This window comes from Streptomyces sp. AK08-02 (assembly GCF_033795085.1).
GTDB classification, from domain to species: Bacteria; Actinomycetota; Actinomycetes; order Streptomycetales; family Streptomycetaceae; genus Streptomyces; species Streptomyces echiniscabiei.
The window spans coordinates 1-57,288 of record NZ_JARAZV010000034.1; the positions used below are offsets into that span (position 1 = coordinate 1).

At 70.8% G+C, this 57,288-nt stretch carries 52 protein-coding genes and 1 pseudogene (1 of these 53 only partly in view); 24 read left to right on the forward strand and 29 right to left on the reverse strand.

Features of this window, described 5'->3' with window-relative positions; genetic code table 11:
* Together PV734_RS44235 and betA are read right to left on the reverse strand one after the other, a co-directional pair.
* Positions 1-832 (reverse strand): 5,10-methylenetetrahydrofolate reductase (locus PV734_RS44235; RefSeq protein ID WP_319294897.1); only part of this gene is annotated, 832 nt, incomplete at its 3' end.
* 3 nt (positions 833-835) lie between these two features.
* Positions 836-2,515 (reverse strand): choline dehydrogenase, encoded by a 1,680-nt coding sequence (gene betA / locus PV734_RS44240; protein ID WP_319294899.1) that lies wholly within the window; start codon positions 2,513-2,515, stop codon positions 836-838.
* A 201-nt stretch (positions 2,516-2,716) separates the two neighbouring features.
* Between betA and PV734_RS44245 the strand changes: the two genes are divergently transcribed.
* The gene (locus PV734_RS44245; protein ID WP_319090674.1) at positions 2,717-3,463 is read left to right on the forward strand and encodes an IclR family transcriptional regulator; all 747 of its coding nucleotides are present in this window, start codon (positions 2,717-2,719) and stop codon (positions 3,461-3,463) included.
* Between the two features lie 85 nt (positions 3,464-3,548).
* On the opposite strand, the gene PV734_RS44250 is transcribed toward PV734_RS44245, so the two are convergent.
* The 6 genes from PV734_RS44250 to icmF all read right to left on the reverse strand — a co-directional run bounded on the left by PV734_RS44250 (position 3,549) and on the right by icmF (position 11,683).
* Positions 3,549-4,673 (reverse strand): aromatic ring-hydroxylating dioxygenase subunit alpha, encoded by a 1,125-nt coding sequence (locus PV734_RS44250; protein ID WP_319294901.1) that lies wholly within the window; start codon positions 4,671-4,673, stop codon positions 3,549-3,551.
* Positions 4,674-4,806: 133 nt separating this feature from the next.
* Positions 4,807-5,973 carry an NAD(P)/FAD-dependent oxidoreductase gene (locus PV734_RS44255; RefSeq protein ID WP_319090101.1) on the reverse strand — a complete coding sequence of 389 codons (1,167 nt, stop codon included), beginning with the start codon at positions 5,971-5,973 and terminating at the stop codon, positions 4,807-4,809.
* On the reverse strand, positions 5,970-6,332 hold the full coding sequence (locus PV734_RS44260; RefSeq protein WP_319090102.1) for a bifunctional 3-phenylpropionate/cinnamic acid dioxygenase ferredoxin subunit: 363 nt from the start codon (positions 6,330-6,332) through the stop codon (positions 5,970-5,972). The genes PV734_RS44255 and PV734_RS44260 overlap by 4 nt, the downstream gene beginning before the upstream one ends.
* A 259-nt stretch (positions 6,333-6,591) precedes the next feature.
* On the reverse strand, positions 6,592-7,230 hold the full coding sequence (locus PV734_RS44265; RefSeq protein WP_319090103.1) for an MBL fold metallo-hydrolase: 639 nt from the start codon (positions 7,228-7,230) through the stop codon (positions 6,592-6,594).
* Positions 7,227-8,312, reverse strand: a complete 1,086-nt coding sequence (locus tag PV734_RS44270; protein WP_319090104.1) for an S-(hydroxymethyl)mycothiol dehydrogenase — start codon at positions 8,310-8,312, stop codon at positions 7,227-7,229. The genes PV734_RS44265 and PV734_RS44270 overlap by 4 nt, the downstream gene beginning before the upstream one ends.
* A gap of 143 nt (positions 8,313-8,455) precedes the next feature.
* Positions 8,456-11,683, reverse strand: coding sequence for a fused isobutyryl-CoA mutase/GTPase IcmF (gene icmF, locus PV734_RS44275; RefSeq protein WP_319294964.1), 3,228 nt, complete (start codon positions 11,681-11,683; stop codon positions 8,456-8,458).
* A 412-nt stretch (positions 11,684-12,095) separates the two neighbouring features.
* Here icmF and PV734_RS44280 point away from each other — a divergent pair, with 412 nt between their 5' ends.
* On the forward strand, positions 12,096-14,111 hold the full coding sequence (locus PV734_RS44280) for an NADPH-dependent 2,4-dienoyl-CoA reductase (protein WP_319294903.1): 2,016 nt from the start codon (positions 12,096-12,098) through the stop codon (positions 14,109-14,111).
* 31 nt (positions 14,112-14,142) lie between these two features.
* Positions 14,143-14,694, forward strand: a complete 552-nt coding sequence (locus PV734_RS44285) for a PadR family transcriptional regulator (protein ID WP_319090106.1) — start codon at positions 14,143-14,145, stop codon at positions 14,692-14,694.
* 71 nt (positions 14,695-14,765) lie between these two features.
* Here the strand turns inward: PV734_RS44285 and PV734_RS44290 are convergent, their stop codons facing one another.
* From PV734_RS44290 to PV734_RS44315, 6 genes and pseudogenes are all read right to left on the reverse strand, one after another.
* On the reverse strand, positions 14,766-16,082 hold the full coding sequence (locus PV734_RS44290) for a cytochrome P450 (RefSeq protein WP_319090676.1): 1,317 nt from the start codon (positions 16,080-16,082) through the stop codon (positions 14,766-14,768).
* 205 nt (positions 16,083-16,287) lie between these two features.
* The gene (locus PV734_RS44295; protein ID WP_319090107.1) at positions 16,288-16,881 is read right to left on the reverse strand and encodes a GTP-binding protein; all 594 of its coding nucleotides are present in this window, start codon (positions 16,879-16,881) and stop codon (positions 16,288-16,290) included.
* Positions 16,856-17,236, reverse strand: a complete 381-nt coding sequence (locus PV734_RS44300; RefSeq protein WP_319090108.1) for a DUF742 domain-containing protein — start codon at positions 17,234-17,236, stop codon at positions 16,856-16,858. Before PV734_RS44300 ends, PV734_RS44295 begins: the two co-directional genes overlap by 26 nt.
* Entirely contained in the window at positions 17,233-17,634 is a 402-nt protein-coding gene (locus PV734_RS44305; RefSeq protein WP_319090109.1) for a roadblock/LC7 domain-containing protein, read from the reverse strand. Before PV734_RS44305 ends, PV734_RS44300 begins: the two co-directional genes overlap by 4 nt.
* The gene (locus tag PV734_RS44310; protein ID WP_319090110.1) at positions 17,631-18,836 is read right to left on the reverse strand and encodes an ATP-binding protein; all 1,206 of its coding nucleotides are present in this window, start codon (positions 18,834-18,836) and stop codon (positions 17,631-17,633) included. Before PV734_RS44310 ends, PV734_RS44305 begins: the two co-directional genes overlap by 4 nt.
* A gap of 349 nt (positions 18,837-19,185) precedes the next feature.
* Positions 19,186-19,470, reverse strand: a pseudogene (locus tag PV734_RS44315) (DUF2087 domain-containing protein); the annotation flags it as partial.
* Between the two features lie 257 nt (positions 19,471-19,727).
* Between PV734_RS44315 and PV734_RS44320 the strand changes: the two are divergent.
* Complete coding sequence (locus tag PV734_RS44320) at positions 19,728-20,015, forward strand: chaplin (protein ID WP_006380891.1); 288 nt, start codon at positions 19,728-19,730, stop codon at positions 20,013-20,015.
* 126 nt (positions 20,016-20,141) lie between these two features.
* Here PV734_RS44320 and PV734_RS44325 read toward each other — a convergent pair whose 3' ends face one another.
* The 7 genes from PV734_RS44325 to PV734_RS44355 all read right to left on the reverse strand — a co-directional run bounded on the left by PV734_RS44325 (position 20,142) and on the right by PV734_RS44355 (position 24,762).
* Positions 20,142-21,011: a tyrosinase family protein gene (locus PV734_RS44325; RefSeq protein WP_319090111.1), complete on the reverse strand. Its 870-nt coding sequence runs from the start codon at positions 21,009-21,011 to the stop codon at positions 20,142-20,144.
* Entirely contained in the window at positions 20,995-21,471 is a 477-nt protein-coding gene (locus tag PV734_RS44330) for a tyrosinase family oxidase copper chaperone (RefSeq protein ID WP_319294905.1), read from the reverse strand. Before PV734_RS44330 ends, PV734_RS44325 begins: the two co-directional genes overlap by 17 nt.
* Positions 21,472-21,588: 117 nt before the next feature.
* Positions 21,589-22,098 carry a hypothetical protein gene (locus tag PV734_RS44335; protein ID WP_319294907.1) on the reverse strand — a complete coding sequence of 170 codons (510 nt, stop codon included), beginning with the start codon at positions 22,096-22,098 and terminating at the stop codon, positions 21,589-21,591.
* Between the two features lie 176 nt (positions 22,099-22,274).
* Positions 22,275-22,769 carry a DUF5949 family protein gene (locus tag PV734_RS44340; protein WP_319090116.1) on the reverse strand — a complete coding sequence of 165 codons (495 nt, stop codon included), beginning with the start codon at positions 22,767-22,769 and terminating at the stop codon, positions 22,275-22,277.
* Positions 22,770-22,921: 152 nt separating this feature from the next.
* On the reverse strand, positions 22,922-23,212 hold the full coding sequence (locus PV734_RS44345; protein WP_319090117.1) for a hypothetical protein: 291 nt from the start codon (positions 23,210-23,212) through the stop codon (positions 22,922-22,924).
* Between the two features lie 235 nt (positions 23,213-23,447).
* Complete coding sequence (locus PV734_RS44350) at positions 23,448-24,221, reverse strand: hypothetical protein (RefSeq protein ID WP_319090118.1); 774 nt, start codon at positions 24,219-24,221, stop codon at positions 23,448-23,450.
* 301 nt (positions 24,222-24,522) lie between these two features.
* Positions 24,523-24,762, reverse strand: coding sequence for a chaplin (locus PV734_RS44355; protein WP_006382607.1), 240 nt, complete (start codon positions 24,760-24,762; stop codon positions 24,523-24,525).
* Positions 24,763-25,037: 275 nt separating this feature from the next.
* Between PV734_RS44355 and PV734_RS44360 the strand changes: the two genes are divergently transcribed.
* The 9 genes from PV734_RS44360 to PV734_RS44400 are packed head-to-tail and all read left to right on the forward strand — an operon-like array spanning position 25,038 to position 35,658.
* Positions 25,038-26,168 carry a DUF3344 domain-containing protein gene (locus tag PV734_RS44360; protein WP_319294909.1) on the forward strand — a complete coding sequence of 377 codons (1,131 nt, stop codon included), beginning with the start codon at positions 25,038-25,040 and terminating at the stop codon, positions 26,166-26,168.
* 45 nt (positions 26,169-26,213) lie between these two features.
* Positions 26,214-27,395: a glycosyltransferase gene (locus tag PV734_RS44365; RefSeq protein ID WP_319090120.1), complete on the forward strand. Its 1,182-nt coding sequence runs from the start codon at positions 26,214-26,216 to the stop codon at positions 27,393-27,395.
* Positions 27,392-28,840, forward strand: coding sequence for an exopolysaccharide biosynthesis polyprenyl glycosylphosphotransferase (locus PV734_RS44370; RefSeq protein WP_319090121.1), 1,449 nt, complete (start codon positions 27,392-27,394; stop codon positions 28,838-28,840). Before PV734_RS44365 ends, PV734_RS44370 begins: the two co-directional genes overlap by 4 nt.
* Before the next feature lie 5 nt (positions 28,841-28,845).
* Positions 28,846-30,186, forward strand: coding sequence for an O-antigen ligase family protein (locus tag PV734_RS44375; RefSeq protein ID WP_415924378.1), 1,341 nt, complete (start codon positions 28,846-28,848; stop codon positions 30,184-30,186).
* Complete coding sequence (gene murJ / locus PV734_RS44380) at positions 30,183-31,964, forward strand: murein biosynthesis integral membrane protein MurJ (RefSeq protein WP_319294911.1); 1,782 nt, start codon at positions 30,183-30,185, stop codon at positions 31,962-31,964. Before PV734_RS44375 ends, murJ begins: the two co-directional genes overlap by 4 nt.
* Positions 31,900-32,700 carry a polysaccharide deacetylase family protein gene (locus PV734_RS44385; RefSeq protein ID WP_415924379.1) on the forward strand — a complete coding sequence of 267 codons (801 nt, stop codon included), beginning with the start codon at positions 31,900-31,902 and terminating at the stop codon, positions 32,698-32,700. Before murJ ends, PV734_RS44385 begins: the two co-directional genes overlap by 65 nt.
* Before the next feature lie 5 nt (positions 32,701-32,705).
* Positions 32,706-33,860, forward strand: a complete 1,155-nt coding sequence (locus PV734_RS44390; protein WP_319090679.1) for a glycosyltransferase — start codon at positions 32,706-32,708, stop codon at positions 33,858-33,860.
* Entirely contained in the window at positions 33,857-34,510 is a 654-nt protein-coding gene (locus tag PV734_RS44395) for a lipopolysaccharide biosynthesis protein (protein WP_319090123.1), read from the forward strand. The genes PV734_RS44390 and PV734_RS44395 overlap by 4 nt, the downstream gene beginning before the upstream one ends.
* The gene (locus PV734_RS44400; protein WP_319294913.1) at positions 34,507-35,658 is read left to right on the forward strand and encodes a GNAT family N-acetyltransferase; all 1,152 of its coding nucleotides are present in this window, start codon (positions 34,507-34,509) and stop codon (positions 35,656-35,658) included. Before PV734_RS44395 ends, PV734_RS44400 begins: the two co-directional genes overlap by 4 nt.
* 22 nt (positions 35,659-35,680) lie before the next feature.
* Here PV734_RS44400 and PV734_RS44405 read toward each other — a convergent pair whose 3' ends face one another.
* Entirely contained in the window at positions 35,681-37,027 is a 1,347-nt protein-coding gene (locus PV734_RS44405; RefSeq protein ID WP_319090125.1) for a glycoside hydrolase family 26 protein, read from the reverse strand.
* 202 nt (positions 37,028-37,229) lie between these two features.
* On the opposite strand from PV734_RS44405, the gene PV734_RS44410 reads away from it, so the two are divergent.
* Positions 37,230-38,576, forward strand: coding sequence for an ATP-grasp domain-containing protein (locus PV734_RS44410; protein ID WP_319294915.1), 1,347 nt, complete (start codon positions 37,230-37,232; stop codon positions 38,574-38,576).
* The gene (locus PV734_RS44415) at positions 38,576-39,844 is read left to right on the forward strand and encodes an NAD(P)-binding domain-containing protein (protein WP_319090127.1); all 1,269 of its coding nucleotides are present in this window, start codon (positions 38,576-38,578) and stop codon (positions 39,842-39,844) included. Before PV734_RS44410 ends, PV734_RS44415 begins: the two co-directional genes overlap by 1 nt.
* 108 nt (positions 39,845-39,952) lie before the next feature.
* Here the strand turns inward: PV734_RS44415 and PV734_RS44420 are convergent, their stop codons facing one another.
* The 3 genes from PV734_RS44420 to PV734_RS44430 form a co-directional block, all read right to left on the reverse strand.
* Positions 39,953-40,888, reverse strand: a complete 936-nt coding sequence (locus PV734_RS44420; RefSeq protein ID WP_319294917.1) for a hypothetical protein — start codon at positions 40,886-40,888, stop codon at positions 39,953-39,955.
* 102 nt (positions 40,889-40,990) lie between these two features.
* Entirely contained in the window at positions 40,991-41,218 is a 228-nt protein-coding gene (gene chpD / locus PV734_RS44425) for a chaplin ChpD (RefSeq protein ID WP_319090129.1), read from the reverse strand.
* Between the two features lie 312 nt (positions 41,219-41,530).
* Complete coding sequence (locus PV734_RS44430; RefSeq protein WP_319090130.1) at positions 41,531-41,944, reverse strand: rodlin; 414 nt, start codon at positions 41,942-41,944, stop codon at positions 41,531-41,533.
* A 251-nt stretch (positions 41,945-42,195) separates the two neighbouring features.
* Between PV734_RS44430 and PV734_RS44435 the strand changes: the two genes are divergently transcribed.
* The 3 genes from PV734_RS44435 (at position 42,196) to PV734_RS44445 (ending at position 44,418) form a co-directional block, all read left to right on the forward strand.
* The gene (locus PV734_RS44435; RefSeq protein WP_319090131.1) at positions 42,196-42,606 is read left to right on the forward strand and encodes a rodlin; all 411 of its coding nucleotides are present in this window, start codon (positions 42,196-42,198) and stop codon (positions 42,604-42,606) included.
* A 129-nt stretch (positions 42,607-42,735) separates the two neighbouring features.
* Positions 42,736-43,815, forward strand: a complete 1,080-nt coding sequence (locus PV734_RS44440) for an LCP family protein (protein ID WP_319294919.1) — start codon at positions 42,736-42,738, stop codon at positions 43,813-43,815.
* Between the two features lie 195 nt (positions 43,816-44,010).
* Positions 44,011-44,418 carry a rodlin gene (locus tag PV734_RS44445; protein ID WP_319090133.1) on the forward strand — a complete coding sequence of 136 codons (408 nt, stop codon included), beginning with the start codon at positions 44,011-44,013 and terminating at the stop codon, positions 44,416-44,418.
* A gap of 82 nt (positions 44,419-44,500) precedes the next feature.
* On the opposite strand, the gene PV734_RS44450 is transcribed toward PV734_RS44445, so the two are convergent.
* Positions 44,501-46,468 (reverse strand): AMP-dependent synthetase/ligase, encoded by a 1,968-nt coding sequence (locus PV734_RS44450; protein ID WP_319294921.1) that lies wholly within the window; start codon positions 46,466-46,468, stop codon positions 44,501-44,503.
* Between the two features lie 172 nt (positions 46,469-46,640).
* Here PV734_RS44450 and PV734_RS44455 point away from each other — a divergent pair, with 172 nt between their 5' ends.
* Positions 46,641-47,249: a chorismate mutase gene (locus PV734_RS44455; protein ID WP_319090135.1), complete on the forward strand. Its 609-nt coding sequence runs from the start codon at positions 46,641-46,643 to the stop codon at positions 47,247-47,249.
* A 107-nt stretch (positions 47,250-47,356) separates the two neighbouring features.
* Here the strand turns inward: PV734_RS44455 and PV734_RS44460 are convergent, their stop codons facing one another.
* The 3 genes from PV734_RS44460 to PV734_RS44470 form a co-directional block, all read right to left on the reverse strand.
* Complete coding sequence (locus PV734_RS44460) at positions 47,357-48,940, reverse strand: vWA domain-containing protein (protein ID WP_319090136.1); 1,584 nt, start codon at positions 48,938-48,940, stop codon at positions 47,357-47,359.
* A gap of 157 nt (positions 48,941-49,097) precedes the next feature.
* Positions 49,098-50,024, reverse strand: coding sequence for an ABC transporter permease (locus PV734_RS44465; protein ID WP_319294923.1), 927 nt, complete (start codon positions 50,022-50,024; stop codon positions 49,098-49,100).
* Complete coding sequence (locus PV734_RS44470; protein WP_319294925.1) at positions 50,021-52,687, reverse strand: alpha/beta fold hydrolase; 2,667 nt, start codon at positions 52,685-52,687, stop codon at positions 50,021-50,023. Before PV734_RS44470 ends, PV734_RS44465 begins: the two co-directional genes overlap by 4 nt.
* A 218-nt stretch (positions 52,688-52,905) precedes the next feature.
* Between PV734_RS44470 and PV734_RS44475 the strand changes: the two genes are divergently transcribed.
* The 5 genes from PV734_RS44475 to PV734_RS44495 form a co-directional block, all read left to right on the forward strand.
* Positions 52,906-53,682 carry a polysaccharide deacetylase family protein gene (locus tag PV734_RS44475; protein ID WP_319090139.1) on the forward strand — a complete coding sequence of 259 codons (777 nt, stop codon included), beginning with the start codon at positions 52,906-52,908 and terminating at the stop codon, positions 53,680-53,682.
* A 225-nt stretch (positions 53,683-53,907) separates the two neighbouring features.
* Positions 53,908-54,540, forward strand: a complete 633-nt coding sequence (locus tag PV734_RS44480; protein WP_319294927.1) for a hypothetical protein — start codon at positions 53,908-53,910, stop codon at positions 54,538-54,540.
* 732 nt (positions 54,541-55,272) lie between these two features.
* Complete coding sequence (locus PV734_RS44485; RefSeq protein WP_319294929.1) at positions 55,273-56,013, forward strand: DUF6879 family protein; 741 nt, start codon at positions 55,273-55,275, stop codon at positions 56,011-56,013.
* Positions 56,010-56,858 (forward strand): helix-turn-helix transcriptional regulator, encoded by an 849-nt coding sequence (locus tag PV734_RS44490; protein WP_319294931.1) that lies wholly within the window; start codon positions 56,010-56,012, stop codon positions 56,856-56,858. Before PV734_RS44485 ends, PV734_RS44490 begins: the two co-directional genes overlap by 4 nt.
* 87 nt (positions 56,859-56,945) lie before the next feature.
* On the forward strand, positions 56,946-57,288 hold the 5' portion of the coding sequence (locus PV734_RS44495; protein ID WP_319294934.1) for a hypothetical protein. It continues 20 nt past the right edge of the window; 343 of the gene's 363 nt are visible here — the first part of the coding sequence; the start codon lies at positions 56,946-56,948; the stop codon falls past the right edge of the window.

Sequence of the window (57,288 nt, forward strand, 5' to 3'; positions counted from 1 at the left end):
CGCCCAACCGGTCCAGCAGCGCGCAGCGCCACCGCTCCGTCTCCTCCACCTGGTTGAACGTGAACAGGTGGAGCCCCGCCACCCCCGCCCCGGGCGCCGTCAACGCCCCCTCCGCCCGCGAAAGCAGCCGCTCCGGCGCATACCCACCAGGCGCCGCGAACCGCAGGAACCACAACGGGTGCCGGGCCAGGAACCGCGTCGACTCACCCACCCCGATCTTCGTCGCCATCGACAACAGCTTCGCCCGCTGCACAGGCCCAGCCACACCCACGTACACGGGCAGCGCGACCTCCCTGCGCCGCACCCGACCGACCCACTCCCCCAGCACGCGCGCGTCGAAGCACAGGTTGCTGACGATGTACGTGGCGTGCTCCCGCTTGTCCCACATCGCCTGGACGGTGATGTCGTCGTGGATGAGCGGGTGGCTCTCGGGGTATCCGGTGACACCGACGTGCGTGAACGGGCTGCCCAGCTCGCCGAGCCTGCGCAGCACCGGCAGGGCACCCTCGTAGGACCCGGCGGGTGGATCCGCGTCGCCCGCCGGTACGAAGACGTCGTCCACGCCGGCCTCCCGCATCCGGTCGACGACGTCCTTGAGGTGGGCGTCGTCCCGCAGCAGCCGGGCCGGTACGTGAGGGACGACGCGGTATCCGTGCGACGCCAGTCGGCCGACCAGGTCGAGGGTCGGCTCCAGGCCCTTGACCGGCGATGCCGTCACCGTGACGACGGCATCGCGCGGAAGGTGGGCGAGGACCTTCTCCTCGGTCGCCTTCGCGGGCAGCACCTCGTAGCGGACGTGCTCCAGCAGCGCCCTCAGTCCCGTGGCGCCCACCCGCTACCCGGCCTGCTGGGCGTCGGCGTCGCCGTGGCGGTAGTACGCGGCCTTGGAGGCGGGCAACGGCTCCTTGCCGAGGATGAGGTCGGCGGCCTTCTCGGCGATCATCATCACCGGCGCGTAGATGTTGCCGTTGGTGACGTAGGGCATGACGGATGCGTCCACGACCCGCAGACCCTCCACACCGTGCACCCGCAGACTCTCCGGGTCGACGACAGCCATCTCGTCCGCCGAGGGTCCCATCTTGCAGGTGCAGGACGGGTGCAGGGCCGTCTCGCCCTCCTTGGCGACCCATTCGAGGATCTCCTCGTCCGTCGCCACCCCGGCTCCCGGGGAGACCTCGCCGTTGTTGTAGGGGGCCAGGGCGGGCTGGTTGAGGAGCTTGCGCGCCACGCGGATCGCCTCGACCCACTCCCGCCGGTCCTGCTCGGTGGAGAGGTAGTTGAAGCGCAGCGCCGGGTGTTCACGCGGGTCCTTGCTCTTGATCTTCACCGAGCCGATGGCGTCGGAGTACATGGGGCCCACGTGCACCTGGTAGCCGTGGCCGCCGGCCGGGGACGAGCCGTCGTAGCGGACGGCGATGGGCAGGAAGTGGAACATCAGGTTGGGGTAGGCGACGTCCTCGTTGCTGCGGGCGAAGCCCCCGGCCTCGAAGTGGTTCGTGGACGCCGGTCCCTTGCGGAACAGCCACTGCAGGCCGATGAAGGGGGCCCGCCACTTCGCCAGGTACGGCTGCATGGACACGGGCTGCTTGCAGGCGTACTGGATGTACACCTCCAGGTGGTCCTGCATGTTCTCGCCGACGCCCGGGAGATCGTGGACGACGTCGACACCGAGGGCGCTCAGCTCCTCGGCGTTGCCCACGCCCGACAACTGGAGCAGTTGCGGGGAGTTGATGGCGCCGCCGCAGAGGATGACCTCCTTGGCGCGGACCTGCTGGAGCGCGCCCTTGCCGCGCTGGTACTCGACACCGACGGCCTTCTTGCCCTCGAAGAGGACCCGGGTGACCAGCGCGCGGGTCTTCACCGTGAGGTTGGGCCGCTTGCGGACGGGCTTGAGGTACGCCTTGGAGGCCGAGAGCCGGCGTCCCCGGCTGACGTTGCGGTCGAACTTGGCGAAGCCCTCCTGCCGGTACCCGTTGACGTCGTCGGTGGGCGGGTACCCCGCTTCCTCGGTGGCCTTGAGGAAGGCGCCGAAGAGGGGGTTGGTGGCCGGGCCGCGTTCGAGGACGAGGGGACCGTCGTGGCCGCGGAACTCGTCGTCCGGGTCGGCGGCGAGACAGTTCTCCATGCGCCGGAAGTACGGCAGACAGTGCGCGTAGTCCCACTTGTCCATGCCGGGGTCGGCGGCCCAGCGTTCGTAGTCCATGGGGTTTCCGCGCTGGAAGATCATGCCGTTGATGCTGCTGGAGCCGCCGAGCACCTTGCCGCGGGCGTGGTAGACGCGCCGGCCGCCCATGTGGGGCTCGGGCTCGGACTCGTACTTCCAGTCGTAGAAGCGGCTGCCGATGGGATAGGTCAGGGCCGCGGGCATGTGGATGAAGACGTCCCACGGGTAGTCGGGCCGGCCGGCCTCCAGGACGAGCACCTGGTTCGCCGGGTCCGCGGAGAGCCTGTTTGCCAGTGCGCTGCCGGCCGATCCGCCGCCGACGATGACGAAGTCGTATTGCAGGGGAGCCATGATCTCTCGTCTCGCTCGCGCCGTAGATACGCCAGGCATCGTAATCGAGTAGCGCTATACGCACCAGGTTGCGGGACGCGCAACATGCAAGGTCTTGGTTTCAGGGTTGTTACTTGCAATGGTGTTGTTTACTGCGCGTATAGTTTCGCTGTGAGCAACCACAGCACAGACACCGAAACGTCCAGTACACAGGCCGGCGGAGTGCAGTCGGTCGACCGCGCGATCAGCGTTCTGGAGATTCTCGCCCAGCGCGGCGAGGCAGGCGTCAGCGAGGTCGCGGCCGAGATCGATGTTCACAAATCCACCGCTTTCCGGCTGCTCGGCGCGCTGGAGGCACGCGGACTGGTGGAACAGGCGGGCGAGCGCGGCAAGTACCGCCTCGGCTTCGGCATCGTCCGCCTCGCCGGCGCTGTCACCGGCAGTATCGACATCACGCAGCAGGGCCGCCCGGTCTGTGAGCAGCTCGCCGAGGAGATCGGCGAGACCGTCAACATCGCCGTGATGCAGGAGCACTACGCGGTCAACCTGTACGAGGTACGGGGGCCCGGCGCCGTCAGCGCGTACAACTGGGTCGGCCAGCTGACCCCGCTGCACGCCACCTCCAGCGGCAAGATCCTGCTGGCCCACCTGCCCGCGAAGGAGCGGGGCGCGTTGCTGAACGGGGCGGGTCTGAAGAAGGTCACCCCGCACACCATCACGGCGAAGACGAAGCTGGAGAACAACCTCGCGGAGGCCCGGGAGCGGGGGTACGCGTGGACGCAGGAGGAGCTGGAGATCGGCCTGCACGCGATGGCCGCGCCGATCCGCGACCACACCGGGACGGTCGTCGCGGCGGTGAGCGCGTCTGGTCCCTCCTACCGCTTCACCACCGAGCGCCTGCACGAGCTGGCGCCGATCCTGGTCAAGGGGGCTGCGGAGATCAGCCATCGGATGGGGTATCTGGGGTGAGTTCGTCGGGCGCGGGCCCGGTGGGGGCTGGTCGCGCCCCGCGGCGGAGCCGCAGACAGATACAGCCCCGCGCCCCCGAGGGGCGCTACCGCGCCCCCAGGCGCTCGTTGACCCAGTCGTGGAAGGCGCCTATGTGGTGCTCGCTCGGCACCAGCACACCGCCCTTCGCGTACAGCCGGGAGCTCATACCGGGCTGGGTGCGCTCGCAGGCCTCGAAGTCCTGGCGGTTGACCCGGTCGAAGAGTTCCACGGACCGGCTGACGTCCTTGCCGCTCTCGACGACGTGCGGGAGATACAGCCAGTCGCACTCGACGATCGTGCGGTCGGCGGCCACCGGGTACATACGGTGGAAGATCACGTGGTCGGGCACGAGGTTGATGAACACCTGCGGCCTGATGGTGATCGCGTAGTAGCGGCGGTCCTGGTCCTCGGCGACGCCCGGGATACGGTCCAGGCCCTCGGAGCCGTCGATGGTGAACCCCTGGACCTCCCCGCCGAACTCGGCGCCGTGGCCGACGTAGTACTGGGCGGCGTAGCCGTCGGCGAACTCCGGGAGCACCTCGGTGAGTTCGGGGTGGATCGTGGCGCAGTGGTAGCACTCCATGAAGTTCTCGATGATGAGCTTCCAGTTGGCCTTCACGTCGTAGACGATCCGCTTGCCGACCGAGAGGTTGTCGATGTCGTAGTGCTCGATCGACTCGACGTCACCGAGCCTGCCGATGACCTCGCCGATGACGTCCTCCTCGAAGGAGGGCGGGTTCTCCGCGAGGCAGACCCAGACATAGCCGAGCCATTCCCGGACGGCCACCGGCACCAGGCCGTACTCGGTGCGGCCGACGTCGGGCATCTTGGTGAGGTTGGGCGCTGCCACGAGCTTGCCGTCCAGGCCGTAAGTCCAGGCGTGGTACGGACATTGGAAGGCCCGCTTGACCTCGCCGGTCTCCTCCGTGCAGAGCTTGGCGCCACGGTGCCGGCAGACGTTGAAGTAGGCGCGGATCGAGTTGTCACGCGCGCGGGTGACGAGGATGCTCTCGCGGCCCACGTCGACGGTCCTGAAGGCGCCGGGCTTCGCCAGCTCGGAGGCGCGCGCGACACAGAACCACATGGTCTCGAATATGCGCTCCTGCTCCTGCGCGAAGATCCCCGCGTCCGTGTAGGAGGAGCCGGGCAGGGTGGCGATCAGACTGTCGGGCAGGCCGGTCGAGGTCACAGTGCACTCCTCGGAGAAACGTCGTCGGTCTGGATGGGTCAAGGTCAACTAGTTATCGCGTAGCGCCCCGCAGGGGCGCACGCCAGGGGCGCGGGGAACTGCGCGACCAGCCCCCACCGGGCCCGCAGACGAATCACCGCACAGCCGGCGCAGCCAACTGCTTGCGCCACCGCACGAAAAGCCGAGGCTGGTTCATCCCAAGAGCGGCAACCGGCACCCCGCCCCGCCGATAAACAGCAAGGACGTTACGGTCACCAACCGCACCCTCCTCCACCGTCACACTGTCAGCGACCCCCGCATGGCCGACGAACTGGATCTTCACCCCGTACTGGTCGGACCAGAAATACGGCGGCCGGGGCACCCCCGGCTCCACCGCCCCGCCGGCCAGCAGCGCGGCCACGGCGGCGGCGGGACGCTCCAGCGCCCCCGTCCAGTGCTCGACGCGTCGGTGCGCGTCCACCCGGGGGTCGTACCAGTTGGCGCAGTCGCCGACCGCGACCACACCGGCCAGGCTGGTGCGGCCGTCGGCGCCGCACTTGACGCCGTTCTCCAGGGCCACGCCGGACCCGGCCAGCCAGTCGACGCAGGGCCGGGCGCCCACCCCGACGACCACGATGTCGGCGGGCACGCTGCGTCCGTCCGCCAGCAGCACGGCCTCGACCCGGTGCTCCCCGCTGAGCCCCTTGACGCCGACCCCGCACAGCAGCCGTACGCCGTGGTCCGCGTGCAGGCCGGAGACGACGGCGCCCATGGTCTCGCCGAGTGGTCCGGCGAGCGGTGTCGGCGCGGCCTCGACAACCGTCACGTCGAGGCCGAGGGCGTACGCGGTGGAGGCGACCTCGGCGCCGATGAAGCCGCCGCCGATCACCACCAGCCGTCCGCCGCGGGCCAGTTCGTCGCGCAGGGCGCGGGCGTCGTCGAGGGTGCGCAGCGTGTGCACGCCGGTCAGGCCGTCGGCGCCGGGGAGGGTGCGGGCGGCGGCGCCGGTCGCGATGACGATTCCGTCGGCGCGGATGCCCCGGCCGTCGGCGAGGCGGACGGACCGGTCGGTGCGGTCGAGGCCGATCGCGCGGGTGCCCAGCAGCCACTCCGCGCGCAGGTCCTCGCCGTCCGTCTCCAGTCCGAGCTCCGCCTCGCCGAGGGTTCCGGCCAGGAACTCCTTGGACAACGGCGGTCTGTCGTACGGGCGATGGGCCTCGTCGCCGATCAGAACCAGCCGTCCGTCATAGCCCTGCTTGCGCAGGGAGCGCGCCGCCGACAGTCCGGCCAGCGAGGCGCCCACCACGGCCACCGTCCTCACGCGGGACCCCCGGCGAGCCGGGACGCGATACAGGGCGGCAGGTTGGGGGCGTCCGTGGACACCTGCACGTAGATCATGCCGTCCTCGACGACGACCTCGTGCGTCCGCACCGGCAGCTTGGCCGGCGGGGAGTCGACGGCGCCGGTGCGCAGGTCGAACTTCGAGGCGTGCAGCGGGCATTCCACCTCGCAGCCCTCCAGCCAGCCGTCGGCGAGCGAGGCATCCTGGTGGGTGCAGGTGTCGTCGATGGCGAAGACCTCGCCGTCGTCGGTGTGGAACACCGAGACGGGCGGGTCGATGTCGAGCCGGAGAGCCTCACCTCGCGGGAGATCCGCGAGACGGCACGCGGGAATCATCATGACACCTCGGTGCGTATAGCGAAACGGATTGCGGTAAGCGCAACGTCAGTTTGCGGGCGCCCAGAACCCTTGTCAAGAAGTCCAGGGACCCGGATGAGCCATCGCACGAGTTGCGCCATGAACAACTTCGCGCACATTGCACAACGAGAAACCAAGCAAGCCCGATGCCGGAACGAGCGCTCAGGAGCAGCTCGGACAGACATCGGGCAGGCATCGCCACAGGGGACCGCCGTGGGGAACCCCCATTGAAACCGGACGGTCAGAAGCCGCGGTCGATCCACTCCTGGAGGTGCGGGGCCTCGGCGGCGACGGTGGTGGTGTCCCCGTGCCCCGTGTATACGACGGTGTCTGCGGGCAGGGTCAGCAGCCGGTCCCGGATCGAGTCGACGATGGTCGGGAAGTGGGAGTAGGAACGGCCGGTGGCTCCGGGGCCGCCCGCGAAGAGCGTGTCGCCGCCGAAGAGGGCGCCCAGGGCGGGCGCGTACAGGCAGACCGCGCCCGGGGCGTGGCCGGGCGTGTGCAGCACGGTCAGCTCGATCCCGGCGACGGCGAGGACCTGGCCCTCGGCCAGCTCGCCGTCGGGCGCACGCTCCGGGTGGGTCTGCTTCCACAGCGGCAGATCGTCGCCGTGGAGCAGGATCGGGGCGCCGGTGCGCGCGGCGAGGGCGGGGGCCGCGTCGATGTGGTCGTTGTGCGCGTGGGTGCACACGATGGCCCGCAGGGCGCGCCCGCCGAGAGCCGCCGCGATGGCGTCGGCGTCGTGGGCGGCGTCGATGACGACCGCCTCGCTCTCGTCCCCGATGATCCACACGTTGTTGTCGACGTCCCAGGTGCCGCCGTCGAGCGAGAACGTGCCCGAGGTGACCAGCCGGTCGATACGAGCGCCGTCGGCCGTCACAGCACGACCACCGAACGCAGTACGTCGCCGCCGTGCATCCGCTCGAACGCCTTCTCGACCTCGTCGAGCGCGATGGTCTCGGTCACGAAGGCGTCCAGGGGAAGACGGCCCTGGAGATAGAGGTCGATGAGCATCGGGAAGTCACGGGAGGGCAGGCAGTCGCCGTACCAGGACGACTTCAGCGAGCCCCCGCGTCCGAAGACGTCGATCAGCGGAAGCTCCAGCTTCATCTCCGGCGTCGGCACGCCCACCAGCACCACGGTTCCGGCGAGGTCACGGGCGTAGAAGGCCTGCTTGTACGTCTCCGGGCGGCCGACCGCCTCGATGACGACGTCGGCGCCGTTGCCGCCGGTCAGCTCACGGATCGCCTCGACGGCGTCGGTCTCCCTGGAGTTGACCGTGTGGGTCGCCCCCAGTTTGCGGGCCGTCGCGAGCTTGTTGTCGTCGATGTCTACGGCGATGATCTTCGCGGCGCCGGCCAGGTTCGACCCGACGACGGCCGCGTCCCCGACCCCGCCGCAGCCGATGACCGCGACGGAGTCGCCGCGTCCCACGTTCCCGGTGTTGATGGCGGCGCCGATACCGGCCATGACGCCACACCCGAGCAGCCCTGCGACGGCGGCCGAGGCGGCCGGGTCGACCTTGGTGCACTGTCCGGCCGCGACCAGGGTCTTCTCGGCGAAGGCTCCGATACCGAGCGCGGGCGACAGCTCGGTACCGTCGAGCAGGGTCATCTTCTGCCCGGCGTTGTGCGTGTTGAAGCAGTACCAGGGGCGACCGCGCAGACAGGCCCGGCAACTCCCGCACACGGCACGCCAGTTGAGGATCACGAAGTCGCCGGGGGCGACGTCCGTGACCCCTTCGCCCACCGACTCCACGACCCCGGCGGCCTCGTGGCCGAGCAGGAAGGGGAAGTCGTCGTTGATCCCGCCCTCGCGGTAGTGCAGGTCGGTGTGACAGACCCCGCAGGCCTGGATCCGTACCAGCGCCTCGCCCGGACCGGGGTCCGGCACGAGGATCGTCTCCAGGCTGACGGGGGCACCCTTGCCCCGCGCGACGACAGCACGGACCTGGTGAGTCATGACCACTCCTCGGCTGGTACGAAAACTGATGCGAGAAACTGATGCGAGATCCAAGCCGGATGTTGCTCATTACGGCACGCATCTCATGTGTCGCAACACAGCATCGGGGAGCGCCGAGCCACGGTCAAGGAGCTGGAGGCCGCTCAGACGTTCCTCCGGTACTGGCCCCCGATCTCGAAGAAGGCCTCGGTGACCTGGCGCAGCGTGCACACCCTGGCCGCCGCCATCAGCGCCTCGAAGGCGTTGTCGCCGCCCACGGCGGCCTCCTTCAGCCGGGCGAGCGCCTGTGTGGCCTCCGCTCCGTGCGCGTTCTGGAAGTCGCGGACACGCGCGAGCTGGGACTCCTTCTCCGTCTCCGTGGCGCGGGCGAGCTCGACCTCGTGGGGTGCCCCCTCGCCGCCGGGCCGGCGGAAGGTGTTGACGCCGATGATCGGCAGCGTGCCGTCGTGCTTGCGCTGTTCGTACAGCATCGACTCGTCCTGGATACGACCGCGCTGGTAGCCGGTCTCCATGGCCCCGAGCACCCCACCCCTCTCATTGATGCGGTCGAACTCGGCGAGCACGGCCTCCTCGACCAGGTCGGTGAGCTGGTCGATGATGAACGACCCCTGGAGCGGGTTCTCGTTCATGGCGAGTCCCCACTCGCGGTTGATGATCAGCTGGATCGCCAGCGCCCGCCGCACCGACTCCTCGGACGGGGTGGTGACGGCCTCGTCGTAGGCGTTGGTGTGCAGGGAGTTGGCGTTGTCGTAGATGGCGATGAGCCCCTGCAGAGTGGTGCGGATGTCGTTGAAGTCCATCTCCTGGGCGTGCAGGGACCGCCCGGAGGTCTGCACGTGGTACTTCAGCTTCTGGCTGCGCTCCCCCGCGCCGTACCGCTCCTTCATCGCGACGGCCCAGATCCGGCGGGCGACCCGGCCCAGCACCGAGTACTCCGGGTCCATGCCGTTGGAGAAGAAGAAGGACAGATTGGGCGCGAAGTCGTCGATCCGCATGCCCCTCGCCAGATAGGCCTCGACATAGGTGAACCCGTTGGCGAGAGTGAAGGCGAGCTGGCTGATCGGGTTCGCCCCGGCCTCGGCGATGTGGTAGCCGGAGATGGAGACCGAGTAGAAGTTGCGGACCTTCTGCTCGATGAACCACTCCTGGATGTCGGCCATCATCCGCAGCGAGAACTCGGTGGAGAAGAGACAGGTGTTCTGCCCCTGGTCCTCCTTGAGGATGTCGGCCTGCACGGTGCCGCGCACGTTCGCGAGAGCGCGCGCCCGCAGCTCACCGGCCTCCTCCGCCGACGGTTCCCGCCCCTCCGCCGCCCGGAACCTCTCCACCTGCTGGTCGATGACGGTGTTGAGGAAGAACGCCAGGACGGTCGGCGCCGGCCCGTTGATGGTCATCGACACGGAGGTGGTCGGCGCGACGAGATCGAACCCGTCGTACAGCGCCTTCATGTCCTCCAGGGTGGCCACCGAGACTCCGGACGTGCCGACCTTGCCGTAGATGTCGGGGCGTTCGTCGGGGTCACGGCCGTAGAGGGTGACGGAGTCGAACGCGGTGGACAGCCGGGTGGCCGGCTGCCCCTCCGACAACAGCTTGAAGCGCCGGTTCGTACGGAACGGGTCGCCCTCCCCGGCGAACATCCGCGCCGGGTCCTCGCCGTCGCGCTTGAAGGGGAACACCCCGGCGGTGAACGGGAACAGCCCGGGCAGGTTCTCCCGGCGCCAGAAGCGCACCAGCTCGCCGTGGTCGGTGAAGGCGGGCAGCGCGACGCGCGGAATCCGGTTCCCCGAAAGGGACTCGCAGTTCAGCTTCGTACGGATCTCCCGGTCCCGTACCTTCACCACCTGCTCGTCCCCGGAGTACGACGCCACGACAGCGGGCCAGTTCAGGATCTGGTCCCCGATCTCATGGGGCAGGCCCCGGCGCGCCTCGGCGAGCAGCGACTCGACACCCCCCGCCTCCGCTCCGGCCTCGACGAGCTCGCCCAGGACGGCGTCCAGCCGCTGCACCCGCCGGGCCGCGTCGGCGAGCGACTCGGTCCGCGCGTGATACGCCCGTACCGCCTCCGTGATCTCGGCGAGGTAGCGCACCCGCTCGGCGGGCACCACCCGCCGGATGCCGGAGGAGTGCCGTACGGCGACCGGCGCCAGAGCGCCTTCGGCCAGCGGCAGCCCCCGCTCGGCCAGACCGTCCCGCAGGTGCTGATAAAGCGCGGTGACCCCGTCGTCATTGAACGTGGCCGCCGACGTCCCGAACACAGGCATGTCCTCGGGCTTCTGGCCGAAGGCCTCACGATTACGGACCAGTTGCCGGCCCACGTCACGCATGGCGTCCTTGGCGCCGCGCCGCTCGAACTTGTTGATGGCGACGACGTCGGCGAAGTCGAGCATGTCGATCTTCTCCAGCTGCGAGGCGGCGCCGAACTCCGGCGTCATCACGTACAGCGACGTGTCGACGAACGGCACGATGGCCGCGTCGCCCTGCCCGATGCCGGGCGTCTCCACGATCACCAGATCGAACCCGGCCGCCTTGACGACATCGATCACGTCGGCCAGGTGCTCGGGCAGCTCATGACTGCCACGGGTGGCGAGGCTCCGGAAGAAGACACGGGTCCCGTCCAGGGAGTTCATCCGGATACGGTCACCGAGCAACGCCCCGCCACCCCGGCGCCGGGTCGGGTCGACGGCGATCACGGCGATCCGCAGCTTGTCCTGCTGGTCGACCCGGAAGCGCCGCACCAGTTCGTCGGTGAGCGACGACTTCCCGGAGCCGCCGGTCCCGGTGATCCCGAGCACGGGCGTGACCCGCGCGGCAGCGGCGGCACGCACCTGGTCCAGCAACTCCTGCGGCAGCTTGCCCAGTTCGGCACCGGTGATGGCGCGGGCGATGGCGAACCGATCACCGGTGAGCACGGCGGAGGCGTCAACGGGCTTGCTGTCCCAGAGGTCGAAGTCGCAGTCCCGCACCACCGAGTTGACCATCCCGGCCAGCCCCATCCGCTGCCCGTCCTCGGGCGAGAAGATGGTCACGCCACTGCGGCGCAACCGGGCGATCTCCTCGGGCACGATGACCCCGCCACCGCCCCCGACCACCTGGATGTGTTCGGCGCCCTGCCCGCGCAGCGACTCGACCAGATACTCGAAATACTCGACATGCCCACCCTGGTACGACGAGACGGCCACACCGTGCGCGTCCTCCTCCAACGCCGCGTCCACGACCTCCCGCACCGACCGGTTGTGCCCCAGGTGGATCACCTCGGCGCCCTGGGACTGGAAGATCCGCCGCATGATGTTGATCGACGCATCGTGCCCGTCGAACAGCGCGGAGGCTGTGACCAGGCGAACGGGATGCACGGGCCGGTGAAGATCGTTCACGGTCATGGGGACCTTCCCAGAACGCGCCCGGGAGCGCGACATGGATTTACTTGGACGTCCTAGTAAAGAGGATACTAGGACGTCCAAGTAAATCCCGGGAGAGCCACACCCCACTCCGGCACCCCTCCAGCCCCGGCCCGCACCCCCAGCCCGTCCGGCGCTTGAGGACAAGGCCCGTTCAGGGCCGGAGGGGGGTCTGGGGGCGCAGCCCCCAGGAACGCGATGGGACGGGTAGGGGCGGCAGGGGCGGCAGGGGCGGCAGGGGCGGCAGGGGCGGCAGGGGCGAAGAAAACACCCCCATGTGCCGCACGCCATTATGCAACTAGTTGCAAAACCCCTCTCCCGTCCTCTACAAAGACAGGACAGGCCCACGACCCACCACCACCCACCCCCCTCCACCCTCGGAGACCCCATGAGCCGCTACCCCCACCTCCTCACCCCCCTGAACCTCGGCTTCACCACCCTCCCCAACCGCGTCCTCATGGGCTCCATGCACATAGGCCTGGAAGAAGCCGACCACGGCTTCGAACGCATGGCCGAGTTCTACGCAGCCCGCGCCCGAGGCGGCGTAGGCCTCATCGTCACCGGCGGCATCTCCCCCAACGACGCCGGCCGCCCGGCCGAGGGCGGAGCCAAACTCACCACCGACACCGAATCCGACCAGCACCGCACGATCACCGACGCCGTGCACCGCGAGGGCGGCAGGATCGCGATGCAGATCCTGCACTTCGGCCGGTACGCCTACCACCAGGACCTGGTCGCCCCCAGCCCCCTCCAGGCCCCGATCAGCCCCTTCACCCCACACGAACTCACCGACGCCGAGGTCGAGCAGACCATCGACGACTACGCCCGCGCCGCCCTCCTCGCCCGCCGGGCCGGCTACGACGGCGTGGAGATCATGGGCTCCGAGGGCTATCTGATCAACGAGTTCATCGCCGCCGGGACCAACCACCGCACCGACCGCTGGGGCGGCTCCTACGAGAACCGCACCCGCTTCCCGCTCGAAACAGTCCGCCGCGTACGCGAAGCGGTGGGCGAGGACTTCATCCTCATCTACCGCCTGTCGATGCTGGACCTGGTCCCCGGCGGCTCGTCGCTCGACGAGGTGATCATCCTCGCCAAGGCCGTCGAGGCGGCCGGCGCGACCATCATCAACACCGGCATCGGCTGGCACGAGGCCCGCATCCCGACCATCGCCACCTCGGTCCCGCGCGGCGCGTACACCTGGGTCACAAAGAGACTGATGGGCGAGGTCGGCATCCCCCTCGTGACCACCAACCGCATCAACACCCCCGAAGTCGCCGAGGAGTTGCTCGCAGGCGGCTTCGCGGACATGGTGTCGATGGCCCGCCCGATGCTCGCCGACCCCGACTTCGTCGCCAAGGCGCGCGAGGGGCGTCCCGAGGCGATCAACACCTGCATCGGCTGCAACCAGGCCTGCCTGGACCACACCTTCAGCGGGAAGATCACCTCCTGCCTGGTCAACCCGCGCGCCTGCCACGAGACGGAGCTGCTCCTCACCCCCACCCGCCTCCGCAAGCGGGTCGCCGTCGTCGGCGCCGGCCCCGCCGGCCTCGCCTGTGCCGTCTCCGCCGCCGAACGCGGCCACGAGGTCACCCTCTTCGACGCGGCGCCCGAGATCGGCGGCCAGCTGAACGTGGCCCGCAAGGTGCCGGGCAAGCAGGAGTTCGACGAGACCCTGCGCTACTTCCGCCACCAGCTCGACGCCCACGGCGTGGACGTACGCCTCGACACACACGTGACCGCGGCCGATCTGACCACCTACGACGAGATCGTGGTCGCCACCGGCGTCACCCCCCGCACCCCCGACATCCCCGGCATCGACCACCCGAGCGTCGTCGGCTACCTCGACGTACTGCGCGACAACGCGCCCGTCGGCGACCGCGTCGCGATCCTCGGCGCGGGCGGCATCGGCTTCGACGTCGCCGAGTTCCTCACCGACGGCGGCGACAAGGCGAGCGAGGACCCGGCCGCGTACTTCCGCGCCTGGGGCGTCGACACGGACTACCGCGCCCCGGGCGGACTGGCCGCACCCGAACGTCCCACCCCTCCCCGCAGCGTCCACCTGCTCCAGCGCAAGGCGACCAAGGTCGGCGCCGGACTCGGCAGGACCACGGGCTGGATCCACCGCACCGAGCTCAAGCACCGGGGCGTCACCATGGTCCCGGGCGTCCGGTACGACCGGATCGACGACGCCGGTCTGCATGTCACCGTCGACGGCACCTCGACCGTCCTGCCGGTCGACACCGTCGTCCTGTGCACCGGCCAGGACCCGCGCCGCGACCTGTACGACGCGCTGCTCGCAGCCGGCCGCAGCGTGCACCTGATCGGCGGCGCCGACGTGGCGGCGGAACTGGACGCCAAACGCGCCATCAAGCAGGGCACCGAGGTGGCGGCGGCACTCTGACGGCCACCCCTCCGCTCCCTAGGATTGAGCCATGTCACTCCCGCACGCGATCCTCACCGCCCTGCTCGAAAAGCCGTCCTCGGGGCTGGAGTTGACCCGCCGGTTCGACAAGTCGATCGGCTACTTCTGGTCGGCGACGCACCAGCAGATCTACCGTGAGCTGGGAAAACTGGAATCCGAGGGACACATCCGCGCCCTGCCCGCCCCCGAGCAGCCGACCCGCGGGCAGAAGAAGAGCTACGAGGTCCTGCCCGCGGGCCGCGCCGAACTGGCCCGCTGGACCTCCGCGTCCCAGGACCCGAAGCCGTACCGCGACACGATGCTGCTGCGGCTGCGCGCCTCGGCGGTCGTCGGCACCGAGGGCATCGAGACCGACCTGCGCCGTCATCTCGCCCTGCACCAGAGCCAGTTGGCCGAGTACGAGGAGATCGAGAAGCGCGATTTCCAGGCCGCCCACGACACCCCTCAGGACCGCCTGCAACACCTGGTCCTGCGTGCGGGCATCGACCTGGAGACCTTCTGGACCCAGTGGCTCACGCACGCCCTGGCCGAGTTCGAGCAACTGCCCGGCGAAAACGGCTGAGCGCCCGGTGTCCGAGGCCGGCCTCGGACACCGGGCGCTCAGCCCGCAAAGCACCCCGCGCACTCAGGCACTCAGAGCCGGAACACATCCAGGAAGGAGCTCCAGAAGCCCTTCTTGCGCTGTTCCTGACGGGCCGCCGGAGCCGGGGCCTGCTGCGCAGCCGGACGGGGGGCCGGTTCGGCGGCCGGCATCGGCGCCAGGTTGCGCAGGGCCGCGGCCATGCGGGTGGCCGCCGTCGGGCTGAACCGGACCGGGAGTGCGGCGAGCGCGCGGTGGAAGGGGCCCGGGCGCCACAGCAGGCTCTCCTGCGGGACCGCGAGGGTCAGGTCGGGCAGCGCGTTGAGGATCCGCTCGATCGCCGTGAGCGCGATGACCTGGGCCGGGTCCTTGGCGGGGCAGGCGTGGGGGCCCGCGCCGAAGGCCAGGTGCGCGCCCTTGCTGGCCAGCTGGCGGGCCTCGCTGAGCGCCGGGTCGCTGTTGGCGGCGGCGAAGCTGATGACGACCGGGCTGTTCGCGTCGACCGGTACGCCGCCGAGGTCGACGTCCTGCAGCGCGTAGTGCGTCGCGTAGTTGGCGATGGGCGGGTTGTTCCACAGCACGTGCTCGATGGCTTCCTCGACCAGCATGCCGCTGCCCCGCTCGGAGGGGCCGTCGGACAGCAGCAGGAGCAGGGCGCTGGCTATCAGGTTGCGCTGGGGTTCCAGACCCGCGCCCATCGTCACGATCAGCTGGTCCCGCAGCTCCTCGTCGTTGAGGCCGGCGGGGTGCTGGATGAGCCAGGAGGTCACGTCGTCGCCGGGCTCGCGGCGCTTGAGCGTGATCAGCTCCTGGAGGCAGGTGGCGACCTGCTCCAGGCCCTTGATGGCGTCGTCCTGGCCGTCGAACATGGCCGACATGCCGGAGGTGAGACGGTCGCCGATGTCCGCCGGGCAGCCGAAGATCTTGTTGAACAGCAGGAGCGGGATCAGCTTGGCGTAGTCGTTGAGGAGGTCGGCCCGGCCCCGCTCGCTGAACTGGTCGATCAGGTAGTCGGCGATGGGCTCGACATCCCGCCGGACGCGGCTGATGCTCAGCTTGGCCAGGCTCTCGGTGACGGCCTTGCGCAGCCGCAGGTGCACCGCGCCGTCCGTGAACAGGACGTTGGGCCGGTACATCATCATCGGCAGGACCGGGCTGTCGAGGGAGATCCGGCCCTCGTTGAGCGCGGCCCAGCGGCGTGAGTCGCGGGAGAACAGGGTGGTGTTCTGGAGCACCCTGAGGGCCATCTCGTGCTGGACGACGAGCGTGGCGTCCACACCGGGGGCGAGCTCGACGGGTGCCGCCGGGCCGTTGGTGCGCAACTGGTCGTAGACCCGGTGCGGTGCGGCGGCGAAGTCGGCGCCGTGCATGGGGCATCTGGCGGGCGTGCTCGGCGTGGCACCCGCGTGCTGTGTGTCCATGGAGGTTCCTTAGGGTTCCCCGCGCCCGGGGGCGGGGGACGGGGGTGAGGAAAAAGCTTGTACGGGGCTCTGTTCCGGATGGTCCGGGCCCCTGGCCGGACCCTCTGTCCGGACCCCCCGTGCGGGGAGGGGACCGACAGAGAGGAACCGGGGCTCAGGCCGCGCGGGTGAGCAGGTGCTGGACGAGGGCGATCAGCGCTCTCGCCGAGGACGTCTGGTCCCGGGCGTCGCAGTAGACGACCGGGGTGTCGGGCAGCAGATCGAGCGCCTCGCGGATCTCGTCCTCGTCGAACTCGCCGCCCGCCGGGTCGAAGGTGTTGACGGCGATGGCGTACTCCAGGCCGTACTTCTCGACCAGGTCGATCACCGGAAACGTTTCAGCCAGCCGTGACGGGTCGACCAGGAGCAGGGCTCCGAGCGCGCCGCGGGCCATGTCCTCCCACAGCTGCATGAAGCGCTGCTGACCGGGCGTACCGAACAGGTACAGCACCAGTTCGTCGCTCAGCGTGAGCCGGCCGAAGTCCAGCGCGACCGTGGTCGTCTGCTTGTCCGGCGCACCCTTCAGGTCGTCCACGTGGGCGGACGCCTGGGTCATCTTCTCCTCGGTGCGCAGCGGGGCGATCTCCGACAGCGAGCCGATGTACGTGGTCTTGCCCACGGCGAAGTGCCCTACGACAAGGATCTTCGCGGTGGTGGTGACCGCGTCTGAGACGTAGATCGTCTCAGCCGTAGAGCGATTCGAGTCCATGCAGCACCTTTTCGATGATTCCTCTGTCGACGGACTGGGCGCGTGGGGGCGCGGCACGGCGCAGGAGTTGGCCCTGTTCGAATAAATCGGTGAGGAGAAGCCTGGCGACTCCCACCGGCAGCGACAGGTGTGCGGCGACCTCCGCGACGGACAGGTAGCCACCGCCGCACAGGTCCCAGATGGCCCGTACCTCGGGGCTGGCGCCGAGCGGCACCTCCCGGTCGGGAGCCAGCGTGACCAGGGTGTGCAGGGACAGGTCGTCGGCGGTCGGCAGCCGCCGCCCGCCCGTGATGACGTACGAGCGGACGAAGTCGCTGGTGACCGTGACCGGAGCTTCCTCGCCGTGCGCGTTCATGCGTCCGCACCGGCGTTCTGACGCGGCGGGGTGGTCATCGCCTTGCCGAGCGCCCCGACCTGCTGCTGCATCCGGAACGACATGGCCTCCATGTCGACGTCCAGCGCCGCCGACACGGCGAGGTAGGCGCCGCTGCCGGCGGCTATCAGGAAGATCCAGCCGCCGTCGTACTCGATGAGCGTCTGCTTCCACAGACCGAGTCCGAAGCCGACGAAGGGGGCGACGGCCCGGCTGAGGGACTGCATCGAGCTCATCGCGGCGGCGTTGGTCTCCGCCGCGTCGCGCTCGATGTCACTGGACCGCTCCAGCAGGAGGCCGTCGGCCGAGACGAGGATCGCGTGACGGGCGCCGCGCACCTGCAGCACGTCGTTCAGCACCCACGACAGATCGGGATTCACTGGTCCTGTGGTCCTTCCATGGTCGTCGTGTCCCGCCCGAGCAGCGTTCCGCGCTGGAACGCACCGATACGTGAGGCCGTCACCTCTGTGTTGTGCTCCGGCTGGGCCGGTTCCGCCGGTGGTGGCACCACCGCGACGGGGCTGCCGCGTCGCCGCCGCTTGGGCAGGCCACCCGCCGTCGTCCCGATCGGACGCGGCGGCCCGCCGGGTGTGGCGACCGGGGTCAGCCGCTGCGGGGCGACCGGGACCTCGGCCCTGGGCTCGGCCTCGGTGGCCCTGCCCTCGGGCTCGGGAACGTCCGTCGTCAACAGGTTCTCCGGCAAGAGAATCACCGCCCGTACGCCGCCGTAGGGGGACACCGAATCGACCGACACCTTGAAGCCGTACCGGGTGGCGAGCATCCCGGACACGGCGAAGCCGAACTTCGGCGGGTCGCCGAGGCTCGTGATGTCGACCGGTGCCTGCGGGGAGAGAAGGACGGTGGCCCGCGCCTTCTCCTCCGTGTTCATACCGAGTCCGGCGTCGTCGACGATCAGACAGACACCGGTGGGAACTGCCTGGATGTTGACGTCGACGCGGGTGCCGGGCGCGCTGTAGTTGGTGGCGTTGGCCAGCAGTTCGGCGAGGACGACCGCGATGGGCTCGACGGCCCGGCTGGCCACCGTGACGTTCACCTGGGTGTTGATGGTGACGCGGTCGAAGTGCTTGATGCGGCCCTGGGCGCTGCGGGCCACGTCGTACACGGAGGCGGTGGTCTCGCGTCGGCCGAGCCAGCCGCCGCACAGCACGGCGATGCCCTGTGCACGCCGGCCGAACTGGCTGTTGGTGTGGTCGATCATCATCAGGTCGCCGAGGACCTGTTCGTCGTCGCCGTAACGGCGCTGCGACTTCTCGATGATGAGCTGCTGTTCGTCGGCGAGCACCTGGAGGGTCCGCATGGCGGACTTCAGGACTGCCTTGGTGTCTACCTCCGCGTCCTTGCGCACGGCCGCGAGGTCGCCGGCGTGCTGTGCGTTCAGTTGGGTGTATTCCGCATAGAGGCGGTCGCGTTCGCTCTGTGCGGCATCGCGGGCGCTCTGCAGGTCGTTGCTCTTCCTGCGGAGCGCCATGTTGGTTCTCCGGGCCCGCATCACTGCGACGACCGCAGCGACCAGGACCACGAGCAAGATCCACAGCAGTGGATCCTGGATCAATGACGTCATGAGACTCTCTTCAAGTCGCCTTGCGACAGGAGCAGTTGCAGTCCGATGGGTCCTGGCCCGTAACTCGGGCCCCGCCCGGTGGCGAACCTTACCGGCGGACCAACTCAGCTACTCCTTCGCGATGGGGGCCCTTAGAGACTGCCCCCGTGCGCGTGGCGCGCCTCAGCCTACTGAAAGTGGGATGATCTTATCAGTCAAGTGACCGTCAAAAAGGTTCCGCTTGCGCTTACTTGGAGACCTTCACACAGGATTCGCGAACTGGCCCACGGCCGTTAGGACCCCGCCGGCGCCCGGACGCACGGAGGGCCCGCTTCCCGGTTTCCCGAGCGCGGGCCCTCCGTACGGACTCTCAGGCGGCGTCGGCGACGCCGTAAGCGCCCTCGGCGGGCCGCCAGTAGACGCCCTCGCTGCGCCGCAGGTGCTGCAGGTCCACCAGATAGCGGCGCAGCGTCACATGGTCGATACGGCTCGCGCCCTCGCACCACACCCGCAGCCGCTCGTCGACGAGCCGCTCCGCGTACTCGATCCCGGGCTCGAAGGTCTCCTCGGCGATGTGCCGGAGCACGATCAGCTTCCGGCTCCAGCGGGCGGGCAGCCGCACGAGTGAGCCGTCCTCCCGTACGAAGGTCCGCAACACGTTCTCGATCTGCTGCCGCTCGTTCTGCTCGGCTTGCTCGGATGCCATGCCCGCGAGGCTAACTCCTGCGCGGACGGCCTCCCACCACTTTTCCCGTCACCTTTTCCCGCCCGCGCTCCGGACCGGTCTCCTGATCGCTCTTCGAAAAGGGTGACGCCGGGCCGGACGCCGTTACCAGGCGTGAGCGGGCGCGTTGTAGGGGAAGTGCGGGCGCGAGTCGAGCGTCCGCACTCATCGAACCAAAGGAGAACGTGATGTCTCGCATCGCGAAGGCAGCCGTCGCCGCGCTCGGCACCGGTGCCGTGGTGCTCGGCGGTGCCGGTATGGCCACGGCTGACGCGGGTGCCCAGGCCGCGGCCGTCGGCTCGCCCGGCGTCCTGTCCGGCAACGTCGTGCAGGTCCCGGTCCACGTGCCCGTCAACGTGTGCGGCAACTCGATCAGCGTGATCGGTCTGCTGAACCCGGCCTTCGGCAACACCTGCGCCAACGTCAGCGGCGACCACCACGAGGGCAACCCCGGCCCCGGCGGATACGGCAGCTGACACGCCGTACGGCACACACCGGAAGAGCCCCGACGGACCCACCGTCGGGGCTCTTCCGCATCCGTACTCGTGACGCGCACCGAACCGCGTGCACGGAACCACACGCACCGAACCGCCTGTACCGGACTACGCGTACCGGTAGACGTCGCTGTGGTCCTCCAGCTGGTCCGGCGTCAGGTCCCACGGCGGCAGTTTCTCGTGCCGGGCGACGACCCGGCCGCGCTGGGCGTCGCCGGCCTTCGGCGGCCGGTCGGGCAGATAGCGGGTTCCTGCCCCGTGCCGGAGCTGCCAGCGCGACCAGCACAGGTCGATGAAGGCGTGGTGCAGCCAGAAGACGGGGTCGTTGACGGAGGCACCGCCGACCATGTGCCCGCCGACCCAGCGGTGGACGCGGTTGTGGTTGCGCCACGAGCCGGGGCCCCGCCCGCTCCCCCACCCTTCGAGCCTGTTGCGGAACCCCTTCGTGGATGTCGAGTCCCACGGCGACACGTCGTACACGGGGTCGGCGAGGGCCGCCTCCAGGTCCTGCCGGGTCGGCAGCGAGAGCGGCTCCCGGACCCGGCCGAGATCCCGGGTGAGGAACTCGCCGTCGGTGACGCTCTCCGTGATGGTCCAGTCACCCTGGTCGTAGGCGAACGGCCCGGTCATCACCCGCTGGTCCGAGAAGCGCCCGGTTCCGCCCAGCAGATCCTCGCTCCAGGGGGACCCGGCGGTCGTCCGGTCCCGGGTCCAGTCCCAGTAGGGCAGCGTCACCGACGGATCCACGCGCTGCAACGCCTGCTCCAGGTCCAGCAGGAACTGCCGGTGCCAGGGCAGGAAGGACGGCGCCATGTGGGCCGTACGCAGGCCCCTCTCGCCGTCGGAGACGTAGTACTCGATGTGCGTGCGCACGAATTCGTCGTACTCGCCCCGCCGTTTGATCTCCATCAGCGCGCCGACGAACCGCCGCCGCTCACCGCGCGTCAGCGTGCTGACGTCCTTACGCGTGTACGCCATGACCGCCTTCTCCCCCGCCGGCGACCGTCAACCGCCGCCCGGGCCCCAGCTCGTCGACGGCGGCGCGGGCCGCCTCCAGGGCCGTGGGGTACGAGCGGTAGTGGTCGATCATGCTCAGATACGTCCCGTCCGCGCGCCGCATCAGATGCAGTGGCCGCCCGTCCACGGTGACGTGCCACTGCCCCTCGCCCGACGCGCGCATCGCCTGCGCCATGTGGTCGAGGTGATCCGCGCTCCCGGCGTCGGTCCTCAGACCGCGCAGTCGGCGGCCCCGGTACGTCTCGTCGAACGACGACGCCTCGTCGCCGCCCCGCTCCCCGCGGGGCCACGCGGCGGCGACGACCGGGACGACGGCCAGGGCGAGGGCCGACACGCACAGGGCACGCAGCGCCTCCCGCCTTGTCCCGGAACAGGCACGGGGCCCTGCCGGGCCCCGTGGTTGCCTTCTGACGAACAACAATCTCTCCCCATCTCCTCGTTCGGGTTCGTTCGGTGGCGGCGACCGCCCGGAGACCGGGCCCGGGTGTCAACCCCGGGCCCACAGGGTCCAGTTCGTCAGGTTCCGTGACCGCCCGGACTACATGGAGCCGAGCCCCAGGACGCCCGTGGGGGCCGTCTGCAGCAGCGGGGTCAGCACGGCGGCCTGCGGCTCCTTGAGCATGGGCAGGCCGAACACCTCGGAGTTGGGCGCGGTCAGCGGGGTGTCGACGGACAGGCCGGGGGTCAGGGTCCGCAGGTCGGCCGCGGGGACGCTGACGCCGGCCTCGTCGAAGCCCTTGCCGAGCACCTGCGGCAGCGGCGCCTGGGCCGACAGACCGGGCAGCGCGGCACCCATCGGCACCTGCGGCAGCGCGCTGGCCGGGATCATCTGCCCCTCGACGTACCGCGGTCCCTCGGGTACGCCCGGCGTCAGCAGCGGCAGTTCGCCGCCGACCTTGGGCAGGCTCACGTTGAGGGACTTCTCGACGCCGTCCAGCGGTACGGGCACGGGGACCGTGCCGGCCGCGACGGCGGGGGCCGCGGAGCCCACCGCCGCCGCCACGCCGGTGAGAACAGCGGCGGCAAGGATTCGAGTGGTCGACTTCATGGCAGGTGCGGTCCTTTACAGGAATCGGGGGTGTACGTCCGTATCGCGTAACGATCCTGGGAACCGCATCAGCTCAAGATTCCCCCGAGTGGTGCATTAGTCGTCCGATCAGCCCGGAGGAGCGAACCGGCTCGAACAGCCGACCCGCCCGCCCGGGCCCCGGACTTGGCCGACCGTCAGCGCAGGCTGCGGGCCGGGAGGATGACGTGGGCCGCGGCCGTCAGGGTCTCGTCGGCGCCCGCGAAGGCGGCCAGCGCCTCCGGCTCGATGGGCTTGCCGGGCTGGGCCTCGGGCCAGGGGCGGGTGGTGAACACCAGGTAGGCGAAGCCCCGTTCGGCGACCGCGGTGAGCCACTCCGGGGGCGGCGTGCACTGGGCGTTGAGCTGCGGCATGTTGACGACGGCCGAACCGGCCTGGACGAGCAGGCTGACCGGCAGGCTCGGGCGGGTGGAACCGTCGACGATGTCGCCGCCGACCGGCAGACCGGTGTTGGCGAGGAGCTGCTCGACGGCGACGGCCGAGGCCTCCGGGCCGCCCTCGCCGTCCCCGAGGGAGTAGGCGAGGAGGTAGGGCATGTCGCCGTCGGGGGCCTCACCGCTCCAGGCCATCACGACGAGCGTGCCCAGGTCGGCGATGCGGAAAGGGCGCGTTTCGCTTGAGGTTGAGGTCACCGCGGAACCCTATCGGCGGAATTCGACGGGTCCGGCCGCATTCTCACTCGACCGGGGGATTTCCCGCCGGTATCCACACGAAAGAGGGACAGGCTTCGAACAGCACGAAGGACCGATTCCGCGCGGCGGAATCGGTCCTTTCGACACTCGTGTCAGCCCTGGAGGGGGAGGCCGCCGAGCAGCCCGCCGTTCGAGTTGAGGGCCGTCGTCGCGCCCTTCACCGTGTTGAGCACCGAGTCCTTGTTCTCGGTGTCGAGCGCGTTCGACTGGTGCTGCAGCGGCTGCAGCTGCTCTACGTCGAGGGGGCCCTTGGTGAGCGTGTTGACGGCGCCGTTGAGGCTGGTGGGCGTGAGGTCGGCGGTCTCGTAGGCGAACGCGGGCGCGGCGACCCCGGCGATAACCATGGAACCGGCAACAACAGCGGCAGCCTTCAGGGACTTCATCGTGTTCCTTTCTTCGGCAACTCATGTCACCAGAGCGAATTCTGTCGCCGTGCCTAACGATCCCCGGTCGCGACGGAAACTCCATAAGCAGAAAATTTCTGCGGGGCACGCGATGGCGAACACGAACGTGTCTCGGAAGATTGACGCACAAATGGAATTGACGCCCCGGCGGAGGGACGGAAGAACAGCCGTTGTGCCGGCCGGTGAGGTCGGCACAACGACCGGGAGGGCCGCGCTAGCGGGCCGGCAGCGGCAGGGGCGGCACCGCTGCCGGTAGCGGCGGTACCGCCGCCGGGAGCTTGGGCAGCGGCGGCAGGCCCGCCAGTTCCGGTGCCGGCAGCCCGCCGCCGAGCAGGGTGGCGGCGACGAAACCGACGAGGCTCGTCAACACACCGGTGACAGCCGGGACGACGTTGGCGACATCGCCGGACGTGACCGCCGTGAGCAGCGTGTCGACCGACTTCTGCAGCGCGGTGAGCGCGTCCCCCTTGATGTCGAGGGGGCCCTTGGCGCCCTTGCCGTCCTTGAGGCTCAGCGGAAGGGCCGGCGCGGGCGGCAGCGCGGGCGTCGTCGGGAGGGCCGGGGTCGTGGGGAGGGCGGGTGCGGCGGGAGCGGTCGGCAGTGCCGGCGCTGCCGGGACCGGCGGGGTCACCGGCAACGCCACCGGCGGAGTGGCCGGGACCGGGGCCGCCGCCGTGGCCGCGGTGATGGCCGCCTTCACCCCGTCGCCCAGCTTCGTCGCCTCGTCCAGCGGCAACTGGCCGTTGTCCGCCTTGAGTACGGCGGTCAGGAGATCGGTGACGGGTTTCAGTACGCCGCCCAGGTCGCCCAGCGAGTCCACCTGCGCGAGGAGCGCGTCGGCGTTGGGGACGGGCGCCTGGGAAGCCGCGTGACCGCGCTCGCGGGCCGCGTCGCCGTCCGCCGCCAGGGCGGCCGGTGCGCCTGTGCCGAGCAGGAGGGTGGCGCAGAGTGCGGTCGACGCGAGACGCCGTGCGGGCAGAGCGCGCATGGAGGGTTTCCTTTCGGTGAGCGGTGAGGCGGTGGGTGCTGGGGGGGTGGGGTGCGGCGAACGTGTGTCCGCTGTCGGATCCACCGTCAGATCCACCGTCGCCGCCCGCAACCGGTCGCGCGCGCGAAGTGACGGTCCGTCGGCAGGGTCCCGTACGTCATCGCTGGTGAGGGCATGTGTCAAGGCCCGCCTCGCGAGTTGGCCGCCCGGCCCGCCATTCGGGGCAGCCACCCGGCAAACGCGAACCGGCCGCCCTCCCCGAAGGGAGAGCGGCCGGCAGAAGGGTCCGCGCCGACTTACGTCAGTCGTTGACGCAGGTGTTGCCGAACGCCGGGTTCAGCAGACCGATGACGTTGACGGTGTTGCCGCAGACGTTGACCGGAACGTGGACCGGGACCTGGAGGACGTTGCCCGACAGGACGCCCGGGGAGTGGGCAGCGGCGCCGTGCGCGTCGCTGTCGGCGGCGGCGACACCGGCGGTACCCGCCACGGCGGCGACGGCAACGGTGGAAAGGGCGAGGCCCTTCGCGATACGCGACATGGAGAAGTGCTCCTTGGGAGTTGTCACAAACAACCGGGCGGAAATGCCCAGCGCTGTGTCAACGCGTGGCGCGCGCCCTGGTTGTGCCGCCAATGGGGTGATCCTTCGGATCGCTCGACTGCACGATTCCGACACAGATGTCATTTATCACCAATAAATACTCATAGCGGCTAGAGTTACCCACCTTCTGACAGCCGCCCCAGACCCACCCAAAAGGTCCTCCGCCTCCCCGTCCGGCGGTCCACGACCTCTTTCCCGAAAGGGCAACGCCGGTCATGCGTATTTCCCCGGGTCTTCTGCTGCGCCGTGCGATGGTGGGCGTCTTTGCCCTCGCCGTGATCTGGACTCCGGGGGGTACGTCGACAGCCGCGCCACCCGTCGGCGGGGAATCCGGGGAGCCCGCCAAGGAGGCTGCGCGACTCGCGTTCGCCCAGCGCTACCGCGTGCTCCAGCACGGCGGGATCGTCCGCGCGGCCAACGCGTCCATCAGCTGCCGCGCCACCCTCGGGACCTGCGCGGGCATCCGCGAGGGCGGGAACCTCACGACGGGAACGGGCGGCGGCCGGGCGGCGGTCAACGGTGACCTCGACATGTTCTACGTCGATGTCGACAGCGACCCGAACACGTACAACTCCAGCCGGGCCGAGGTCCGGGTGCCGAAGGGCGGCCGGGCCACCTACGCGCGGCTGTACTGGGGCGGCAATCTCAAGGTCGGTGAGCAGAAGCCCCCGAAGGACAACGGGCGGGTGCTGATCGCCGAACCCGGCGGCCAGTACAAGGAGCTGCTCGCGGACACGGTCGTCGGGCACCGGGTGGCGCACGGCGCCGACGCGTACCAGGCCTCCGCCGATGTCACGAAGCTGGTCCGGGAGAGCGGTTCGGGGCTGTACACCGTCGCGCAGATCAACGTGGCGATGGGGAAGTCGGCGGCCGGGGCATGGGGCGGCTGGACGCTGGTCGTGGCGTACGAGAACGCGGCGGAGCCGCTGCGGCACCTCGCCGTGTGGGACGGGTTCGACGCGCTGCGGGACCGGACGGGTGAAACCCCGTTGGTCCGGTTGGCCGAACTGCCGTTCCCCGCCGGCGCGAACGGACGCGCGGGTCTGGTCGCCTACGACGGGGACCGCGGCAGCGCCGGAGACTCCCTGACGGTGTCGGTCGCGGGGCGCACGACGGCGCTGGGAGACACGGCCAACCCCCTCGACGACGTGCTGAATTCGACCATCGGCAAGCCCGTCACGGAGCGCGTTCCGGCGTACGCGAACACCCTCGGCTACGACTCGGACGTGTTCGAACTGGATACGGCGCTGCGGCGCGGTGGTGACCAGCTGGCCTTCCGGCTCGTTTCCCAGCGGGACGCGGCGTGGGCCGGCGCACTTTTCGTGGCCGTCGACGCCCGGCAGTAGCCGAGGTGCGTCCGGCACCGCCATCCGTGAGCGAGGAAACCGCGCATGCAACTGATCGCACCGGACCCCCGGCCACGGGTCCTGCACGTCACCCAGCCGGTGGACGGCGGGGTGGCCCGGGTCGTGACGGACCTGGCGCGGGCCCAGCTCGCCGCCGGTCTGCACGTCACGGTCGCCTGCCCGGACGGCGGTGACCTGGCCGCGCGGCTGAGGGCGCTCGGCGCCGACGTACGCCCCTGGCACGCGACGCGCGCTCCGGGGCCCTCGCTCGTCGGGGAGGTGCGGCGGCTTCGGCGGGTGGTCGAGGAGGCGCGGCCGGATGTCGTGCACGCGCACAGCGCGAAGGCCGGGCTCGCCGCCCGGACGGCGCTGCGGGGGCGGGTGGCGACGGTGTTCCAGCCGCACGCCTGGTCGTTCGAGGCGGTCGGCGGTCCCACCGCGGCGCTGGCCCTGAAGTGGGAGCGGTGGGGGGCCCGTTGGGCCTCCCGGGTGGTGTGCGTGAGCGACGCCGAACGGGCGACCGGGGTCCGTGCCGGGATCGCCGGCCAGTGGCGGGTGATCCCGAACGGGATCGACACCGAGCGTTTCCACCCCGCGCCGGCGGCCTCCGTACGCGCCGGGGTCCCGTTGCTCGCGGAGGTCGATCCGGCCGCCCCGCTGGTCGTGTGCGTGGGGCGGCTGTGCCGGCAGAAGGGGCAGGACGTGCTGCTCCGGGCGTGGGGCGAGATCGCGCGGCGGGTGCCGGGGGCACGGCTCGTGCTCGTCGGTGACGGGCCGGACGCCGGCCGGCTGCGGGCGCTCGCCCCCGACTCCGTGCTGTTCGCGGGGGCCGTCGCCGATGCCGTCCCCTGGCACCGGGCCGCCGATCTGGTCGTCCTGCCCTCGCGGTGGGAGGGCATGGCGCTGGCGCCGCTGGAGGCGATGGCCTGCGGGCGCCCGGTCGTCGTCACCGACGTGGACGGCGGGCGCGAGAGTCTGCCCGCCGCTCTCGCACCGCGCTGTCTGGTGCCGGCCGAGAACCCCGCCGCGCTCGCCGGGACCGTCTCCGAACTGCTGCTCGATCCCCCGCTGCGTGAGTCGCTGGGGCAGCTGGGGCGTCGGCACGTCCTGTCCGCGCACGACGTACGGCACACCGCCGAGGCCGTCGCGGGCGTGTACCGCGAGCTGATCACCGCGCACGCCGTGCGGCCCGTGCGCGCCGAGTACAGGGAGTCCATCCACTCGTGACTGCGGAAAGTACCGTCCCCTCCCCCGGCGGAGGGCCGCGGGAGCACAGGTTCTCGACAGTGTCGGCCGTCTCGGTCATCCCGCCCCGCGAGTCGGTCGGCGGCTTCAGATTCCCGGCTGGCCGGCGTCCCGCGCTCCGGCCGGCCTCCCCGCTGCCGCTGCTCGCCGCGGACGGCATCGCCGCTCTGCTCGGCGTCCTGGCGCTCACCGGACCCCAGCGCCACCCCGTGCTCGTCGGCGCGCTGCTGATCGGCGTGGTCGCGCTGAACGCGCGGGCCTCGCTGTACCGGCCGGAGTCCGTGCCGGCGTTCCTCGACGAACTGCCCGCCGTCTGTGGCCGGATCGCGCTGGGCTGGCTGGCCCTCGCGGCCCTGGTCGGGGCGATCGAACCCGTCGACGCGCTGTCCGCGCACACCCTCGTCATGGGCTGCGCGGTACAGACGGTGGCGAGCGCGGTGGGCCGCGCGACCATCCACTGGCGGCGGCGCCGGGCACTGCTGCGCCGCCCGCACACCGCCCTCGTCATCGGACCGGCCGGCACCGCCCGGCGGGTGGCCACCGCGTTCCTGCGCCACCCGGCGTGCGGAGTACGGCCGGTGGGACTGGTCACCGACCACCCGGACGGCGTGGCGGGCCTGCCCGTGCTGACCACCGGCGAGGAGGTCCAGCGGGCGCTGATCCAGAACGGCGTACGCGCCGTGCTCACCGTCCATCCCTCCGTACGGGCCGAACAGGGGCCCCTGCTCCGGGCGTTGGCGGAGTCGGGCTGCACGTTGTGGGAGATCGACGCCGAGTCGCCCTCGTACGAGAGCGCGGAGCGGCTCGCCGGATTCTCCTGCCGGCGGCTCGCCATGGGCCCCGACCGGCCGGGCAGCCTCGGCAAGCGGCTGCTCGACGTGACGGTCTCCGGGACCCTCCTGCTGCTGTTCTCGCCGCTGCTGCTGCTCTGCGCGGTGGTGCTGCGGCTGACCGGCGGGCGGGGCGTCGTCTTCCGGCAGGAGCGCATCGGCAAGGACGGGCGGCCCTTCACCCTCCTGAAGTTCCGCACCCACCGCCCGGTGAACGAGATGGAGGCGGCGACCCGTTGGAGCGTCGCCGACGAGCGGCGCATGAACTGGTTCTGCCGTTTCCTGCGCCGCACCTCGATGGACGAGCTCCTCCAGCTGTGGAACGTCCTCTGGGGCGATATGAGCCTGGTCGGGCCGAGGCCCGAACGCCCGTATTTCGTAGGCAAGTTCAGCCAGACCTACCCCGGCTACGCGGCCCGCCACCGGATGCAGACCGGGATCACCGGGCTCGCCCAGATCCACGGGCTGCGCGGGGACACCTCGATCGAGGACCGCTGCCGGTTCGACAACGCCTACATCGACAACTGGTCGCTGTGGCAGGACATCTGCATCCTGCTGCGCACCGCCGCCACGCTCGTCCGCCCGACAGGAAGCTGAGCGCAGTGAGCCACAGCCCCGCATGGCCGTTGCCGCGCCGAGTGCCCTTCGCGCACCTCGCGTCGTTCGCTCCGCTCCTGCCCGTGCTCCTGGTGGTCGCCCTGCTCGCCCTGCCGGCCGCGCAGGGCACCGACGGCGGGGCGACCCCGGCCGACGCCGTCTCCGGGCTGGTGGTCCTGTACTGCGCGATCCGGCTCGTACGGGAGCGGCGGCGACCCCTGTCCCGTACGGCGGCCGTGGTGCTCGGGCTGCCGGTGCTCGGGCTCGCGGTCGCGGCCGTCGGGGCCTCCTCGCCGGCGGCCGGGATCGGGGGCCTGGGGCGCTACCTCCAGATCTTCGTCCTGGTCCCGGCGTCCGTGGTGCTGCTCATCCGGGACAAGCGCGACTTCCGGGTGCTGGCCTGGGTGTTCGTCGCCTTCGCCCTGTTCCAGGGGGCGGTCGGGGTGCACCAGTTCGTGACCGGGACCGGCGCCTCCTACCAGGGCGAGGAGATCCGGGCGGTGGGCACCTTCGGGCCCGCCGACGTGATGGGCATGGCGACCGTGGTGGCCTTCGGGCTGATGTGCGCGCTGGCACTGGCTCTGGGGTCGGCCGCCGCCCGGCAGCGGGCCGTGGCCGCCGGCTGCGCCCTGGCGCTCCTCGCCCCGCTCGCCGTCTCCTTCAGCCGGGGCGCCTGGATCGCCACGGCGGCGGCCTGCGCGCTGCAGCTGATGCTGGCCGGGATGCGGCGCGCACTGAAGGTGGGCGCCGTGGTGGCCGCCTCGGCCGTGATCCTGGTCGGCGGCCTCGGCCTCGGCTCGGCGATGCTCCAGGAGCGGATCAGCAGCATCACCCAAGTCACCGACGCGCCCGACCAGTCGGTCACCGACCGGTACACGATGTGGGCGGCGGCGACCGACATGTGGAGCGAACACCCGCTCACCGGAGTCGGGTTGAAGGGTTTCCCCGAACACCGCGACGGACACGCCTCGTTGGCCCTGTCCTCGGGCAGCGACACGGAGGGCGCGGGCGCCGCGTTCCGCAGGCAGCCGCTGCTGTCCCCGCACAACATGTACCTGCTGGTGCTCAGCGAGCAGGGGCTGATCGGGCTGCTGACCGTCGGGGGCAGCTGGCTGGCGCTGCTGGTGTGCGGCCTGCGGGGGCTGGTGCGGACCCGGCGGTCGGCGTCCGGCGGCGGGCTCGACTGCGCCCTCGTCGCCTGCGGGCTGCTGATCTGGCAGTTGATCGACTTCCTGTACGCCGACATCGGCGGACCCGCGACCGTACTGACCGCCGTCCTCTTCGGGCTCGTCGCCTGGTGGGCCCTCGTCGGCGCCGACGACGTCCCCGAGACCTCCGCGCGATGAACGCGACGCCGCCTCGGACCGAGGGAGAGACCAGGGTGACGCTGCCCGCGGCACGCGCCGCTTCGCCGGCCGCGAAGGAAAGCGGGGACGGAGGGGACCACGACGACGGCGACGACGGCAACCCCTCCGGAGATCCCGCCGAACTCGCCCCCGTTTCACGGAAGTTCCTCGCCCAGGCCACGCTCATCACCGCCGTGCTCTCGGTCGCGGGCGCCCTGCTCGGGCTGGTCCGGGACCAGTCGCTGGCCCGGCTGTTCGGGGCCGGCAGTGACACGGACGCCTTCCTGGTCGCGTGGACCGTGCCTGAGTTCGCGGCGACGCTGCTCATCGAGGACGGGCTGGCCTTCATCCTCATCCCGGCGTTCAGCGTGGCGCTGGCCCGGCGCGCCCACGGTGCCCCGGGCGACCCGGTGCGGGCGTTGGTCGCCACGACGCTGCCCCGGCTCACGCTCGCCTTCGCGGCGGTCGGCGCGCTGCTCGTCGCCACGGCTCCCTACCTGGTGGAGGCGCTCGCCCCCGGCCTGCCCGACCCGTCGCTCGCCGTGGACTGCACCCGCCTCACCGCCACCTGCGTCTTCAGCTTCGGCCTCGCCGGGTACTGCAGCGCGGCCCTGCGCGCACACCGGCGGTTCCTGGCCCCGGCGGCGATCTACGTGGCCTACAACACCGGGATCATCGCGGCGATGTTCGTGCTGGGCCCCAGCGTGGGGGTGCGCTCGGCGGCGGTCGGGGTGGCGGTGGGCGGCGCACTGATGGTCGTCACCCAACTTCCCTCTGTGCTACGGCAGTTGCGGCGACGCGGGTCGGCCGTGGCGGACGAGGTCGTGGTGGAGGAGACGTCCGCGGCGCCGATGGCGTTCGCGCTCGTCGCGCCGGTGCTGCTCTTCGCGCTGACCCGGCAGTCACAGGTGCTCGTCGAGCGGTTCCTCGCCTCCACCCTCCCCGCCGGGGCCATCTCGCACCTGAACTACGCGCAGAAGGTGGCGCAGATCCCGATGACGCTGTCGCTGATGCTGTGCACGGTCACCTTCCCGGTGGTCGCGCGGGCCATCGCGGAGGGCGACACCGAGCGGGCCCGCAGCCGGGTGGAGCGGGACATCGCGCTGGCCGCCTGGGTGGTGCTGCTGGGCGCGGGCACGGTGATCGCCTGTGCGCCGCAGATCATCGAAGTCCTTTTCCAGCGGGGCGCGTTCACCGCCGCGGACACCGAGGCGACCGCCTCCGTGATGCGGGTGTACGCGCTCGGGCTGCTCGGACACACCCTGGTCGGCGCGCTCATCCGCTCGTACTTCTCCTCCAACCGGCCCACCTGGTATCCGTTGGCCGCGATGACGGCGGGCATCGTCACGACCTCGTGGATCGGGGCCTGGACGGTCGGTCCGTGGGGTGTCTGCGGGATCGCCGCCGCCAACGCCGCCGGGATCACGCTGTCGGCGGCGCTGCTGCTGTACGGGATGGGTCCGCGCAGTGTGCCGATCCGGACCCGGCAGGTGGTCGTCGAACTGAGCAAGCCCGTGCGTGCGGCGCTGTGCGCGACGGCCGCCGGGGCGTTCGTGACCAACCGGATCGACGGCCCGGTGACGGGACTCGCCGCCGGCACGGCGACCGTGACCGTCGTCTACTTCCTGCTCGGCCGGCTCATGCGGGCCCAGGCCGTGCAGAGCTTCGTCCTCGCACTCCGTTCCGCACGCTCCCTGACCCGGAGGCTTCCGTATGTCCGCAAGCGCACCCGCGCCCACGCCCGCCCCCGTCCCCGCCGTCGCGACCGGGTCCGTTGACCGCGCCCGAAGAGCCGCCCGCGCCGGTTCCGTCCCCTGGGTGGCGATGTACCACTCGGTGGGCGACTGCTCGGACGACCCGTACCGCGTCACGGTCACGCCCGAGCGTCTCGACGCCCAGCTGGGGTGGCTGCACCGGCGCGGGCTGCGGGGTGTGGGTGTGGCGGAGCTGCTCGCCGCCCGTTCCCGGGGCGAGGGGCGCGGGCTCGTCGGGCTCACCTTCGACGACGGGTACGCCGACTTCGTCACCAACGCCCTTCCCGTGCTGAGTCGTTGGGAGTGCGGCGCGACCCTCTTCGTGCTGCCGGGACGGCTCGGCGGGGAGAACGCCTGGGACCCGCTGGGCCCGCGCAGGCCGCTGCTCACCGCGGACGGCATCCGTGCCGTCGCCGGGGCCGGGATCGAGATCGGTTCGCACGGGCTGACGCACGTCGACCTGACGAAGGCGGACGACGAGCTGCTGCGCGCCGAGGTCTCCGAGAGCAGAGCGCTGCTCTCGGAGTTGAGCGGTGCTCCGGTCGCGGGGTTCTGCTACCCGTACGGGACTGTCGACCAGCGGGCCGCGGATGCCGTACGGGCGGCCGGGTACGCCTACGGCTGCGCGATCGACCCGGGCCCGCTGGGCGGCGTCCATGTCCTGCCCCGCGTCCACGTCGGCGAGAACGACACCGCCGTACGCCTCCATCTCAAGTACCGGCTGCACCGGCTGCGGCGCCGGCCGGTCGAGGGGGTGTGACGGCGGTGAAGGCCCTGCACATCATCACCGGCCTCGGAGTCGGCGGCGCCGAACAGCAACTGCGGCTGCTGCTGCGGCACCTGCCGGTCGACTGCGATGTCGTGACGCTCACCAACCCGGGCTCGGTCGCCGACGGTCTGGTCGCCGACGGCGTCCGGGTCGTCCACCTCGGTATGGCCGGCAACCGGGACCTCGCCGCCCTGCCCCGGCTGGTGAACGTCATCCGCTCGGGCGGCTACGACCTGGTGCACACCCACCTCTACCGGGCCTGTGTGTACGGCAGGATCGCCGCGCGGCTCGCGGGCGTACGCGCGATCGTCGCCACCGAACACTCCCTGGGCGACTCCCAGATGGAGGGGCGGCGGCTCACCGCCGGGGTCCGTGCGCTGTACCTCGCCGGCGAACGGCTCGGCCGCACCACCGTCGCCGTGTCCCCCACGGTCGCCGAGCGGCTCCGCCGCTGGGGTGTACCCGCGCCGCGGATCGAGGTCGTCCCCAACGGCATCGACCTGGCCCGCTTCCGCTTCGACCCGGTCGCCCGGCAGCGCACCCGCGAACGTCTCGGGCTGCCCGAGGATGCGTACGTCGTCGGCGGCATCGGCCGGCTCGCGCCGGGCAAGCGCTTCGGTGACGTCATCGAGGCGCTGGCACAACTACCGGACGACTACTGGCTGTTGCTCGTCGGAGGCGGCCCCGAGGAGCACATCCTGCGGCGCACCGCGCGCGAGGCGGGCGTGGCCGACCGGGTGCTGTTCACCGGTGAACGGCCCGCCGTACCGGACGGCACCCCCGGCCCCGATCTGCCTTCCCTCACCTCCGCGATGGACCTGCTCGCCTCCCCCTGCCCGGAGGAGGCCTTCGGCCTCGCGGTCGTGGAGGCGCTGGCCGCCGGGCTGCCCGTCCGGTACGTCTCCTGCCCGGCGGTCGAGGACCTGCCCCCGGAGGCCGCCGAGAACGCCCGCCGCGTACCCGGCGGCGCGGACTCCTTCGCGCGCGCCCTCGCCGAGGCCCGCGCGCTGGGCCCACGGGACCGCACGCCTCCCGCGGCGGCCCACCACTACGACATCACCCGCAGCGCCGCCCAGCTCATGAACGTGTACGCGGCGACCGCTCCTGCCCTCAACCAGTCCCCGTCATCCCAGGGAGCCCCATCCTCATGACCGAGAACGCCAGCAGAGTCCCCCACCCCACCGCCCGCACCCGTACCCGCGCCCTGCCCCCCTGGTCCCTCCTCGTGGCCGGCGCGGTACTCGGCGGCCTCCTCGGCGGCGCGTACGGCACCCTCAAGGCGCCCACCTACACGGCCACCAGCTACGTCGTCGCCGTACCGACCGAGAAGTCCGACCCGGCGGCCGCGCTCGGTTTCGCCCAGGCCTACGGCCGGGTCGCCACGCAGCTCGCGGTGCTCGGGGACGCCCAGGTGTGGGCGGGCGTGCCGGTGTCGACGCTGCGCTCCAGCGTGCAGACGGCGACCTCACCGGACGCCCCCATGGTCGCCGTGTCGGCCACCTCGACTCGCCGCGACCTCGCCGCCGACATGGCGAACGCCGTCGCCCGTTCACTGACCCGGCACGCCAACGACACCAAGCAGTCCACGCACGTGGAGCTGCTCCAGTTCTCGCGCGCGGTCAAGCCGGCCGAGCCGTCCTCGGCCCCGGCCGCGGTGACCGGCCTGGTCGGCGCGAGCGCGGGCGGACTGCTCGGCGGACTGGTGCTGCTGGTACGGCCCCGGCGACGCACGGAGGAACCGGCACTCGCGGCCTCCGTACCGGGCCCGGCCGTCGCCGCCGACGCACATGGCCAGCTGTGACGGTCACGGCCACCGGCGCCCTGCGCGCCGAAGTCGTCAGCGACGAGACCGCCTTCGCCGAACTCGCCCCGGCCTGGGGGCGGTTGTACCGGCGGTGCGGCGCGGCGACCCCGTTCCAGAGCCATGCCTGGCTGCACTCGTGGTGGCTGTCGTACGGCGTCCCGGGCCGGCTGCGGATCGTCGTCGTCCGCGATCCGGAGGGCGAACTCCTCGCCGCCGCCCCGCTGATGCGCGTCAACCGCCCACTGCCCGCGCTCGTGCCGCTCGGCGGCGCGATCTCCGACTACGGTGACGTGCTCCTCGACGACGACACGGCCGACGAGGCCGCCGCCGCCCTCGCCGACGGCCTCTCCGACGCCGCCCGTACCGCGCTGATCGATCTCCGCGAGGTCCGGCCGGGCGGCGCGGCGGAACGCGTGTACGAGCGCTGGCGTGGCCCGCGCCGCCAGGTCAGGGACTCCGTGTGTCTGGAGCTGCCCGCGGTCTCGATGGACGGCCTGGTCTCCCGCCTCCCCTCCTCGAAGGCCCAGCGGGTCCGCGCCAAGCTGCGCAAGCTGACCGCGCTCGGCGTCGAGCGTCGCGTCGTACGCCCCGACGAGGTCGACGCGGCCCTGGCCCGCCTGCTCGAACTGCACCAACTCCAGTGGCAGGGACGGAAGGTGACGTCCGAGCATCTCCAGCCCCGGTTCCGTGAGCACCTCGCCCGGTCGGTCGGGCCGATGGTGCGCTCCGGGGACGCCGTGGTCACCGAGTTCCGCCTCGACGACAGCGTGGTCGCCGTCGATCTGACCCTGCTGTCCGGACGCCTCGCGGGCGGCTATCTGTACGGCGCCCATCCGGGCCTGCGGAAACGGAAGGCGGACGTCGCAGTGATGCTCCTCGACGCCTGCGCCCAGCACACGGGGTCCGGCGCACACGCCACCCTGAGCCTGCTGCGCGGTGACGAGCCGTACAAGCACCACTGGCGCCCCGAACCCGTCGTCAACCAGCGGCTGTTGCTGGCCCGGCGGCTGACGGCACCGCTGATGTCGGCGGTCGTGTGCGATGTCGCCGCCCGCAGCCGGGGCAAGAAACTCCTGCGCCGGCTGCGGGAACGCGACGGAACCGGAAGCGGAAACGGCGGCGACGACGGCGGCGACGGATCGTGAACGACCCACCGCCACCGGGCGGTCACCGGTTGCGCGACCACCAGTCGAACTTCAGGCAGAGCTTCCCGCCCATCCAGTACTCCACCCAGTCGCCCAGGTCCAGCGGCGAGCAGTTCGGCGGCGGCAGCGGCACGGGCGGGGTGACCGGGTCCGTGGGCTTCGGTGGCTCGGGGGTCGGTTCCGGCGTCGGCACCGGCGGCACCGGTGTCGGCACGGTCGGCCCGGTGTCCTTACGGCCCGTCAGGATCTGGCGGTACACCTCGGACGCCTTCGGATTGCTCCCGCACTGCCACACGCCGTGCGGGCAGTAGTCGGTCAGCGTGTTGTACAGCGGCTTGTGCTCGTCCATCCACGCGAGCATGCGCCGCACGTACTCCGGATTGTCGCCGTTACGGAACAGTCCCCATTCCGGATAGGAAATGGGCTTTCCGTGCGCCTTGGCGAAATCCACATGCGCCTGAAGTCCGTAGGGCTCGCTCACCTGCTCGTCGAATGAGAGTCCCCGGGGCTGGTCATAGGCGTCCATGCCGATGATGTCGACCGTGTCGTCCCCCGGATAGCACTGCGGCCACGGAATGGCGTCCTTGCCCCGGGTCGGATTGAAATCGAACCGGAATTTCTGGCCCGGCACCGCCCGCATGGTGGTGACGATCCTGTTCCAGTACCTCTTCCAGGCCTCCGGGTCCGGCCCGCAGCGATGGGTGTACGTGATGCCGTTCATTTCCCAGCCGAGCACGATGACCGTGTCCGGGATGTTCAGCGCGACCAGCCGCTCGGCCAGGGCGCGGAAGTGGTGATCGTAGAGACCGGCCGCGCCGCGCCTCAACTGCACCTGCACCTGCCGGTCGGAGACGCCCTCCTCGTTGCGCTCCAGCATGGGCACGTTGAGGACGAACAGCCGGTCCTCCTCGGCCCGCCGCCAGTCCGCCCACACGTCGAGGAACCCGGGCGCCCCCTCGATGTTGCTCCACCGGTCACCCGGCAGGTAGGTGTGCCCGACCGTGAGATCGGCACCGCCCAGCCAGCGGCTGAGCTCGGCGATCCTGGCCGTGCCACGTTCGCCGTCGTAGTCGACGTACGCGCCGAAGGCGGGGAGCTTGGGCGGCTCCGGTGGCTCGGGGGGTTCCGGCGGTTCGACCTTGGGCGGCTCGGGAGCCACCGGGGGTTCGGGGGTCACGGGCGCGACCGGCGCCACGACCCCGGTGGGCGGTGCCGGCTGCGTGACCGTGCCAGGTACGGGGACGGGAGGATCGGCCACCCCCGCGCCCACGGCGTGTCCCGGCCCCGTCGCCAGGACGGCCGACGCGGCGACCGCGGCCGCCAGGAACGCCAGCCGTCCGGTGCGGGCCCGTCGCTTGTGTGGGGCCATGCCTGCTCCTTCCTCCACGCGCGTACTCCCTGTTCTCACACTGCCTGTTTTCGCACTGCTTTCCGCACTGCCTGTTCTCGTCCTGCCTTTTCACCTACTGACACTCAGTCATATGAGTATGAATTCCGCCACCGCGCTTGAGACTTTCGAGTGTTCCGCTCGCCCGCACGAGTGAACCGACCCGAAGGAAACCCGAAAACACATGTCCGTGTCGCTGCTCGACACCCGCGTCCCCGCCGTCCTCGTGCGGACCGACCGGAATCCCTTTCACCACGGAACACTGGGCGCCGTGCGCTCGCTCGGCCGGGCGGGCGTCGACGTCCACCTGATCGCCGACGTCGCCGGAAGTCCCGTACGCAGATCACGCTTCGTACGCCAACTGCATCCGCCGCCGCGGCCCGGCGCCGCCCCCGCCGACATCGCCCGCACCCTGCTGCGGGTCGCCTCCCAGATCGCGCGGCCCGCCGTGCTGATCCCGCTCGACGACGCGAGCGCCGTCGCGGTGGGCCGGGCGCGGGCCGAGCTGGCGCCCGCCTTTCTGCTGCCGCAGCAGCCCGGCGCGCTGGCCGAACGGGTGGCCGACAAGGCCGAACTGGCCGCCCTGTGCGCGGCCTTGGACATGCCTCACCCGCCGACACTGATCCCGGACAGCGCGGCCGACGCCGCCGCCACGGCGTGGCATCTCGGCCTTCCGGCCGTGGCGAAGTGGAGCCGTCCCTGGCTGCTCCCGGCCGACAGCGACCTGCGCAGCACGGTCGTCGTGCGCTCGGCCCGGCAGGCACGCGAGCTGTATCTGCGGACGGAGGAGGCGGGCAGCCGACTGCTGCTCCAGGCGTTCCTGCCCCCGGGCCCCGACCTCGACTGGTTCTGCCACGGCTACGCCGACCGCACCGGGACCGTGCGCGGCGGCGGCCCCGGCCGCAAGCTGCACGCCTGGCCGCGCGGCGCCGGGCTGACCGCGGTGGGCCACTGGACGCCGAACGCGTCGGTGCAGGCGCTCACCGAACGCCTGATCGGCGAACTCGGCTACCGGGGCATCTTCGACCTCGACTTCCGCCGCTGCGCGACGACCGGCGCCTACCACCTGCTCGACTTCAACCCGCGCCCCGGCGCCCAGTTCCGGCTCTTCACCGACTCGGCCGGGCTGGACGTCGTACGCGCCCAGCACCTCGACCTGACCCACCGTCCGCTGCCCGAGGGGGTGGCGCGGCCCGGGCGGGCGTTCGTGGTCGAGAACTACGCGCCGCTCAGCGCGCTGCGTCCGGCCCCGGCCGGCCGCGAACTGGCCTGGCACGCCCCGGACGACCTCGCGCCCGGCTGGGCGATGTGGGCCCTGTGGGCCCGGCACGCCGCCCGCCGTCTGCCGACCCGGCTGCGCCGGCTGTGCGAGCGGCCCGGACCGGACGACACCCGGGCACGCGTCGTCCGGCAGGCGGTGCCCGAGGCGCCGCAGCCACCGGCCGACGGTTCCCCGGCCGACGACTCCCTGACCGATGGCTCCCTGGCCAACAACTCCCTGACCGACGACGAGAAAGCGAACAGCTACTGATGTACGACCTGCTGGTGGTGGGCGCGGGCCCCTACGGCCTGTCCATCGCCTCCCACGCCGCCGGAGCCGGGCTGCGCCTGCGTGTCCTCGGCCGGCCCATGGCCTCCTGGCGCGACAACATGCCCCGGGGCATGTACCTCAAGTCGGAGCCGTGGGCGTCGAACCTGTCCGACCCCGACGACCGCTGGCGCCTCGACACGTACTGCGCCGGTCAGGCCGTCGAGGCACGGCACGGACAGCCGATCCCGCTGGAGATGTTCGCCGAGTACGGCCAGTGGTTCGCCCGCAACGCCGTCCCCGAGGTCGACGAACGGACGGTGACCCGGGTGACGCCCGTCGCCGGGGGCTTCGAGGCGGTGACGGAGGACGGCGAGACGGTACGCGCCCGGACCGTCGCCCTGGCCATCGGTGTCCTGCCCTTCGTCGAGATCCCCGGCGCGCTGCGCGGCCTCGGCCCCGACCTGGTCTCGCACAGCAGCCACCACAGTGACCTCGACCGCTTCCGGGGCCGGGACGTCACGGTGATCGGCGGTGGCCAGGCAGCCCTGGAGACAGCTGCCCTGCTCGCCGAACAGGGCACGCGCGTAAGGGTGTTGGCCCGTGCGGAGCAACTGAACTGGAATGACGTACCGCCCCCGTGGGAGCGCCCCTGGTGGCGCTCGGCCCGCGCCCCGCACAGCGGCCTGGGCTGCGGCTGGCGCAACTGGTTCTACTCGGAACGCCCTGGCCTCTTCCACCGCCTCTCGGAACCGACCCGTGCCCGGATCGCCGCCACGGCCCTGGGCCCGGCGGGCGCTTGGTGGGTACGCGACCGCGTGGAACCGGCGGTGGAGGTGCTCCTCGGCCAAGAGGTGACGGAGGCAGCGGAGTTGACGGGCGCCGGCGGCGGAGTACGGCTGGACACGGTCACCCGGTCCGGCGAGCGGCACTCCCTGGAGACCGAACACGTCATCGCGGCAACGGGGTTCAGGGCGACCTGCGACCGACTGAGCCTGCTGGACCCCCGACTCGGCGGCGGCCTGGGCGCGTTGGAGGACGGTTCCCCGGCGGTCGGACGGCACTTCGAGTCGTCGTACCCCGGTCTGTTCATGGCGGGCCTGGTGACAGCGTCCGGGTTCGGCCCGGCGATGCGCTTCGTACACGGCGCGACGTTCACCGCGGAGACGCTCGTACGAGGGGTACGGCGCCGGCTGCGGGCGGGAACCCCGACCGGTAGCGCGACGGTGCCGGGGCAGGGGCGGCGCGAGGGGGTTCGCTCCGCGAGGTAGCGGTTCGTCAGCTCCGGACCGGCGCGGCCCGGCCGCGCCCACGGTACGGCCACGCGCCCCTCGCGGGGCGCGTGGCTCGTCCGGGTGCCCGGGGGTCCTACCCGCGCCTCACTCGTGGGCGCCGGGCTCCCCGCGCCTGCCCCGGCGGTACAGGACGACACCACCGGCGATCAGCGCGACGCTGACGGCCGAGGCCGCGATCAACTCCTCATGACTACCGGTCGGCGGCAGATGCGGCGGCTTCGTCGGCGGCGTGACGGGGGGCGTGGTCGTCGACGGGCCTGTGGGGGGCTTGGTCGGGGGCTTCGTCGGCGGCTTGGTGGGGGGCTTGGTGGGGGGCTTGGTGGGGGGCTTCGTCGGCGGGGTCGTCGGCGGCTTGGTCGGAGGGGTCGTCGGCGGCTTAGTGGGGGGCTTCGTCGGAGGCTTGGTCGGCGGCTTCGTCGGCGGCTTGGTGGGCGGGGTCGTGGGCGGCTTGGTGGGCGGGGTCGTCGGAGGCTTCGTCGGCGGCTTGGTCGGAGGCTTCGTGGGCGGCTTCGTGGGCGGCTTGGTCGGCGGCTTCGTGGGCGGCTTGGTGGGCGGGGTCGTCGGGGGCTTCGTGGGGGGCTTGGTCGGCGGCTTCGTCGGGGGTTTGGTGGGGGGCTTGGTCGGCGGCTTGGTCGGAGGGGTCGTCGGAGGCTTCGTCGGCGGGGTCGTCGGAGGCTTCGTGGGGGGCTTGGTCGGCGGCTTCGTCGGGGGTTTGGTCGGCGGCTTCGTCGGCGGCTTCGTCGGGGGTTTGGTCGGCGGCTTAGTGGGCGGCTTCGTCGGCGGAGTATCGCCGTACCCGCCAGGCGGTGTGTCGCCGTAGCCGTGCCCGTGACCTTGGCCGTTGCCGTTGCCGTGCCCGTAACCGGGGTCGTCGTGTCGGGTGCCCGGGGCTCCGTGTGCGCCGGAGCCCTTGGCCGTCCCGCCCGCGTCCGCGTCCGCGAGGGCGGTGATGCCGTACAGGGACAAGATGCTCGTCGCGGCGGCCGCCACGACCATCCCCCTGCTCAGAGGCTGTCGCATTCTGATTATCTTCCTGCTGGGAGAGGTGAGAAAAAGCCGGCCTTGGCACCGAAAGGTTTTCCAAGACCGGCCCAGACACCGCCGAACGGCTGGTGCTATACGTCAGTCGTTGACGCAGGTGTTGCCGAACGCCGGGTTCAGCAGCGCGATGACGTTGATCGAGTTGCCGCACACGTTGATCGGAACGTGGACGGGAACCTGGATCACGTTGCCGGACAGCACACCCGGGGAGTTGGCGGCGAAGCCCTCCGCCTCGGCGTCCGCGAAGGCCGGGGCGGCCATTCCGAGCGCCATGATGGCGCCGGCGATGACAGCAACGCTCTTCTTCATGAGGTTTCCCTTCTCTGCGGTCATGCCCCTATGTCGGCCTGAGACCGAGCGAGCACAGCATGGACGGCTCGCACCATGACCGGCAGTTGTAAAACGAGGGATAGACAGCCGAAGAAACTACGGAACGTGGTCCCACGGTTAATTCACTCGAACGCCCCGAAGCAGGGAAAAACACAATGCACACGAACGGCTGAATGAAATCAGGGAGAGCACAGAACGCGGACAGCCCCCGCACAGTGTGCGGAGGCTGTCCGAGCTGCGTTCATGTGCGACCGGACGACTGTCGACGGCCGGTCGGCCGACCGCGACGGGTCAGCTGTTGCCGATGCCGTTCCCGGACAGGACCGGAATGTCGCTGAGAACGCCGGCCAGCGGCTCGTCGCCCTTGGCCTGCGTCGAGTTCTCGGCGCACTGCTGGTTCTGCGGGGCGGACAGGATCGGGATGTCCTGGACGGCGACCGGGACGAGGACGCCGACGAGAGAGCCCACGTTGCCCTTGACGGGCAGACCGACGCAGAGCTTGTTCAGCGTGCCCTGCGCGAGGCTCATCTGCGGGCTCATGTCGCCCTTGGTCACGGAGTTGCCGAACTTCGAGACCGCGCCGTTCCCGCTGACGGACGTGGTGCCGCCGTCGTCCGCAGTGGCAAGCGCCTGGGGGGCGGTCGCCGCCGAGACTCCGACGACGGATGCGGCTACCGCCGCCGCGGCCATTGCCTTCTTCAGCATTTCGCTTTCCTTTCCTGCAGAGACGCACGTTCCTGCTCCCGCATCAACCGGATGGGGGGCGATTGGTTTCGCCGTTTCACCCGAATGGCCCGTTCCCGGCCCGGCAATTCATGGAACACGCCCCACCCGCCGCCCGCCCCGAACAGTCTTCGATGTGGGCCATCAGAGTGAATCGGAGCAACCACGTACGCCGAAGGGCAGTTGATCAGAACGGCTCCGGTGGACGGGGTTTCTTTCGAAGGGATTTGCAAGTGATCAAGAAGGTTATGGCTGCTGCGGCGATCGCCGCTTCCGTCGTCGGTGCCACCGCTGCGGTCGCCACCCCGGCGATGGCGATTGCGAACGACGGTGGCACGACGTCCACCAGCGGCAACGGCGCCATCCAGAAGTACGGCAACTCGGCCACGTACGGCAACATGAGCCCCCAGATGGCGCTCATCCAGGGCTCCCTCAACAAGCCCTGCATCGGCCTGCCGGCCAAGGTCAACGCCGGTTCGCTCGTCGGCCTCGTGCCGATCGCCGTCCAGGACATCAGCGTGCTGTCCGCCCCGCAGAACCAGCAGTGTGTCGAGAACTCGACGCAGGCCAAGGGCGACGAGCCCCTGTCGCACATCCTCAGCGACATCCCGGTCCTGTCCGGCAACGGCGTGGGCAACAACTGACCGGCAGCACCAGCACCAGTACCAGTACCACCGGCGACGATTGAGCCGGGCGTACGTCCGGGCTCACTTTCGAGCCTTCACCAGCGGGCCGTCGAACTCTCGGCGGCCCGCTGGCCTACGTTGCGTCACGTGACGACGAGACACCCTTTGTTCCGGTTTTCCCGTCCTGCCCGCCTCTCCCGACTGTGCGGGGTCGCTCTGCTGTGCGCGGCGACCGCGATCGGCTGTGGGACGCCACGGGCGCCCCAGCTGAGACCCGCGGGTGGCGCCGCCGCCGCCAAGGGCACCGACATCCTGCTGCTGGGCACGGACGGCCGCGGCACCATCACCGAGCAGGAGCGCCGCAAGTTCCACGCGGGCGGCTTCGCCTGCAACTGCGCGGACGTGATGATGCTCGTCCATGTGTCGGCCAAGCGTGACCGCGTCAGCGTGGTCAGCCTGCCCCGCGACTCCCTGGCCACGGTCCCGGCGTACAAACCCAAGGGGTCGACGAAACAGCGCCCCGCGCATCCCGTGAAGCTCAACGGCGCGTACGCGGAGGGCGGCGCGACGCTCCTGGAGCGGACGGTGGAGGCGGCGACGGGGGTGAGTGTCGAGCAGTACCTGCAGCTCGACTTCCGGCGGTTCATCGACGCCGTCAACCAGGTCGGCGGGGTCGAGGTGTGCACGAACCGGCGCCTCAAGGACTCCAAGACCAAGCTGAACCTGGCGCCGGGACGCCATCTGCTCAAGGGCGGCCAGTCCCTGCAGTACGTCCGCTCGCGGCATGTCGACCAGAGCGCCGACCTGGGGCGGATCCAGCGGCAGCAGCGGTTCCTGGTCGCGGCCCTGCGGCAGTTGACCGCCCGGAAGGTGCTCACCGACCCCGTCCTCATGGGCCGGGTGGCCCGGACGCTGCTCGGTCCGGCCAAGGTCGAGCAGGGCTTCGGGAAGGACGGCGTGCAGGCGCTCGTCACGCTCGCCTCGGCGCTGAGCAAGGTGCCGGCCACCCGGACGGAGTTCGCCACCGTGCCGATCGCCGGGTTCAACCCGCCGATGAAGGACGTCGGTTCGACGCTGCGCTGGGACGCCACGAAGGCGAAGGCGATGTTCACCAAGGTGCGCGAGGACCGGCCGCTGATCGCCGCGGGCACGGATCCCAAGCCCGGTGATCCGCCGGTGTTCGGGAAGGACGTACCGGTACGCGGCAACCGGCTGGCGTGCCCTTGAACGCCCCCGAACACCCCTGAGCGCCTCTGAACAGGGCCGTCGTACGGGAGGCAAGCGGTCCCGTTTCCCTCGTACGGCCGCCTGTACACCTCACTCACTGGGCCAAACGGGGCAATCATCGCAACCTCACCGGGGGTTGGACCGTTGACGATCACGCAGCTCCTCACCGGAGTCCGCTTTTCGAAGGGAATGAACATGAAGAAGCTGTGGGCTACCGCGGCCATCGCCGCCTCCGTCGCCGGTGTCACGGCGACGGCAGCACCCCAGGCCCTTGCGATCGCCAACGACGGTGGCACCACCTCCGTCAGCGGCAATGGCGCCGAGCAGGAGTTCGGCAACTCGGCCACGTTCGGTGACATGAGCCCGCAGCTCTCGCTGGTCCAGGGTTCGCTGAACAAGCCGTGCATCGGCCTCCCGGCCAAGCTCAACGTCGGTTCTCTCGTCGGCGTCGTGCCGATCGCCGTCCAGGACATCCCGATCCTGTCGGCCCCGCAGAACCAGCAGTGTGTCGAGAACTCGACGCAGGCCAAGGGCGACGAGCCGCTGTCGCACATCCTCAGCGACATCCCCGTGCTGTCCGGCAACGGCGCCGGCAACAGCTGAGCCTCCCCGCTCGGTTGCGGCGGCGGGTCACCGGTTCTCCGGTGGCCCGCCGTTCGGCGTTCGGGGCACCACCACCCCGGACTCACTTGCTGTACAGCGCCTCGATCTCTGCCGCGTACGCCTCTCTCACGGCGTGGCGCTTGACCTTGAGGGACGGCGTGAGCTGACCGTTGTCCTCGGTGAACTCGCCCTCGACCAGGGTGAAGGCGCGGATCGACTCGGCCCGGGAGACCGCCGCGTTGGCATGGTCCACGGCCCGCTGGACGTCGGCGCGCATCCGGGGGTCGCCGATCACCTCGGACATCGGGGTGTCGGCGGGCATCCCCCGAACCGTGAGCCAGTGGGCGACGGAGTCGGGGGCGAGGGTGATCAGGGCGGCGACGAAGGGCCGGTTGTCGCCGACGACCATGCACTGGCCGACCGGCGCGCGGCTGCGCAGCCGGTCCTCCAGGACGGCCGGGGCGACGTTCTTGCCGCCGGAGGTGACGATGATGTCCTTCTTGCGGCCGGTGATGGTGAGGTAGCCGTCGTCGTCGAGGGCGCCGAGGTCGCCGGTCGCGAACCAGCCGTCGCTCAGTACCGCGTCCGTCGCCGCCGGGTTGTTCCAGTAGCCGTCGAAGACGACCTCGCCCTTGAGGAGAACCTCGCCGTCGTCGGCGATCCGGACGGCCGTCCCGGGGACGGGCTGGCCGACCGTGCCGGGGCGGGGGGCCAGGGGCGGCACGAGGGTGGCGGCGGAGGTCGTCTCCGTCAGACCGTAGCCCTCGTAGACGATGATTCCGGCGGCGTAGAAGAAGAGGCTGAGGTCGCGGTCGAGCGGGGAGCCGCCGCTGATGGCGTAGTGCATGCGCCCGCCCAGCTCCTTGCGGACACGGCGGTACACGAGCAGGTCGTACAGAGCCCAGGCGGCGTAGAGACCGAGCCCCGGGCCCTTGCCACTACCGCTACCGCTACCGCTACCGCTACCGCTTCCGGTTCCGGTTCCGAGGAACTTCTCCAGGTACGCCTCGGCGAAGCGGACGCCGATGCGGTGGGCGCGGTCGAAGGAGGCGGCGCGGCCCATCTTCTCGGCGGTCGCGCGGCCGGTGGCGTGGATCCGCTCGAAGAGGTACGGGACCCCGACCAGGAACGTCGGTCTGAACTCCCGCAGCATCGGGCGGAGTTCGTCGGGCTTGATGCTCGGGAAGTGGCCGATCTCGATACGGGCCATCAGACAGCCGACCTGAAGGGCCCGGCCCATGATGTGGGCGAGGGGGAGGAAGAGGAGGGTCGAGGCGGTCTGACCGGTGACCTCCTTGAAGATCGGGTGCAGCAGTTCGACCACGTTCGCCGCCTCGGCGTGCAGGTTCGCGTGAGTGAGGACGCAGCCCTTCGGCCGGCCCGTCGTACCGGAGGTGTAGCAGATCGTCGCGGTGGTGCCGGGGGTCAGGGCGGTGCGCCGCTTGGTCACCTCCTCGTCCGACACCTCCCGGCCCAGGGTGGTGAGCTCGGCCATCGCGCCCTCGTCCAGGGTGAGGACGCGCGGCGGTTCCGGGTGGGCGGCCGTGCCGGTGAGCACGGTGGCCGTGTTGTCCGGCGTCTCCGTGACGACCAGACGGGCCCCCGAGTCCATGACGATCCAGTCCACCTGGGCGGCGGACGAGGTGGCGTAGACGGGGACGGTCTGGCCGCCCGCCGCCCAGATCGCGAAGTCCAGCACCGTCCACTCGTAGCGGGTACGGGACATCACCGCGACCCGGCCGCCCGGTTCGAGGCCCGCGGCAATCAACCCCTTCGCCGTGGCGGTGACTTCGGCCGCGAAGGCGGCGGCGGTGATCGGACGCCAGGTGCCGTCGTCCGTACGGCGGCGCAGGATCACCGCGTCGGGGGCCTCGGCCGCGTTGGTGTAGGGCAGGTCGGCGGTGCTGCCCGTGGTGGGGGGCGTCACGACGGGCGCGGTGCGGGCCTCGCGGACGGTGCCGCTCTTCTCGTCGCGGATCAGCTCGATCCGGTGGCGGGCCGCCAGATCGGTGCGCCGCTTCGCCTGCTTCAGATCCCTGCGTACACCCATGACACTCGCTCCCGGTGACTGGTCCCGCTCGTGATTCCGAGTCAAATTACCGGTGCGTAGCGGAAGTTCAATGGGTCGCGCACAAGCAGATCATCCGGGGCGGATATTTTGCTGACCGGCGCGGGGCTTCGGTCCGGCGTCGGCTTGACCTCCCCCCACCGAAAGGAACCCCGTGCGGTCCGTTCTTCTCGCCGTGTGCGCGTCGGCCGTCCTCGCCGCCTCCGGCGCGGCGCCTGCCGTGGCCCACACGTCAACTCCGGTACGAGTGAGCAGTGTCGCCCTCTCCCCCAGCTCCTCCCTGAACTCCCTGACCCCGCTGACCGACCTGTTCGCCGAGCGGCTGCTGGTCGCCGACAAGGTCGCCGCCGCCAAGTACGGCACCGACAAGCCGATCGACGACCCGGTGCGCGAGCAGCAGATCCTGGACGATGTCTCGGCGCGGGCCGTCGGGCTCGGCCTCGACCCGGCGGCGGTGGCTGCCGTGTTCCGGGACCAGATCGAGGCGAACAAGGTGGTCCAGCGTGGGCTGTACGCCCGCTGGGACGCGCATCCCGAGCTTCGGCCGACCGAGCGGCCCGATCTGGTGAAGGAGGTACGGCCGATCCTGGACCGGATCACCACCGAGTTGCTGGACACGCTGAAGGAGACGGCGGGGGTTCGGGCGGGGGACTTGTGCGAGGTGCGGCTTGTGCTTGCTGCGGGGCGCTCCGCTTGGGGGTACCGGTTGGATGGGTTGCATGTGGAGGGGCTTGGGAGGGCGGTTCCGTCTGTGTGCGGTTAGTGGGGCTCGGGTTGTGTGTTGGCCGCAGGTCCGCGGGGGCTGGTCGCGCAGTTCCCCGCGGACCTGAAAGCGGGGCGCTCGTCGCATCCGGCGTTCACCCGCGCCGCCTAGTCCTGATAGCGGCCTGCCTGGTCTATTGCCTCGGCCAGTTGGCGGACCGCCTTGTCCTCGGTTGTGTTCGCCAACTCGTGCGCCTTGTCGGCCAGTTCGCTAAGAGACGGGGCGCCCGGGAGGGTGGTCCAGTCGTCGGCGCCCTTGCGTAGCGCGTCGGCGAAGTAGGCGGCCACCGCTGTGACCTGGAGGCGGGACGGGGCGTTCCAGAGCGCCTCGTCCACCGCCTTCGCCTCCAACTGGCCCGATTCCTCGTGGGGTTCGCGGGTCTCGGGGTCGAGCCAGCGGACCGTGGCCGTGGCCAGGTGGCCCGAGGCGGACTGCTTGGTGCGGACCGCGTAGAGAGCGGTGACCGTGTGTCCGGGGCCCACCTCTCCTCCGTCCACCCGGTCGTCGCGGAAGTCGTCGTCGGCGACGCGGCGGTTGTCGTAGCCGATCAGGCGGAACTCGGCGACCGTCTCCGGGTCGAAGGCGACCTGGGCCTTGGCGTCGCGGGCGGTGAGGTCGACGTTGCGCGGGAGCTGCTCGCAGAACACCTTGCGGGCGTCGCTCTCGTTCGAGACGTAGGTGGTGTTGCCGTCGCCCTTGTCGGCGAGTTGTTCCATCAGGGCGTCGCCGTAGTCGCTGCCGACACCGACGCCGAAGAGGGTGATGCCGTGTTCGCGGCGGGCGTCGGAGATGCGGTCGAGGATCGAGTCGGCTTCGGTGTCGCCCGTGTTGGCCAGGGCGTCCGAGACGAGCACGACCCGGTTGGTGGCGCCCTCGCGCAGGCCCTTCACGGCGGTGGCGTAGCCGGTGCGTACGCCTGCGCCGAGGTTGGTCGAGTCGGTCGGTTCCAGTTCGTCGATCGCGTCGTGGACGCGGTCTCTGTGGTCGTCGAGGCGGGTCATCGGCAGGACGGTCTCGGCCTCGTCGCTGAAGGTGACGATCGCCACCGAGTCGTCGTCGCGCAGTCGGTCCGTCATCACGCCGAGGGAGTCCTTGGCAAGGTCGAGGCGGCCGGGCTCGGCCATCGAACCGGAGATGTCGATGACGAAGGTGAGGGCGGCCGGCGGGCGTTCGCCGTCCTGCTCGGCGGTGCGGGTGGCGAGGCCCACGCGGACCAGGGACCAGTCCTCGCGGTCGGTGCGGGCGCCGTCGACGGTGACCGAGAAGCCGTTGCCGTCAGGGCGTTCGTAGTCCTGGCGGAAGCTGTTGACGAACTCCTCGGGCCGGACCGTGGACGGGTCGGGGCGGTGTCCGTCGGCGAGGGTGCGGCGGGCGTAGCCGTACGAGGCGGTGTCGACGTCGAGGGCGAAGGTGGAGAGGTAGTCGGGGGGCGGGGCGAAGTCGCCTTCGGCGTCGTCCTGTTCGCCTTCGCTCCGGTCGCCGTCCCGTTGTTCGCCTGAGCCGTTGCTCTGGGCGGGCGCGGGGGCGTAGCCCGAGCCGCCGCCGGAGTTCTGCCCGCTGTCCGCCTTGCTGCTCTGGCCGCTGTCACCGGCGTCGCCGCTGCAGCCGGTGAGCAGCAGGCCGCTCGCGGCCGTCAGCGCGATCAGCGTGCCTCGCAGGCGTCGTGTTCGGTGGATCCGGGTCCGCTCCATCTGCCGTGCCCCCTCCGTCCGTTGACGCCGGACGACGTCAACTTCTGTGACTGTGACGGCGGAGGGGGCCGGAATGTGCGGTACGGGGTGTTGCGGATGGATCTCGAAGTGGCCACGGGAGGCGGCCGTCGAGACCGGTAGGTGATCCTCCGGTGACCTAGGAGACGACGTCCTTGCGGGCGAAACCCCGGAAGGCCAGGGCGAACAGGATGAGGGCGTACGTTATCGAGACGGCCGTCCCCTGGATCATGCCACCCCACTCCGGGCGGGGTTGGATGGCGTCCGCCCAGGCGAACTGCCAGTGCGCGGGCAGGAAGTCGCGCCAGTCGCCGAGGGCCGTCACGGCGTCCAGGACGTTGCCGACGATGGTCAGGCCGACGGCGCCGCCGACCGCTCCCAGCGGGGCGTCCGTCCTCGTCGACAGCCAGAACGCCAGTCCCGCGGTGACCAGTTGGGACACGAAGAGATATCCCACGACCACGACCAGGCGTTGGGCCGCCGTGCCCGCGGCGAGCGATCCGCCGGTGGGGATCTCCAGCGGGCCCCAGCCGTAGGCCGCCGTGCCGACCACGAGGGCCACGACCGGCAGCAGCACCATCGCGGCCAGGCTCATGCCGAGGGCGACGGAGAGCTTGGACCACAGCAGGCGGGCGCGCGGCACGGGGGCGGCGAGCAGATAGCGCAGGGAGGACCAGCTCGCCTCCGAGGCGACCGTGTCCCCGCAGAACAGGGCGACGGGGATGACCAGCAGGAAGCCCGCGGAGACGAAGAGGTTGACGGCGACGAAGTTGGCGCCGGACGCGGTGGCCGTGTCCATCAGGGTGACCTGGCCGTTGCGCCCGCCGGGCTCGCCGCCGATCGCGAACGCGATGACGAGGATGAACGGCAGCGCGGCGAGGATGCCGCCCATGACGAGCGTACGGCGGCGCTTGAGCTGGCGGACCAGCTCGACGCGCAGGGGCAGTGTCCGCCGGGCGCGGTACCCGTCGGCCGTCTCCGCCCGCTCGACGAGCGTGGCCGTCGTACTCGTCGCACTCGTTGTGTTCGTCTTGCTCGCCGTGTTCGTCTTGCTCGTCGTGGTCATGCGGAACCTCCGATCAGGGTGAGGAAGGCGTCTTCGAGGCGGCGGTGGGGGCCCACCGACTCCACGGGCACTTCGAGGCGGACGAGTTCGACGACGAGGCGCTGGGCGCTGCCGTCGTCGGGGGCGAGCCGGACCAGAAGGCCGTCGTCGGTGCGTACGGCGGAGACGATGCCCGGCAGGGCGGCCACCTTCTCGACAACCGGTTCCTCCACGGGGGTGGTGGTGCCGACGAGCAGGGTGTCGCCGGAGCCGATGATCTCGCTGACCGGGCCCGCCTGGACCAGCTTGCCGCGGTCCATGACGACGAGGTGGGTGCAGGACTGCTCGACCTCGGCCAGCAGATGGCTGGAGACGATCACCGTGCGGCCGGCCTCCGCGTACCGGATCATGACCCCGCGCATCTCGCGGATCTGGGGCGGGTCGAGGCCGTTGGTGGGTTCGTCGAGGATGAGGAGGTCGGGCAGGCCGAGCATGGCCTGGGCGATGGCGAGGCGCTGGCGCATGCCCTGGGAGTACGTGCGTACGGCGCGCGCGAGTGCGTCGCCGAGGCCCGCGATCTCCAGGGCCTCCTCCATGTGGGCGTCCTCGACCGGGCGGCCCGTCGCCTGCCAGTACAGCTCCAGGTTCTCGCGGCCGGAGAGGTGCGGGAGGAAGCCCGAGCCCTCGACGAAGGCACCGACACGGGACAGGACCGGGGCGCCGGGGCGGATTGCGTGCCCGAAGACGCGGATCTCGCCGGCGTCCGGCTTGATGAGGCCCATGAGCATACGGAGGGTGGTCGTCTTGCCGGCGCCGTTGGGGCCGAGGAGTCCGAGGACCTGGCCCTTCTCGACGCGGAACGACACGTCCCGTACGGCGTAGCGGTCCGACGACTTCGCGTACCGCTTGCTCAAGTCGGTGATCTGGAGCGGGACTTCGGCCAGTTCCGGGTCCGGGGCGGACGGCGCCGCCGTACGCCGGCGTCCCGACAGGAGCAGGGCCAGCGCGATCGCGGCGCCCGCGAGGGGCAGCCACCACACCCAGGCGGGCAGCCCGGCCGAGGCCGTGGTGACGCCGGGCGCGGTGGGGACCTTCAGGTCACCTTTCACGGAGACGGTGTACGTGGCCGGGGCGACCGGTGAGGCGTACCCGAGGTCCGTGGAGGCGAGGACCAGGCGGAGTCGGTGGCCCTGTTCGACCTCGTGGTCGATGGCCGGGAGGGTGATCGTGACGTCCTTGCCCGCCTTGGCGTCCTCGATGCTGAGGGGGGTGACGAGCTGGCCGGGGAGCACCTGCTGCCTGCCGTCGGCGGAGACGTCGTACACCTTGGCGAAGAGGACTGCGTCCTCGCTGGTCGACTTCACGTGGACGGTGACGGTGGGGGTACCGGTGATCCGTAGGTCGTCGGCGACCGGCGCCGACTCGAAGCGTGCGTTCTGACCCGGGAAGTCGAGCGAGACGCCGACTCCGAGGGAGGAGAGCTGGGAGAGGCCGCCCGCCGCGCCCAGGCCGGGCAGGGCGGAGACGGCGGGCGGTGCGGCACCGGCCGGGTTGTCGAACGTCTGCTCCCTGCCGGTCAGGGCGATGGCGCGCTGCCCGCTCTCCAGGCCCGGGTAGGTGTTCGAGGTGGCGCCGCGCAGGGTGGCCGCGCCGTCGGTGGAGTCGATGCCGCCGGTGCGGGTGACGCGGAAGGCGGGGCCGGTGTCGGTGGCCTTGTCGTCCTTCAGATACCGGTCGAACCAGGAGGTGATCCGGGACTCGACGCGGCTGGTCTCCATGTCGCCGCCGTCATGGCCGCCCGCGATCCAGTCGACGTCCACGGGGGCGCCGTTGGCTCGGATCGCCTTCGCCGCGGCGTCGGCCTGGCCGAGCGGGAAGAGGGAGTCGGTCTGGCCCTGGAGCAGCAGGGTCGGCACCCTGATGCGGTTGCCGACGGCGGACGGCGACCGTTCGGTGAGGAGGTCGGTGGCCGCCGTGTCCGGTTTACCGGCCTCGGCGACCCGGTCGTACATGCTGCACAGCGTGGCCTCGAAGTTCTCGCAGCCGCCGCCGGTGTTGATGAAGATGCCGGCCCACTGCTTCTTGAAGACACCATTGGGGAAGAGGGCGTCCGCGAGGTTCCAGTACGTGATCGCGGGCGCGATGGCGTCGACCCGGTCGTCGTACCCGGCGGCGAGGAGGGAGATCGCGCCGCCGTAGCTGCCGCCGGCCATGCCCACGCGCGGGTCGCCGCTCTTGTCGAGCTGGACCTCGGGGCGCGTGGCGAGCCAGTCGATGAGTTTCGAGACGTCGGCGACCTCGGCCTTCGGGTCGTTCAGCCCGATCCTGCCGGTCGATCTGCCGAAGCCACGGGCGGACCAGGTCAGCACCGCGTACCCGTCGCGGGCGAGGTCCTGGGCCTGGGACCGTACGTCGTCCTTGCTGCCGCCGAAGCCGTGGGCGAGGAGAACAGCGGGGCGGCGGGACGTGTCGGTCCCCGCCGTGAAGAACGAGGTGTCGATACGCACCCCGCCTCCGACGTCCATGACCCGGTCGGCGCGGTGCACCGCGGGCGCGTCGTCCGAGGCGACAGCCGTCCACGTACCGGCGCCCGCGAGCACGACGACGGCGACGGCCACGCCGGCGATCAGCCGACGTGACCGCCGGGGCCACGCTCCCCGCAGTCCGGGCATTCGAAGATCCATGTGTCAACGGTACGGGCCCCTACTGACATCCGGGGCAGCCACCGGTCGGAACCTCTCGCCATCCCGCAGGCGTACGGCACAGGGCGGGCGTACTCCAGCCGTGGTACGAACGTGCCCCCGGAGATACGGACAGGAGTACGAGGGTCGCACTCACGTGTGGCGCCTCACAATCGAGTCGGCCAGGCAACTCTCCGGCGCCGTAGGTCCTCTCCCTGAGCGTGAATTTCCTGAAGAGACGGCTTCGCCTGCTCATACCCCTGACCGTGGCCCTGGTGGCGGCTGTGACCGTGACCGTCGTCATGGTCATCCAGGCATACAAGATGGAGACCCTCTCCCCGCGCGCGGAACGCCACCAGGCCGCGTCGGAAGCAGGCGTAACGGCAGGGCAGGTGGACTGCGAGAAGGCCAAGTGCATCGCACTCACCTTCGACGGCAACCCGGGCGAACCCACCGACCGGCTGCTGGACCTCCTGAAGGAGTACAAGGCGCCCTCGACGTTCTTCCTGGAGGGCCGGCGCATCCACAAGTTCCCGGATGTGGTGCGGCGGATCGCCACGGACGGCCACGAGATCGGGAACCACACCTGGACCCACCCCGTACTGAAGGACGTCTCCGACGCGCGGATCCGAGCCGAGCTGGAACGCACGGAGCGGGCGATCACCGACCTCACCGGCAGCAAGCCGACGCTGATGCGTCCGCCCGGGGGCGCCACCGACGACCGCGTGTCCAAGGTCGCCAAGGAGCTGGGCCTGGCGCAGGTCCTGTGGACGGTGACCGCGAAGGACTACGCGACGGACGACTCCGCGCTGATCACCAAGCGCATCCTCGACGGCGCCGGCCGCGACGGAATCATCCTGCTCCACCCCCTGCACAAGGGCACCGTCCCCGCCATGCCCGCCATTCTGAAGGCGCTCAGCGAGCAGCACTACACCTTCGTGACCGTCAGCCAGCTCCTCGCTCCGGCCAAGGCCGAGCCGGGCAAGATCTACCGGTGAGTGTCTGAACCGGGCGACGGGACGTTGCAGCCCGCCGACCGGATGAATCCAGGCCAGCGGTGGCTGCTTCCACGTGTCCAGGTGGCTGTCTCCAGAGCTCGGAGTGCGGGAACGAGCTGGCCGACGCACCCTGAAGCCATGAACAGCAGGAACCCATCGGGCCCTCCGGATGGGCCACTGAAGGGCTCGGATGGTGACCGGACAGCCCCCTCGACACCTCGCTCCGTGCATTCTCGCCGGAGCGTCCTGACCCATGCGGGCATGGCCCTCGTCGGTGTCTTCGTGGGTGTGCTGATCGGTGTCAAAGGCGGCCCCAGCACCGACAAGGCCGCCCCTTCCGCCACGGTCACCACAGCAGTGACCGCCACGCAGACCGTCCTCTCCGCCACCGGCACGGCGATGGCACCTGCCACATCCTTGTCCCCCGGACCCTTCGCCTTCGGGGACACCTGGAAGCCCAAGAACGACGACCCGGCCAAGCCCTTCGAAGGCACTCTGACCGTTCTCGACTACAAACAGGGCTTCACCTCGGTCGGCAGCGCCAGCAAGGAGTCCGGTGGCCCCGGCTACATGTGGGCATACACAGACCTCAAACTGTGCACAAGGAAGGGCTCGTACACCGACAGCTCCTTCAACTGGACGCTGTACTACAGCAACGGCAGCCGCATCAAAACGTCCGGCACCACGTACGGCGACTTCCCGAAGCCGGAGTATCCGTTCGAAGTCACAGTGACCGCGGGCAAGTGCGCTCGGGGAAAGCTGGTGTTCGCGGTTCCCGGCAACGACCGTCCCCAGTCCGTGCTGTACCAGCTCGAAGGCTTGGCTGAGCCGGTGGAGTGGACAGTCCCGAAGGCGTAGCTGTCAGCCTCACTCTCACCAGTAACACCCTCACCTGCGAGCCCGAGGGGCGTGCTACCTCCGACGCAAAGCCCCAGGTAACCGTCAACACAGCGCGTCCTCTACGCGGTTGGGAGTTCACTCGTTCGGTGTCACAGCACGGACACACCGGCCACACATCCACCCAGCGGCGAGCATGATGCCCTCTTGACACGCACGCCCAGGGGGAATCATGCGTCGTACCGTCATCCTGTTCACTGCCGCCTGTCTCGGACTGGCGGGGTGTTCCAGCTCGGGAAACAGCAAGAAACCGGCTCCAGCCGCGAGGGTCACGGTATCCGCGTCACCGAGCCTGTCTGAAGCCGAAGCGCGGCAATCGTGCGTGGATGCGTGGGGCAGGTGGCTGGACGGGCAACCGGACGACTACGACCCGGACACTGATCCGGCCCCGGCACTTCCTGCGTGTGAGGGGCGGTCGGACAGCGCAACGCTGAGCTTCGAGGCACTGCGGGAGCGGAACGCGGCAAACCGGGAGCGGCTGGACGCCTGTCTGGCGGACCCCGCGTGTACGGAGTTCCCGCTGCCGTAGCCGTGCGGGCACCCGTTCCATTCCCGGGTGGGTACGGCAGACTCCTCGCTGATTGCACGCAATCTCAACACCCATCAGCGCAGGGGCAATCTGCCGCAATCGTCGGGCGTACTCCGCCGATCCTGCGCATGCTGGACCTCCGACCAGCGCAGATGGAGGGCGACATGACGCTCAGGTTCATCGGCACGACCAGCGACGACGGAGACTGCCCCACCCTCTACGACATCGAGGGGACGGATGAGATCCTCGTTCAGGGCGAGCGCGAGACCGACCCCGAGCACCTTGCCCAACTCCGGGACGTCAAGCCGTCCGAGACATTCGTCCGCGTTCCGCGCAGCCTCCTCACCCGCTACGCACCCCGCACCGAGGCCCCCGAGCGGCGGCCGTTCGCCGCGATCGCCCACCTGTTCCGGGAGTTCCGACACACCGCCTGGCGGCTGGAGACGCGCCGCGGCTACGCCTCCGACCGCAACAGCCCGAAGTGGCAGCGCTGGCAAGCCGGAGAGGACATCGCCGGCGGGCCCGGCAACGACTGGCGCGAGAACGTGGCCGCACAGACCGCGCTCGGGAAGCGGTTCGAGCGGGTACGCCTGGTCGACGAGCCTGCGGCCGAGGGGCAGCGGTTCCTCCTCGCCAGCGCGCCCGGCAACGTGGCCGCCGGGGAGGACATCCGCAACCTCACCCGTGCCCGCGCCGAGGAACTGCGTCTGCCGGACTACGACTTCTGGCTCTTCGACTCCAAGACCGTGGCCCGGTTCGCGTTCGACGACGAGGACACCACTCTCGGCGTGTACGTCACCGAAGACCCGGCCGAAGTCCTCACCGCCTGCCAGGCCCGCGACGCCGCCTGGCATCACGCCATCCGTACCGAGGAGTTCGCCAGGCGGGTACGTTCGACCGTGTGAGCACGGACTTCCAGACCGCCCGAGAGGCTCTCGGCGCGCGCCTGCGAGAACTGCGCGTCGAGGCTGGTCTCGAAGGCAAGGACCTCGCCGCCGCACTCGGCTGGCAGGCGTCGAAGATCTCCCGACTCCAGAACGGGAAGCAGACCCCCAGCGCCGGCGACCTGACCGCGTGGGCCCAGGGCATCGGCCGACCGGACGTCGAGCCGGAACTTCGGGGGCTGCTCGCCGGGCTGGAGTTGAAGCAGCGCCACCGGTCCTGGCGTCGGCAACTGGCCGGCGGACACCGTGGCCGCCAGGAGATCGCCGTCCGGCAGACAGACGCCACCAGCCTGATCCGCGGACTTGAGGTGTCTCGCGTCCCTGGCCTGTTCCAGACGCCCGAGTACGCGCGCGTCGTCTTCGACTCCAACGCCGAGTTCCGCGGCATCCCACCGACGACCGAGGCCGCGGTCGAAGCACGCATGCGACGGCAGGAAGCGCTGTACGACCCGGAGAAGACGTTCCGGTTCCTCGTGTGCGAGGCCGCGCTGTATCACCGGTCGTGCCCCGTGGACGTCATGGCGGAGCAACTGGACCGCCTGTACAACCTCGTCGGGCAGCGCAGGATCGAACTCGGCATCCTGCCGTTCGGTGCGCAGCTGCGGCGTACGGCCCCACACGCTTTCTGGATCTACGACCGGCGGCTGGTCATCGTCGAGACGATCAGCGAAGAACTCTGGCTCACCGGCGAGGACGATGTCCAGCTGTACGAGAGGGCTTGGGACTGGCTCGGGGAGTCCGCCGAGTACGGGGCGCCTGCCCGCCGTCTGATCGGCCGTGCACGGGCCGCTCTGGACCTTGCGTAAGCAATCCGTGGCAAGCACGCGGTGGCTTCACGCAATCGCTCGCAATCGCCGCACAGGCGCGCAACCGGAGTCCTTAGGGTCCTGGTCATGGCTCCACGAATGCGGTTCACCGCGCTCCACGAGGCCGGGGACGCGTGGCTCGCCAACTGCTCCGCGCACCCGGACCTCGTACGCCAAGCCTGGCATCTGGAAGCCCTGGCCCCCATCGCCAGCGGCCTGCGGTGGCTCGCCGCTCAGACACCTCTTCTGACCGCCATGCAGGTTCTTGCCCGGCTCCCCGGCGAGGACCGGGGTCCGCTCCTCGCCGATCCGGGTGTCGACACGGCGTGGTGGCTGGTGCCCCTCGACGCCGCCGACGAACTGGCCGACCTGCGGCAGGTGTTCGTGCGGGACCCGGGATGGCCGCTGCACTGCCCGCCGACGGGCCGGC

Bases quoted from the DNA above. Each gene is read 5' to 3' on its own strand.
- betA (WP_319294899.1), bottom strand. From the start codon at position 2,515: ATGGCTCCCCTGCAATACGACTTCGTCATCGTCGGCGGCGGATCGGCC.
- PV734_RS44260 (WP_319090102.1), bottom strand. From the start codon at position 6,332: ATGATGATTCCCGCGTGCCGTCTCGCGGATCTCCCGCGAGGTGAGGCT.
- PV734_RS44270 (WP_319090104.1), bottom strand. From the start codon at position 8,312: ATGACTCACCAGGTCCGTGCTGTCGTCGCGCGGGGCAAGGGTGCCCCC.
- PV734_RS44280 (WP_319294903.1), top strand. From the start codon at position 12,096: ATGAGCCGCTACCCCCACCTCCTCACCCCCCTGAACCTCGGCTTCACC.
- PV734_RS44285 (WP_319090106.1), top strand. From the start codon at position 14,143: ATGTCACTCCCGCACGCGATCCTCACCGCCCTGCTCGAAAAGCCGTCC.
- PV734_RS44290 (WP_319090676.1), bottom strand. From the start codon at position 16,082: ATGCACGGCGCCGACTTCGCCGCCGCACCGCACCGGGTCTACGACCAG.
- PV734_RS44295 (WP_319090107.1), bottom strand. From the start codon at position 16,881: ATGGACTCGAATCGCTCTACGGCTGAGACGATCTACGTCTCAGACGCG.
- PV734_RS44300 (WP_319090108.1), bottom strand. From the start codon at position 17,236: ATGAACGCGCACGGCGAGGAAGCTCCGGTCACGGTCACCAGCGACTTC.
- PV734_RS44310 (WP_319090110.1), bottom strand. From the start codon at position 18,836: ATGACGTCATTGATCCAGGATCCACTGCTGTGGATCTTGCTCGTGGTC.
- PV734_RS44320 (WP_006380891.1), top strand. From the start codon at position 19,728: ATGTCTCGCATCGCGAAGGCAGCCGTCGCCGCGCTCGGCACCGGTGCC.
- PV734_RS44325 (WP_319090111.1), bottom strand. From the start codon at position 21,011: ATGGCGTACACGCGTAAGGACGTCAGCACGCTGACGCGCGGTGAGCGG.
- PV734_RS44335 (WP_319294907.1), bottom strand. From the start codon at position 22,098: ATGAAGTCGACCACTCGAATCCTTGCCGCCGCTGTTCTCACCGGCGTG.
- PV734_RS44345 (WP_319090117.1), bottom strand. From the start codon at position 23,212: ATGAAGTCCCTGAAGGCTGCCGCTGTTGTTGCCGGTTCCATGGTTATC.
- PV734_RS44350 (WP_319090118.1), bottom strand. From the start codon at position 24,221: ATGCGCGCTCTGCCCGCACGGCGTCTCGCGTCGACCGCACTCTGCGCC.
- PV734_RS44355 (WP_006382607.1), bottom strand. From the start codon at position 24,762: ATGTCGCGTATCGCGAAGGGCCTCGCCCTTTCCACCGTTGCCGTCGCC.
- PV734_RS44360 (WP_319294909.1), top strand. From the start codon at position 25,038: ATGCGTATTTCCCCGGGTCTTCTGCTGCGCCGTGCGATGGTGGGCGTC.
- PV734_RS44365 (WP_319090120.1), top strand. From the start codon at position 26,214: ATGCAACTGATCGCACCGGACCCCCGGCCACGGGTCCTGCACGTCACC.
- murJ (WP_319294911.1), top strand. From the start codon at position 30,183: ATGAACGCGACGCCGCCTCGGACCGAGGGAGAGACCAGGGTGACGCTG.
- PV734_RS44385 (WP_415924379.1), top strand. From the start codon at position 31,900: ATGTCCGCAAGCGCACCCGCGCCCACGCCCGCCCCCGTCCCCGCCGTC.
- PV734_RS44395 (WP_319090123.1), top strand. From the start codon at position 33,857: ATGACCGAGAACGCCAGCAGAGTCCCCCACCCCACCGCCCGCACCCGT.
- PV734_RS44405 (WP_319090125.1), bottom strand. From the start codon at position 37,027: ATGGCCCCACACAAGCGACGGGCCCGCACCGGACGGCTGGCGTTCCTG.
- PV734_RS44410 (WP_319294915.1), top strand. From the start codon at position 37,230: ATGTCCGTGTCGCTGCTCGACACCCGCGTCCCCGCCGTCCTCGTGCGG.
- PV734_RS44415 (WP_319090127.1), top strand. From the start codon at position 38,576: ATGTACGACCTGCTGGTGGTGGGCGCGGGCCCCTACGGCCTGTCCATC.
- PV734_RS44420 (WP_319294917.1), bottom strand. From the start codon at position 40,888: ATGCGACAGCCTCTGAGCAGGGGGATGGTCGTGGCGGCCGCCGCGACG.
- chpD (WP_319090129.1), bottom strand. From the start codon at position 41,218: ATGAAGAAGAGCGTTGCTGTCATCGCCGGCGCCATCATGGCGCTCGGA.
- PV734_RS44430 (WP_319090130.1), bottom strand. From the start codon at position 41,944: ATGCTGAAGAAGGCAATGGCCGCGGCGGCGGTAGCCGCATCCGTCGTC.
- PV734_RS44445 (WP_319090133.1), top strand. From the start codon at position 44,011: ATGAAGAAGCTGTGGGCTACCGCGGCCATCGCCGCCTCCGTCGCCGGT.
- PV734_RS44450 (WP_319294921.1), bottom strand. From the start codon at position 46,468: ATGGGTGTACGCAGGGATCTGAAGCAGGCGAAGCGGCGCACCGATCTG.
- PV734_RS44460 (WP_319090136.1), bottom strand. From the start codon at position 48,940: ATGGAGCGGACCCGGATCCACCGAACACGACGCCTGCGAGGCACGCTG.
- PV734_RS44465 (WP_319294923.1), bottom strand. From the start codon at position 50,024: ATGACCACGACGAGCAAGACGAACACGGCGAGCAAGACGAACACAACG.
- PV734_RS44470 (WP_319294925.1), bottom strand. From the start codon at position 52,687: ATGGATCTTCGAATGCCCGGACTGCGGGGAGCGTGGCCCCGGCGGTCA.
- PV734_RS44485 (WP_319294929.1), top strand. From the start codon at position 55,273: ATGACGCTCAGGTTCATCGGCACGACCAGCGACGACGGAGACTGCCCC.